The sequence below is a fragment of the Paeniglutamicibacter quisquiliarum genome (genome assembly GCF_019084045.1).
GTDB lineage: Bacteria > Actinomycetota > Actinomycetes > Actinomycetales > Micrococcaceae > Paeniglutamicibacter > Paeniglutamicibacter quisquiliarum.
Map to the genome: position 1 here is coordinate 1 of NZ_JAHRED010000006.1, position 56,659 is coordinate 56,659.

The window sequence follows — 56,659 nt, forward strand, 5'->3', positions numbered from 1 at the left end:
CAAAGTCGGGGGACCGGCAGACGTGTCGTCGATCGGTTCGACATAGAGCTCCGCGGGCTCGAGCCGGGGCGCCAAAGTCGTTGCCGGGCGAAATTAAAATTCTCCTTCGAAGGCACCCGCCCGTCGCGCCATCTTGCCGCGGTGCCCGAAATGGCATGAAGACGATTCCTTGCCCAAATCCAATTTCGGCTGCTAGGCTCGGCACTTGTCGACCATCGATGGTGGTCGGCACACCAACGATCCCGCCCGCGGGAACCGCTCCGGAACGAAGGGAAGAGGACCATGCCGAATCTGAAAATGATTAAGCCCAGTGTTCTTTCCCTGCGCGTTTTTGCTGGCCAGCAAAAGCAAGAAGAAGTCCGTCGGTTGCCCCGTTTGTAGATCCCTGCACGCCAGCAGGACACAAAACCCCGCAACCGCACCGGTTCGGGGTTTCTTTTTTGGATCCGATCGTTTCCCCGAATCTTTCGACCCGCCCTGAGTCTTCAGGCCGGAACAAGCCAAGCAGAAAGAGAATTCGTGGAGACCATCAACAGCCGGCTCAAGAACTGGGCGTCCATCTTGGACGAGAAGACCCGTGAGCAGGCAATCACCGCCTCGAAGATGCCCTTCGTCTTCCCTCACCTCGCCCTGATGCCGGATGCGCACCTCGGTAAGGGGGCCACCGTCGGCTCGGTGATCCCCACCCTCGGGGCCATCATTCCGGCCGCCGTTGGCGTGGATATCGGGTGCGGCATGATCGCTGTGAAAACACAGTACGGCGCGCACCAGCTCCCCACGGACCGCAAGCCGCTGCGCGAGGACATCGAACGCGCGATTCCCCTCTCCGCCGGCAGGTACAACCGAAAGGTCGTGGCCACGGCCGCACCCAGGATCGCCGAGTTGAAGGCGCTTGCGGCTGAGGCCGGGTTCGATCCGGGGAGCTATGCGGGGAACTGGGAACTTCAGCTGGGAACCCTCGGTTCCGGTAACCACTTCATCGAGGTCTCCCTGGACGAGGATGAGAACGTCTGGCTGTTCCTGCATTCCGGTTCCCGGGGGATCGGCAACAAGATCGCTTCCAAGCACATCAAGGTGGCCCAGCAGGTGGCCAAGAGGTACTGGATCAATCTTCCGGACCCGGACCTTGCCTACCTGGTGGAGGGAACCGACGAGTTTGCTGCGTACATCCGGGAATTGCGGTGGGCCCAGCATTTTGCGCTGCTCAACCGCGAGGAAATGATGGACCGTGTCATCCGCCAGTTCGGCGAATGGGTCGGCGGAGAGGTGCGGGAACTTGAACGGATCAACTGCCACCACAACTTCACGGAAAAGGAGACCCACTTCGGCAAATCGGTGTGGCTCTCCCGGAAGGGCGCCATCCGTGCCCGTGAAGGCGACCATGGACTGATTCCGGGATCGATGGGCACCGCCTCATACGTGGTCGTGGGGAAGGGCAACCCCGTTGCCCTGGACTCCTCTCCGCACGGCGCCGGTCGCGAGTATTCGCGCTCGGCGGCACGCAAGGCCTTCACCCTCGAGCAGTTGCGCGAAGCTATGGCGGGGATCGAGTACCGCGACACGGATGCCTTCCTAGACGAGATCCCCGGCGCCTACAAGCCCATTGACCAGGTCATGGAAGATGCGGCCGAGCTGGTGCGGGTGCGGCACAAGCTGCGCCAGATCATCAACGTCAAGGGCGATTAAAAAATGGTTGGGTGGGCCACGGAGTCCGTGGCCCACCCAACCATGGGGCATTGCCGGTGGGCTTTTTACCTACGGCGTATGCCGCGGTGTGTCTTCCGTGGGGTTGCCACCTTCGTCACGGGGCTTGTCGCCGGGTTTGCCTTCTTCGCGCAATTTGCGCTCCAGGGCCTCCAACTCGGCTTCCTTGCGGCGCAATTCATCCTCACGCGCCTTGTTGCGACGCTGCCGCTCCAGCTTGCGAAGGAACTCCGGATCGTCGTCCGGGGCACCCGTGGCGCCCTGTCGCGACTCTGTCGCTCGCGCATCGGAAGTATTCTTGGGCCGACCCAGCCAGAACCACAGCCCGGCCCCGATCAGCGGAAGCAAGACGATCGCGGCCACCCAGCCGGCCTTGGGCAGCGAACGGACCTCGTGCGGAGGCGTACGCACGCATTCGATCAAGGCATAGATGGTTACCGCCAGTGCAACCAATGCCAAAAAAATAAAGTTCCTGACCATAGAGACAGTCTAGTGAATTTATCTGAGTTCTGGCTGCGTCTAGACTGTATGGGTGCAGTTCTTCAAGTACACCGTGATTCGGCTGGCCCTGTTCTTCGTAGTATTCCTTCCACTCGTAGTTCTCCTGCGCTGGCCCATTTTCACTGCGGGCCTGGTCGCATTGTTGATCGCCTTTGCGCTGAGCTACCTTTTCCTGAACAAATTGCGCCTGGCGGCCAACACCGACGTGCAAAAAATGTTCAACTCCAAGGGGCCCAAGAAGTCCAAGCAAGACTTGGACGATGAGGCTGCGGAAGACCGTTTCCTGGACGGCGAGAAGTAACTTTTCGCATCAGCGCGACCGGGGGCCGTGCGTTACACGCGGCCGCGTCCAACGCAAGGCCCCGTGGCATTATCGCCTGTCTTGCGCCGTCCCGGCCCCTAGCCGGAAGCCGCTTCGAGCTGCGCCGCCAGCAGCTCCCGGGCGTGGGCCAGATGGCCATCCAACACGTTGGCCGCCCCCTCGGGATCGCCTGCCGCGATCCTTTCCAGGATGGCGGCATGCTCGGCGGCGATCTGGGCGGTGTCGAGTAGCTCCAGTGACTGTACGCGGGTCATGCAGAGCCTGACCTCGCCCAATAATGACCGGTACATCGCGCTGGTCCGCTTGTTTTGCATGGCGTCGACCAAAGCGGTGTGAAACATCATGTCTGGTTCGATGATGTCCGTGGCCGGCCGCGACGTGCGGGCGGTGATCTCGGCATTCGCGCTGACAGCCGCCGGCGGGACGGTGGTGTTCCTGGCCAGGCGTCGCACCACCTCGGATTCCAGGTACGCCCGGGCGAAATAGATGTCCCTGACCGAATCGGCGCCCAATGTCTTGACGCGCGCAGTTTTGTGGGCGCCGCGCTCCAGGAGTGATTCCGATACCAGCCGCTCGATGGCGGCCTTGGCGGTTGGCCTGGCGACGTCATAGTTCGCGGCCACCTCCGCTTCGGTCAGGGCAGCGCCCTGTGTGAGCTCGCCCTGGTAGATCCGCCGACGCAGGTCCGCGACGATTGCGTCAATGATGGACAGGGCGGTGACGCGTTGACTCATGCGGGCGGATCCTTTGACTTGCGGGCAACCGGGACATTAATCCTGACAGATATTCTCGAACACGGCTTGAATGACAAGTGTACTTGTTAGACAATATTCGAGTTGGTACGTTTCGGGTCCCAGGGGCTTGGCACATTTGCCGGCGTATTCTTATCCGATGGAACGGAAGAGCCATACCTTGATTTCAACGCTGCGCAGTGCACTAAGCCATGACAACCAGCTCACCGAACGCGCCATCGACCTGCACGCCTATGCCAACGACGCCTCCCACTTCCTGCTGACGCCGCGGGCCGTGGCGATCCCGAACAATGCCGCCGAGGTCGGCGCCCTGCTCAGGGCCAGTGCCGAACTCAACCTTCCGCTGACGTTCCGTTCGGGCGGGACCTCGCTCTCGGGACAGGGGGTCACCGACTCGCTGCTGGTCGACGTGCGCAAGAACTTCAAGGACATCGAGGTCCTGGACAACGGCGAACGGGTGCGCGTCCAGCCCGGGGTCACGGTGCGGGCGCTGAATGCGCGGCTGGCGCTTTACGGGCGCAAGTTCGGGCCGGATCCGGCCTCCGAGGCTGCCTGCACCGTTGGCGGCGTGGTGGCCAACAATTCCTCGGGAATGCACTGCGGAACCGTCGACAACGTCTACCGGACCCTCGAGTCCCTCGTCATCGTGCTGACCAGCGGAACCGTGGTGGACACCGGCGAGGCCGACGCCAACGAGAAACTGCGGTCGCTGGAACCGGATCTTTTCGAAGGCCTCGAACGCCTGGCCAAGCGGGTGCGCACCAACGCCGAGTCGGTGGCAACCATCAAGCACCAATTCTCCATGAAGAACACCATGGGCTACGGACTGAACTCGTTCCTCGACCACCAGGATCCCGCCCAGGTGCTGGCACACCTCATCGTCGGTTCCGAGGGAACACTTGGTTTCGTCGCGGAGGCGACGTTCCGGACGCTGCCGGTGCACAAGCACGTCACCACGTCGCTGATGGTCTTCGACGACCTGTTCTCGGCCAACGAGTCCCTCGAGGCACTGGTCGAATCCGGCGCCGCGACCGTGGAACTCATGGATTCGCTTTCGCTGAGGGTCGGGCAGAGCCTGCCAGGAACGCCGCAAATTGTCAGTGACCTCACGGTGCAATCGCATGCCGCGCTTTTGGTCGAATACACGGCAACAAGCGCCGAAGAGTTGGCCGATCGCCAGGCGCGGGGAATGTCGCTGGCCAACTCTCTCAAGCTCAGTGCTCCGGCGCAATTCAGCCCGGACGCCAAGATCCGCGCCCAATTGTGGAAACTGCGCAAGGGACTCTATGCCTCCGTGGCAGGCGCCCGAACGCAGGGGACGACGGCCCTGCTCGAAGACGTGGTCGTTCCGGTTCCCGCCCTGGCCAGGACCTGCGCCGAGCTTTCGGTGCTCTTCGACCGGTACGGCTACGAAAACTCCGTCATCTTCGGCCACGCCAAGGACGGCAACGTCCACTTCATGCTCACCGACGGATTCCACACCACGGACCAGATCCGGCGCTATTCGGCATTCACCGAGGACATGGTCGACCTGGTGCTCGGGGAGGGCGGATCGCTCAAGGCCGAACACGGCACCGGCAGGGTCATGGCTCCCTACGTGCGCCGCCAATACGGCGACGAGCTCTACTGCGTCATGCGCGAGCTCAAGACGCTGCTGGATCCCGCCGGGCTGCTGAACCCCGGGGTCATCCTGGACGAGGACCCGCAGGCCCACCTGCGCCACATCAAGGTCACCCCGGCCGTGGACCCGGAAGTCGACCGCTGCGTGGCCTGCGGCTACTGCGAGCCGGTGTGTCCCTCGCGGAACCTGACACTGACCCCGCGCCAACGCATCGTCACGCTGCGCGCCATCGAGACCGCACGGCTGGCAGGCGACACCAAGCTGGTCGCCGAACTGGAGCAGGACTACTCCTACGAGTCTCTCGACACCTGCGCGGTGGACGGCATGTGCCAAACCGCCTGCCCGGTGGACATCAACACCGGCACCCTGGTGAAAAAGTTGCGCGCCAAGAACGCCAACAAGGTCGAAGGGGCCGTCTGGGGCGCCGCGGCGCAGCACTGGTCGGCGGTGACACAGGGGGCAGGCAAGCTGCTGGGCGTCGCGGACAAGGTGCCGCTGCCGCTGGTGCTCGGCGCCAACAAGGTCGGCCGCACGGTGCTGGGGGAAGACACGCTGCCGCTGTATTCAGCCGAGCTTCCCGCCGGAGGCACCAAGCGCGCACGCCCGGCACCGGCCGGCGACCCGGTGGCGGTCTACTTCCCCGCCTGCGTGAACACCATGTTCGGGCCCGCGGACCCGTCGCAGGCCGGGATCCAGGAAAGCTTCGGCGCCCTGGCCCAACGGGTCGGTGTTGAACTGCTGGTCCCCGAGGGCATCGACTCGCTGTGCTGCGGCACCCCGTGGTCCTCCAAGGGGATGGAAACGGGACATGCGTCCATTCGGGAGCGCACCGTCGTGGCCCTGCGCGCCGCCAGCCGCAACGGCGAGCTTCCGATCCTCTGCGATGCCTCCTCGTGCACCGAGGGCCTGCGCCACAGCATCGAAGCCGAAGAGATCCCGGCGGGCGGCAAGCCGCTGCGGATCATCGACGTGGTGGACTACACCGCCGAACACATCCTGCCGCTGCTGCCCGAGGGGCGGAAGGTGGCCTCCCTGGCGTTGCACCCGACATGCTCCTCCACGCGCATGGGGCTGAACCCGGCGCTGCACACCGTCGCCGAGGCCGTGGCCGAGACGGTGCAGATCCCGGAGAACTGGGGGTGCTGCGCGTTCGCCGGGGACCGCGGGATGCTGCACCCCGAGCTCACCGCCTCGGCCACCGAGGTGCAGGCCGCCGAGGTCCGTGCCTTCGGCGCGACCGCGCATGCCTCGTGCAACCGGACCTGCGAGCTGGGCATGACCCGGGCGACGGAACAGCCCTACGAACACGTGCTGGAATTGCTGGAGCGCGCCACCCGGCCCTAGCGCGGGGCGATGCCCGCAGACATGTTGCAGGCATCGCCCCGCCGTGGCCGTGGCGGATGTGGCGGGCACGGACCTGGCTGGTCCACCGGAACGACGTCACGGCTACGATGAAATAATGCCCGGCACCACCGCAGCCCGGCCCCCTGGTTGCGGTTCCTCCGCCGAACCAGCTCCCGAGAGGCGATTTTCCGATGGACGTCAAGCACCAACCCAAGGGCTCCAAACGGGCCCGCTCTTCCCTTGACTGGTATGCCGTCGGGAAGGGCTGGATTGTCACGGTTGGACTTTGGCTTGGCCTGGCCCTGGCGCTGGCCGTGCACTGGGATGCGAGGTCGGACGAGCATTACAGCGGGCAGCTGGACCATGTCGATTTCTGGCCGTTGTTTGCCGTGGCGAGCCTGGCCGTGGCGCTGTTGGCCGGGCTCCCGCTGGCACTGCTGCTGGACCGGCTGCTGCGCAGGGTGCAGGTTCCCTGGCTGCATGTGGCGGCGTTCTTCGTCTTCTTCACCTTGCTGCCGGCGGGCCTGTTGATCCGGTACGCCGAGATCGTGGAACCACACCCGCTCGCCTTCTGGGCAGTGCTGGGTGCCTGCGCGGCCATCGGCAGGGCCGCGGCCTTCCTGAGGGGCCGTGCCTTCCGCAGGCCGACCACCTGGGCCTGACGGCAGGCATTCACACGCTCCGGCCGGCGGTATGCAACAGGCCCTGCCGCATTCGCGGCAGGGCCTGTTGCCGGGACGGGGAGGGGAGCCGGCCGGCTCCCCAGGGGATCAGGCCAGAGCCTTCTCCATCACGATGGCGACGGTGAACAGCGCAGCGTAGGCCAGGTTGATGATGCCGGTCTGCTTGAGCACCGGGATCAGGGCCCCCGGTTCGTGGTTGCGCAACACGGTCCAGCAAGGCGCCAGGCCCAGCGGCACGGTGAGCAGGATCAGCCACATCCAGGGGTGCGTCGACACCATGACCAGCGGCAACAGGATGGCAAGGGCGAGCATCATCACGTAGCTGATGCGTGCGGCGGGATCGCCCAGCCGCACGGCGAGCGTCATCTTGCCGACGTCCCTGTCGGTGGGGATGTCGCGGATGTTGTTGGCCATCAGCAGTGCGGTGGCGATGAGCCCGGTCCCCACTGCCCCGAGGTATGCCGGAAGCGTGAGCTGGTGCGCCTGGGTGTAGGTGGTTCCCAGGGTGGCCACGAGGCCGAAGAAGATGAACACGAAGACCTCGCCCAGCCCCCGGTAGCCGTAGGGGTTCTTGCCGCCGGTGTAGCCCCATGCCGCAGCGATTGCCGCGACGCCGACCAGCAGCAGCGGCCAGGAGGCGGTGTACACGACCAGGAACGCTCCGGCGATGCCCGCGAGGCCGAAGCAGGCGAAGGCGGCGTTGCGGACCGCATGCGGCTTGGCCAGTCCCGATCCGGTCAGCCGCAGCGGGCCCACCCGGACGTCGTCGGTGCCGCGGATCCCGTCGGAATAGTCGTTCGAGTAGTTCACCCCGATCTGGAGCAACAGCCCCACCACCAGGGCCAGCAGGGCCTCGAGCCAGGCGAGCTTTCCCGTGACGTCCACGGCGGCCGCCGTGCCGATAATCACCGGGGCAATCACAATGGGCAGGGTCCGCAAGCGTGCGCCCGCAACCCATTGGGCAATCGTAGCCACCATCAATCCTCTCGCTGCTTCCAAAAACCTGCAGTCCCCATTCTCTCCCGCCCGTTGACAGGGGAGAAATTCCGCCGGCGGAGGCGGGAGCCGCTAGAGCGAGACAACCAGCAGGGTTGCGGCGAAAACGATGCCGGAGGCGATCAGCACGATCGTGGTGTAACCGAGGATGTCGCGCATCTTCAATCCCGCGATGGCCAGCAGCGGCAGGGCCCAGAACGGCTGGATCATGTTGGTCCACTGGTCGCCGTAGGCAACCGCCATGATCGGGATGGCCGGATCCACGCCCAGCTCCGCGGCGGCCGTGAGCATGATCGGCGCCTGTACGGCGAACTGCCCGCCGCCGGAGGGGACGAAGAAGTTCACCAGCCCGGCCGAGAGGAACGCCAGCACCCCGAAGGTCTGCGGCGTGGAAATCGACACGAAGACGTCCGAGAGCACCTGGATCAGCCCGGTGCCGGTCATGATGCCCAGGATCCCGGCGTAGAGCGGGAACTGCAGCAGGATCTCGCCGACGTTCGACGCCGCGTGCTTGGTCAGCGCCATCAGCTCGAAGGGACTGCGCACCAGCAGCAGGATCAGGGCCAGGAAGGACCAGTTGACGATGTCCAGGGTCAGGGTGCCGCCGGTGGAGAAGTGGATGGCCAGGTAGGCCAGCAGCATTGCGCCCAGCAGCAGCGTGGGCAGCCGGCTGGCGTCCAGGCGGTCCGCCGGCGTGCTGACCTCGTCGTCCACGGCTACCAGGCCCTCGCGGGCGTCGGTGGCCAGTTCCACGATCTTGTCGTTTCCGCGCGGGGCCACCAGGTACAGGGAGAAGGCAACCAGGACGATGGTGGCCACGGTGGCGATCATGTTCCACGAGGAGAACGTCGTCTCCGAGGTCGACAGCGGGCCGCCGAGCTGCTTGGCTATGAACGAGTCAGGGGTGGCGGCGGTCAGCGGCCCGGAGCCGGAGTAGCCCATGTGCCAGACGACGAACCCGGCGAATCCGGCGGCCACGAGCATCGGGAAGTGGAAGCGGATGCCGCGTTCGCGTCCCTGGGCGGCGACCTCCCGCGCCAGCAGCCCGCCCACCACGAGCCCCAGCCCCCAGGTGACCAGGGATGCCACGGCCGCCACGAGGAACACGAACAGGTAGCCCTGGAGCGCGGTCTTGGGGATGCGGCCCAGGAAGCGCAGGAGCCTGCGCACGGGCCGGGTGTTGGCCAGGATGAACCCGAGCATCAGCACCAGCGCCATTTGGGTGATGAAGGCCAGCAGCCCGGAGAGCCCGTCTCCCCAGCTTTGCACGATGAGCAGCGGGCTGGACCCGGTGACCAGCAGCGCGAGGACGGCGACGATGAAGGTCAGGGCAATCGCGAAGACCAGGGCCGAGGGGATGAATCGTTCGACAAGGTTGTTGACGGGCCGCATGGCCCGGGAGATTGCTGTTCCACCTTGCGGTGCGGCGGTTTTGCTCATGAACTGACACCTCTTCGTGTGAATCCGGCGGGGTCAGCCAGAAAATGGACGCTGACCAGTGATGTTTCCCACGTTACGACAGAAGAACTGGTTTCCCCGGCCGCATGCCGGCCGGGCGGTGAGCGTGTCGCCGGCTCCCGGGCGGGGCCGCGGGCCGGTCAGTCCGAGGGCGCGGCCAGCCGCGAGGCGAGCTGCATCCGGTCGACCTTGCCGTTGGGCAGCAGCGGCAACGCCGGCAGGTTGAGCACCCGCCGGGGCACCGCAACCGCACCGAGCGACCGGCGCACCGCGTCGGCCAGGGCCTCCGGGGAGCAGTTGCCCACATAGGCGGCACCGATCTGCTGGCCCCACTGTGCATCGGGCACCGGGACCACTGTCACCGCCTCGACCCCGGGAACCGCTTCGAGGACGTGCTGGACCTCGGCGGCGGAGACCTTCACCCCGCCGGTGATGATCACGTCGTCCGCGCGTCCTGTCACCGAGAGCACGCCGTCGTTGAAGCTGCCCAGGTCGTCGGTCGCATACCAGCGCACGCCGGAGTCGTCGACGCTGAAGTGCCTGGAGGTCAGTTCGGGGTTCCCGAGGTAGCCCGAGGCGATGGTGGTCCCACCCAGCCAGATCCTGCCCCCCACGGTCTTCACCCGGACCCCGGGCAGGGCGCGGGCGTTGTAGACGCAGCCGCCGGCCGTCTCGCTGGAGCCGTAGGTGAGGTGGAGCTTGAGCGAATGCCTGGCCGCCTCCTCCAGCACTGCCCGCGGGGCGCGTGCCCCGCCAAGCAGGATCGCGTCGAAGCGCTTGAGCGTCGCCAGGGTTTGCCCCGTCGGCTCGGTGAGCAGGCGCTGCAGCTGCGTGGGAACCAGGGAGACGAGCCGCCGCGAATCGGTCAGGGCGGAGGCTGCCTCGTTGAACCCGGCCGCGTCGAAGCCGGTGTCCAGGTCCATGGCCCAGGGCCGGGTCCCCGCGTACAGGCTGCGCGTGAGCACCGCCAGCCCCGCCACATAGTGCAGGGGCAGGGCCAGCAGCCATTGGCCCTCGAACCCCAGGTACTCGGCCGTGGCCATGGACGAGGTGGCCAGGGCCTCGACCGACAGCGCGGTGCGCTTCGGGGTGCCGGTGGAGCCCGAGGTGCGCACCACCGCGGCGATGTCCCGGAGCCCGTCAAGCTCCGCGACGGGCACCGGGTTCACGAGATAGCCGTTGTTGGTGGCACCGGGCAGGATTTCCACCGCCGGTCCGTCCCCGTTGAGCGAGGCGGACAGGGCGGCGAGCGCGGAATCGGGGTTCATGGGCGGCTGGATTCCTTGGGCCTAGAAGTAGTAGGGGTGCGGCGACCAGTCGGGGTCGCGCTTCTCCAGGAAGGCGTCGCGGCCCTCGACGGCCTCGTCGGTCATGTAGGCCATGCGGGTGGCCTCGCCGGCGAAGACCTGCTGGCCGGCCAGCCCGTCGTCTGCCAGGTTGAAGGCGAACTTGAGCATGCGGATGGCCTGCGGGGATTGCCTGGCGATGTCGGCGGCGTACTCCAGGGCGACCTCCTCGAGGCGGGCGTGGTCCACCGCCTCGTTGACCGCTCCCATGGCCACCATGTCCTCGGCCGAGTATTCGCGGGCGAGGAAGAAGATCGCCCGTGCGGTCTTCTGGCCGACCTGGCGGGCCAGCAGCGCCGAGCCGTAGCCGGCGTCGAAGGAGCCGACGGTCGCGTCGGTCTGCTTGAACCTGCCGTGCTGGCGGGAGGCGATGGTCAGGTCCGAGACCACGTGCAGCGAGTGCCCGCCGCCGGCGGCCCAGCCGTTGACCACGGCGATGACTACCTTGGGCATGGTGCGCATCAGGCGCTGGACCTCGAGGATGTGCAGGCGACCGGCGCGGGCCGGGTCGATCGAGTCGGCGGTCTGGCCCTCGGCGTAGCGGTAGCCGTCGCGGCCGCGGATGCGCTGGTCCCCGCCGGAGCAGAAGGAATGCCCGCCGTCCTTGGGCGAGGGGCCGTTGCCGGTGAGCAGGACGGTTGCCACATCCGAGCTCATGCGCGCGTGGTCCATCACGCGGTAGAGCTCGTCCACGGTTCCGGGGCGGAACGCGTTGCGGACCTCGGGGCGGTTGAAGGCGATGCGCACGGTGGGCAGGTCGCGAACGACGGCGCCGGCGGAATCGCGTTCGACCTGGCGGTGGTAGGTCATGTCCTCGAGGTCGAATCCCTCGACGACGCGCCACTGCACGGGGTCGAAGATGTCGGAAACCTTGGCTGGCAACTGGGGTGCGGAATCAACGGTGCTCACATCCTGAATGCTATCTGCTCGGGAGCCATGGGGGCGAAAGCGGTGCGTGCCCGGCTCCCGCATCCCCGGGGCCGGGCGCGGGCGCGCAAACTGTTCAACAATTAATGGTGGCGTTTTGGGCCCGCGTGTGGGTTGCATCAAACTGCCTCCTCACTAGTGCACCTGTGTCCTTGTCGGTGCCGTGCGGCACCGCCGCGGGGTGCGCCCGGGCCCCTCTGCCGACTTCATGTTGGGTGGCAAAGTGCGGTAAGTTTGCGGCTTGCCACCCCCGCCCAATGTTTGGATCGGGCGCCCCCAACGGGCCTAGACGGGTGCCTCCCCGTGCTACCGATGCGGGTTGATCGAGTCACCAAAGGAGCCACGCGTTGGAACCACACAACGTCCGAGACCACCAGCATCATGTCGCCACCGGGGAACCGGAACTGACCTCCGAGGGGTACCATAAGACCCTCACCCGCAGGCACGTCCAGATGATCGCGATGGGCGGCGCGATCGGCGTGGGCCTGTTCATGGGGGCCGGCGGCCGCCTGGCCTCGACCGGCCCGGCGCTGATCCTGTCCTACGCCATGGCCGGGTTGATCGCGTACTTCCTGATGCGCGCACTGGGCGAACTGATCATGTACCGCCAGTCCTCGGGTTCCTTCGTTTCCTACGCCGGTGAGCTCTTCGGCGCCAAGGGGGCCTTCCTCTCGGGCTGGATGTACGTGCTGAACTGGGCCATGACCGGCATCGCCGAGCTCATCGCCATCGGCCTGTACTTCACCTATTTCTTCCCGGGCGTCCCGGTGGAGGCCGCCGCGCTGTGCGCGCTGGGCCTGCTGGTGGCCGTGAACCTCTTTAGCGCCAAGGCGTTTGCCGAGTTCGAGTTCTGGGCGTCCTTCCTGAAGGTCGCCGCGATCGTGCTCTTCCTGTGCATCGGCACCTACCTGGTGGTGACCAACGCCCAGGTCGGCGAGGGCCACGCCTCGGTGTCCAACCTGTTCGCCGGCGACGGCGGAATGTTCCCGCGCGGCTTCATGATCACCATCCTCGTGCTCAACGCAGTCATCTTCGCCTACAACGCCATCGAGCTGGTCGGCATCACCGCCGGCGAAATGGAGGACCCTGCCAGGGAGGTCCCGGCGGCAATCCGCGCCGTCGTGGTGCGCATCGTGGTCTTCTACGTCGGCTCGGTGACGCTGCTGGCGATGATCGTTCCGTGGAACCAGTACAAGGCGGGGGAAAGCCCGTTCGTCACGGTCTTCGACCAGCTGGGCTGGGGCTGGATCGGCGGCGTGATGAACTTCGTGGTCATCACCGCCGCACTGAGCTCCTGCAACTCGGGCCTGTACTCCATCGGCCGCATCTTCCGCGCCATGGCCAACAACGGCCACGCCCCGGCGTGGCTGACCAGGATGAACAAGCGCCACGTCCCCTACGCCGGCATCCTGGCCATCGGCGGGGTCTACCTCGTGGGCATCGTCCTGAACGTCTGGCTCGGCGGGACCTACGCCTTCGACCTTGCGCTGAACACCGCCTCGATCGGCGTCCTGTTCACCTGGGCCTCGATCTTCGCCTGCCAGTTGATGTTGCGCAAAAAGCGCGGCGAGGTCTCCTCCCTGCCGATGCCGGGTTCCCCGTACACCAGCTGGGCCGGCCTGATTGCCCTGGCGATCATCACCGTGCTCATCGGCTTTGACACGCTCACCGGCCCCGACGGCGAGGTCTTCCACCTGGGCCTGTACACCATCGCCTGCATCCCGCTGATCGCCGTCGGCCTCTGGATCGGCTGGCAGAAGGCCAAGCACAACACCGCCAAGAGCGAGCTCTACTCGTAGGGCTTCGTCCGCGCCGGGCAGCGAAAACGGCAAAAACGGTGGGTGGGTGGTTCCCAAGGAAGTCTTGGGAACCACCCACCCACCGTTTTTTCCAGCGCGTTGCCCCGGGGGGAAGCGGCCGGTCCAACCTAGGAACGGGGAGCGAGGGCCTCTTCGTCCGTGTCGGCGAGGATGCCGGTCTGGTGGGCGTCCGGAAGCTCGGTTCCGCGCAGCGAGGCACCGGCGGTCTCGGGCAGGTACCGCGTGGCCACCAGGCCGATGGCACAGGCCGCCATCATGTAGACGGCCGGGAACAGCAGGAAGTCGGTCTCGTTGATGACCGCCTCGTTGACCATGGCCGCGGTGCCGCCGAAGATCGCGGTTGCCACGTTGTAGGTCACGGCGAAGCCGGCAAACCTGACATGGGACGGGAACATGGCGGGGAAGGTGGCCGTGATGGTGGCCAACTGCGGGATGTAGAGCAGGCCCAGGATCGCAAAGCCGAGGATCGCGAGCGGAAAACTCCTGCCCATCAGCCAGAACAGCGGCAGGGCCAGCACAAACAGGCCGATCAGCGACGCGAACCACAGGGGTTTTCGACCCACCTTGTCCGACAGCGAGCCGGCAAAGGGGATGACGGCCATCATCGCGACCTCGCCGACCAGGATCACCATCAGTGACGCCTTCGGGTCAAGGCCCAGCTGGCCCTCGAGATAGGTCGGCATGTAGCTCAGCAGCGTGTAGTTCACGACGTTCAGGGCGATGACCAGGCCGCTCATGATGAGCATCGGGCGCCAGTAGCCGCGGATAAGCGTGCGCAGCGAGCTTGATTCCTCGACCTCGCCGCGCTCTTCGAGTTCCTGGAAGACAGGGGTGTCTTCCAGCTTGTTTCGCAGGTAGAGGCCAATCAGGCCCATGGGCAGGGCCATCATGAACGGCACGCGCCAGCCCCAGTCCATCATTGCCTCGTCGCTCAGCGCGACCTGGAAGCCCAGCATCACGGCCGTGCCCAAGGCGAAGCCGCCGAGGGTCCCGAACTCCAGGAACGACCCGAAGAAGCCGCGCTTCTTGTCGGGGGAGTACTCGGCCATGAATGTTGCGGCGCCGCCGTATTCCCCGCCGGTGGAGAAGCCCTGGACCATGCGCAGGAGCACCAGCAGAATCGGTGCCAGGATGCCGACCTGTTCGAAGGTCGGCAGGATGCCGATGAAGAAGGTTGCCAGGGACATCATCAGGATGGTGAGGGCCAGGATGTGCTTGCGGCCCAGCTTGTCGCCCAGCGGTCCCCAAACCAGGCCGCCGAGCGGCCTGACCAGGAACGAGAGTGCGAAGGTCCCCAGCGCCATGAGGGTTCCGCCCTCGGTGGGGAAAAAGTGGAACGTAATGTAGGTGACCGCCACGGCATAGACGCCGTAATCAAACCATTCGGTGAGGTTTCCCATGGCCGAGGCGGCAGTTGCCTTGCGGATTTCGCTGCGGCCGGCGGTGGTGGAGAGGTCCGGGCCGATGTCTTCGCCGAAATCCACCGGGTTGGTGGTCTGGGCTGCCACCGGTGTGGTCTTATTCAGTTGGTTGGGTTGGCTGTTTTCCGGCTGCATTACTGCTCCGTTTGCTATTCAGCTTTCCGTCGACCGGATGCCCGCCCAAGTCCATGTTGAAGGCCCGGACGGTGACGGTCCACGATCCAGGCAGGGCCCGGAGTCGGTCAAGTGGAAGACGATACGGCAGTGATTTGGCAGGGTCAACCCGAAAAGTTTGTTTCCCGGGAGGTTGACCCCGCTTGTGGCATGATGGGATTGTATTAGTGAACGAATGGTCGGTAATTCTTCCGTCTCCGTCAGGAGCCGGGTGCCGGGGCCAAACCACGGAGCATTGCAGGGTCCCTTCCGCCGGTTTTCCGGCGGGGATGGGCCGGGCGTGTGCCAAATGACAAAGGAGTTGTGATGACCGAGGCTTACTTGGTGGGCGGAGCCCGCACCCCGGTGGGACGATACGGCGGATCGCTGAGCAGCGTGCGTCCCGACGACCTGGCCGCACTGGCCATCCGGGCGGCAGTCGAACGTGCGGGCGTCGACCCGTCGGCCGTGGACGAGGTCATCTTCGGCAACGCCAACGGCGCAGGCGAGGAAAACCGCAACGTTGCCCGCATGGCCTGGCTGCTGGCCGGCTTCGAGGACTCCGTCCCGGGCATCACCGTCAACCGCCTCTGTGCCTCCGGGATGAGCGCCATCACCATGGCCAGCCACATGATCAAGGCCGGTGCCGCGGACATCGTGGTTGCCGGCGGCGTCGAGTCCATGTCGCGCGCCCCGTGGGTCATGGAAAAGCCGGACAAGGCCTTCGCCAAGCCGGGTGCCAGCTACGACACCTCCATTGGCTGGCGCTTCCCCAACCCCGAGTTCCTCTCCGGAGAGCTCTCCCGCGACGGCAAGGCCACCTTCTCCATGCCGGAAACCGCCGAAGAAGTCGCCCGGGTCTACAACACCTCCCGCGAGGACTGCGACGCCTTTGCCGTGCAGTCGCACGAACGCGCGATCGCCGCGATCGAGGCGGGGCACTTCACGGACGAAATCGTCCCGGTGGTCGTGAAGACCCGCAAGGGCGAGACGGTCGTGGACACCGATGAGGGCCCGCGCCCCGGCACCACCATGGAAGTCCTCTCGAAGCTGCGCCCGGTCGTGAAGGGCGGCACCGTGGTCACCGCCGGCAACGCCTCCACGCTCAACGACGGTGCCTCGGCCATCATCGTGGCCTCCGAGGCGGCCATCAAGAAGTACGGGCTTGTTGCCCGCGCCCGCATCATCGACGGTGCCTCCGCCGGGCTGGCCCCGGAAATCATGGGCATGGGCCCGGTCCCCTCCAGCCGCAAGGTCCTGGAACGATCCGGCTACACGGTCGATGACCTGGCCGCCGTGGAACTCAACGAGGCGTTCGCCTCGCAGTCCCTGGCGTCCATGCGCGAGCTCGGGCTGGACCCGGAGATCGTGAACCGGGACGGCGGAGCCATTGCGCTGGGCCACCCGCTGGGCTCCTCCGGCTCGCGCATCGTGATCACCCTGCTCGGCCGCCTGGAACGCGAAGCCAAGGACGGCGGGTCCAAGCTCGGCCTGGCCACCATGTGCGTCGGCGTCGGCCAGGGCGCGGCCCTGCTCATCGAGGGGGTCTAGGGCATGGGGACCGGCGTGCAGCAGGCCGACTTCCAGACCCTGTTGGTCACCGAGGGCGAGGACAGGCTCAACGTACAACTGAACCGCCCGGCGGTCCGCAATGCGATCGACCAGCTAATGGTCGATGAGCTGCACACCGTCTGCTCCTACCTCGAGGCCAGCCCCAAGATCCTGATCCTCTCCGGGATCCCGGCCGACCCGGAGACCGGAACCAAGGGCATCTTCGCCTCGGGCGCCGACATCGCCCAGTTGCGCGAGCGCCGCCGCGACGACGCCTTGGCCGGCATCAATTCGGGCATCTTCGACAGGCTTGCGAAGCTGCCCATGCCGGTGATCGCCGCCCTTGACGGGTTTGCGCTGGGCGGCGGGGCCGAGCTGGCATATGCCGCCGACTTCCGCATCGGCACACCCGAGCTGCGCATGGGCAACCCCGAAACCGGGCTGGGCATCATGGCGGCCGCCGGTGCCACCTGGCGGCTGAAGGAACTCGTGGGCGAACCTGTCGCCAAGGAGATCCTGCTGGCCGGGAAGGTGCTCAAGGGCGAGGAGGCCCTGCGCGTCGGACTCGTCACCGAACTCGTCGACGGGACCAAGCTGCTTGCCGCCGCCTCCGCCCTGGCCGACCGCATCGGTGCCCAGGACGCGTTGGCCGTGCGCATCACCAAGAGCGTTTTCCACGCCCCGCGCGAGGCCCACCCGGTCATTGACACGCTCGCCCAGGGAATGCTCTTTGAATCCCAGGCAAAATTTGATCGCATGCAGGCCTTCCTGGACAGAAAGAAAAGCAAATGAGTGAAATCGAGACGGCACTTCCCGCAAGGGTCGGCGTGCTGGGCGGCGGGCGCATGGGGGCAGGCATTGCCCACGCCTTCCTGATGAACGGCTCCCACGTCGTCGTCGTGGAACGCGACCAGGACAGTGCGCGCGCGGCGCTTGAACGCGTCACCGACTCCGTGGCCAAGTCGATTGCCCGCGGCCAGGTGGCCGAATCGCACGACCAGATCGTCGCGCGGCTGGCCGTTTCGACGGACTACGCCGCTTTCACCGACCGCGAGCTGGTCGTCGAGGCGGTTCCCGAGATCTGGGAGCTGAAGGTTTCCTCGCTGCAAAAGGTGGAGGAAAACCTGGGCGAAACCGCGATCCTCGCCTCGAACACCTCCTCGCTGTCGATGAGTGGCCTGGCCGCGGAACTGCGACGCCCGGCGAACTTCCTGGGCCTGCACTTCTTCAACCCGGTGCCCGCCTCGACCCTGATCGAGGTGGTCATCGCCAAGCAGAGCGCCGCGGAGGTCATCGACAAGGCCCGCGGCTGGGTCAAGGCCCTGGGCAAGACCGCCGTGGTCGTCAACGACGCCCCGGGGTTCGCCAGCTCGCGCCTGGGAGTCGCCATTGCCCTGGAGGCCATGCGCATGGTGGAGGAGGGCGTGGCCACGGCCGAGGACATCGACAACGCCATGGTGCTGGGCTACAAGCACCCGACCGGACCCCTGAAGACGACCGACATCGTCGGCCTGGACGTGCGGCTGGGCATTGCCGAGTACCTGCACGAGACCCTGGGGGACCGCTTTGCCCCGCCGCAGATCCTGCGGGACCTGGTGGAGCAGGGGCACCTGGGTCGCAAGACCGGTCGCGGTTTCTACGACTGGTCCGATTCCAGGTAGTCCCGACCGCCAAGCCGGTGTGCGCCGTGGGCCATGGGTCCTGGGCGCGCGCCGGCTTGCGTGTCTCCACGCGGCAGGGAGAAATGGGCAGCCGCGGAGATCTTCGGTAGGTTGGAAGCCGAGCCGTCCGGGCACACCGGGCGCCACGGTGGGAAGGGAAAACAACCATGTATGTCGTCACGAACCGCATCGATGTTCCGGAAGAACGTGCAGCAGCATTCGAGGAACGCTTCATCGGCAACATGCGCTCCAACCTCCCCAACGTCCAGGGCCTGTCCCGCGCCACCCTTGATCGCCCCGTGGACCCGGCGGCGCAGTACAAGGTGACCATGGAATTCGACTCCGAGTCGGACTTCGAGGCCTGGCGGGATTCCGAGGCGTTCCGCGCCTCGCATGCCCGGCCCGCGGCAGCGGCCCCCGGCACCGCCGGCCCGGCATCGGATGCCGGGACTGCCGGGGCGCCGAAGCCCGGTGCCCCGCGTCCGGCCACGGGACCGGAACACCACATCCGCATCGAAACCTACGAGGGTTACAGGGCCTGAGGGGAAACAACGCGATGGGGGAGTCCGTGGAGCAGCCGCAGTGGGAGGGCGCCGTCAACGCCAGGATCGTGCTGGGAAGCATCTACCGCATGGGCCGGCGCGAGTGGCTGACCGGTGCCGGATGGCAGCAGGCCCACGCCGACGGCGTGCGCACCGTCATTGACCTGCGGAACCCCGACGAGGTGCGGCGGCGCCCCACCGACCCCCAGGTCGACGAGGCCGCCACGGCGGGAATAACAATTGTCAACGCGCCCACCGAGGAACCGGGCCACCCCGAGTTCGCGCAGCTCGCCGTGCCCTACATGAACCATCCGCGGATGTACCCGCGGAACATCGAGTTCTTTCCCGGCCGCATCGCGGAGGTGTTCCACCAGATCGCCGCGGCCCGCGGAAAGGTCGTGCTGCATTGCTCGGCCGGGCGCGACCGCACCGGGTTGATCGTGTCGATGCTGCTGAAATTGGTCGACCGGCAGGACCTGCTCGAGGCCCAGTACGAGGCCTCCCTCCGGGGCATCAACGATTGGCACAGGGTCAGCCCCGTCAAGCACCCGCACGAGTCCTACCTCGAGGAACCGGACCTCATCGGCCCGCTGAACGAGCGGTTGGAGGCGCTGGGACGGTTCGTCGATTCACTCGGCGTCGAAGCCTTCCTGCTGGAGCACGGACTCAGCCCGGCCGAATTGGATCAGATCAGGAAGAAGATGGCCTGAGCCCCGAGGTCTTCGGGGCCCGGCAGCACCTTAGGCTGGAGCCATGACAAAGATTGAACCCCTGACGTTGCGCGGGCGCCTGGTGACCCTCGAACCCCTGCGGCACGGACACCACGACGAACTCGTTGACGCGGTCAACGACGGCGATGTCTTCAACCTTTGGTACACGGTGGTGCCGGCACCGGATGAGATGCGCGCCGAAATCGATCGCCGCCTCGAATTGCAGGAGCAGGGGTCGATGCTGCCATTTGTCACCCGGCGCAATGCGGATTCCGCGGTGCTGGGCATGACGACCTACATGGACATCGACCCGGGGCTGCCCCGCGTCGAGATCGGCTCGACCTGGAACCGGGCCTCGGTGCGCGGGACCGGCACCAACGTCGACTCAAAGCTCCTGCTGCTCACCCACGCCTTCGAGGTGCTCGGCTGCCCGGCGGTGGAGTTCCGCACGCACTGGATGAACATGCCCTCCCGCTCCGCCATCGAACGCCTGGGCGCCAAGCTCGACGGGGTGCTGCGCTCCCACCGGCGCATGGCCGACGGGTCGTTGCGCGACACCTGCGTGTACTCGATTATCGCCTCCGAATGGCCCCAGGTGCGGTCCGGGCTGGAGCACCGGCTGGCCGGGCACCTGCAGCGAGGCCGCTAGCCCGGGGCCTCCGGGCGGGGCTCAGGTCCCGTCGACGGGCACGAACGCCATGTAGGCGAGATCCGCCTCGGTGTCGCCGCGGAAGGTGACCTCCAGAAACGCCGCTTCCCTGGGCGTTGCCACGCTGCCGGAGATGCCCACGGGGCCACCGGGGCCACACTGCGTTCCGCCGTCCCCGGCCAGCTCTGCGCTGTCACCATCGAGCAGCCTGAACGCATAGGCCACGGGCGTGGAACACGACAGCTCGATGTGGAAGCCGCGTCCCGGGCCGTCACCGGGCAACGCAAAGCGCGTGGAGGTGGAAAAATGTTCCGCCAGCTGCACGCGCTCGCTGCCCGGTTCGGCGTCCACGACCGGGTGCATGCCCCGGCGGACCTGGTGGGCGGCCATGGCCGGAGGCAGGCCTGAAATGCGCTTCGCCAACCCCTCCGACTCGTACGGCTGGAACATGAGGACCGAAGCCGTCGGCGGCACCTCGTGGTGGGTGGGCACCGGGGAGGGCGCCGGGGGACCCCCTGCCGCTCCCTCCCCGTCAAGCGGCACGCAGGCGGCCAGCAGCAGCACGAGCGCCGTGGCGCCGGGAAATGCCTTCGGGATGCGCATCATGAACCGACCCTATCGGCAACGGGCACGCCACGGGAGGTTGCGCGTGCGGGCACGTGCCCCGTGGTGTGCGCCACCGACCCGGTGAACGCACCGCAGGGCCGCCGCCGGATGGCGGGGGCCCTGCGGTGCAGCCAGCTAGCCGCGCCCGGCCAGCGGATTGGCCAGGGTGCCGGCGTAGATCAGCCCGCCGGACTGGTCGGCGAGGTCAAGCATCTGCGCGTTGTTGCGCAGCTGCAGCCGGTTCAGGCAGGAGAGCTCGAAGTCGGCGGCGAACAAGTCCAGCGCGTCGAACGCCTCGGCCGTTTCCGGGTGCCGGGTCCGGTAGGCGAGCAGCCGCTCGGCGGCGGTTGCCCAGAAATCCTCCTCGCCGCAGATTCCCTCGCGGGCCAGGGCGGGGGCCAGGAAGCGCAGGAAGCAGTCCACGATGTCGGTGAAGACCACCAGCCGGCGCTCCGCCTCCGGGACCGCCGCGCGGATCCGCTCAACCTCGGCCGGCAGCGGCTGCCGGTCCCCGAGCACCGCGATCTCCTCGGCCAGGTCCTTGTGCAGCACCTTCACCGGGACCGATCCCTCGAGCACCAGGATGACGTTCTCCCCGTGCGGCATGAACGCCAGGTCGTAGCGGCACAGGCAGTGCACCAGCGGCACCAGGTAGGCGTCGAAGTAGCGGGCGAGCCAGTCGGTGGCCGCGAGGCCGGAGCGCCGGATGTGCGCGGCGGCCAGCGAGGCGCCCGCCGCGTCGACGTGCAGCAGCGAGGCCATGGTGGCCAGCTGCTGCCCGTCCTCCAGCAGGCCGGCCGGGGATTCGCGCCAGAGCGCGGCCAGCATCTTGCGCTGCGGGGCGCCGTGGCCGGCGGCCTCGAAGAGCGGGGAGGAGTAGCCGACCGCGGCGATCTCGCGCAGCAGGCCCACGTTGCCGCGCGAGAGCTCCGCGTCGTTGTCGAAGACCGCGGTGAGCCACGCGTTGATGGCCGGGGTGCCCTCCATGTAGGCGGCCGAGAGCCCGCGCATGAAGCCCATGTTCAGCACCGACAGGGCCGTCTTCACGTAGTGGCGCGTCGGCGCGCTGCGGTTGAAGAAGGTGCGGATCGACTGCTGCGGCTGGTAGAGGTCCTCCCCGGCGCCCAGGTGCACCAGGTGGCCGCTGGCGACATCGGGTGCGAAGCTGAGGGCCAGCTTGTGCTCCCACTGCCAGGGGTGGATGGGCAGCAGCACGAAGTCGGCCGGATCCAGGCCGCTGCCGGCGCAGGCATCGGCGATCCGCGCCCGGAAGAGCGCCAGCTGGCGCTCGCCGAGTTCGGCGAGCAGCAGCGATTCGGCGTCCAGTCCCGGCAGCGAGCTGTAGCGGGCGCGGGAGGCGTGCGCGGCCAGCCACTCGAGGGCAAGCGCGGCGCCGGTTTCCGGCGCGTAGGACAGGTAGTCGTTGGCGCCCAGGCCGAGGCGCCCGTTGTTCGCCACGAAGCAGGGGTGGCCCTCGGTCATCGCGGCCTCGGTGCGCTGGAAGTCGGCGACGGCGTCCCCGGTGCCGGCGGCCAGCTCGGCGGCGCCGGCGGTGGAGTGCAGCTGCTTGTAGCAGTGCCCGGCCAGGGTGCTGCCGATCTCCTCGAGGTACACCGGCAGCTGGGCCGCGGAAAGCCCCAGGGTGTCGCGGAAGGCCAGCACGAAGCCGGCGGCATCCGGTGCCGCCGGCACCCCGTCGGCCAGGACCTCCAGCGAGTCGGGGTCGACGGACCAGTGTTCCAGGGCGTGCACGTCGGCGCGGAAGCGGTATTCAAGGGTGCCGGTGCCCAGGGTCCAGGAGCCGGGAACGGCGCCGGGCGCCGGGGCGAGCAGCCGCTCGTGGGTGAACTCGGCGATCGCCTTGGCCAGCACGTGCCGGTTCGCCGTTTCCCAGCGTCCCGGGGACAGGTGCGCGGCGGCGGAGGAGGGTCGGCCGGTGGCCCGCGCGAAGTCGTCCCGGGTACACAGCGAGAGCAGCGCGGTCTTGGCCGGGGTGTCGGGGCCGGCCGGCAGCTCGATGCGCCCGGCCGGGCGGAAGCCGAGCCGGGAATTCAGCGAGTGGATGGCGGTGTTCGCGGCGTCGGGCTCGACCACCACGCGCAGCACCGCGGGATCCGCGAAGAGGTGGGCGAGCGCGGCCTCCATGGCCGCGGCGCTGAAGCCCGGCAGGGCCCTGCCGTCACCGGGGCCCGCGAGCAGCAGGTGCATGCCCGCGTCCCCGTGCCGGTGGGCGTAGCGCCCGGCCAGCACCGAGTGCTCCGGCGCATAGTGCTCGAGCAGGAACACCGCTTCGGGCGCGGCGTCCCCGCGCAATGCCGGCAGCAGGCCCAGCAACACGTGGTGGTGGGCCGCGGCGTCGAGCTGCTCGTAGGCGGCCCGGACCTCCGCGACGCTGGTGCCGTTCATGCCCCAGAAGCGGGCCCGTTCGGTGTTTACCCAGCCGTGCAGCAGCCCGGCGTCGGTCCCCGGGTCGAAGCGGCGGAAGGTGAAGTCGGTGGCCGCGGGCGCGGTGCGGCGGGCGGGGGGAATGACGATTGAGGGCGTGGAAATCATGCGTGGGCTCCTTCGAGCGTGGGGGAGGGCAGCGTCGGGGATGCGGGTGCGGGGCTGCCGAAGGACTGGAAGCCGATGCGCTTCTCCACCGCGTAGTGCTCGTACCCCGCGATCCGGTTGATGATCACCGAGTTGCGGTAGGCTCCCATGCCCAGGTCGGGGGCGGTGAAGCCGTGGGTGTGCAGCTCGGCGTTCTGCACCAGCACGTCGCCGTCGTTGCTGACCGCGTAGTTTCTGTCCACGTCCAGCCGGCCGTCGGCCAACCGGTTGATGCGCGTTCCGAGGCCCGCCAGGAACGCGGGCTCGCGGTAGGCGTAGCCGGTGGCCAGCACCAGGGTATCGGCCACGGTGGAGAATTCCCCGCCGTCGTCCTGGTTGCGCAGCCGCAGCTCCAGGGCACCGTCACGGTGTTCGATGCCCTGCAGGGCGGTGGCCGCGCGCAGCGTGACCGGGGCGTGCCCGGAGACCTGGCGGCGGTAGAGCAGCTCGTGGATCTCGTCGATCAAGTCGGCGTTGATGCCCTTGTACAGGCCCTTCTGGCTGGCCGAGAGCGCGTCGCGGGTGCCCTGGCCCAGGGAATGGAAGTGGTCGATGTACTCCGGGGAGGTCATCTCCAGGGTCAGCTTGGTGTATTCGAGCGGGAAGAAGCGCGGGGAGCGCGTGACCCATTCGAGGTGCGTCTCCGGGCCCAGGGTCCCGAGCAGGTCGGCGAAGACCTCCGCGGCACTCTGTCCGCTGCCCACCACCGCGATGCGGGAGCCCGCGGCGATGGCGGCGCGGGCGGGGCGGTAGCCGCTGGTGTGCACGGCCTGGCCGGTTCCCAGCACGCATTCGGGAACGGAGGCGGGCACGTACGGGCTGGTTCCGGTGCCCAGCACCAGGCGCCGGGTGCGCACGGTGGAGACCCCGTCGTCGTGGTGCACATCGAGCTCGTACACCCCGTCGGCGAAGCGGGCGGCGGCGACGTGGGCGCCGAAACGCACCGAGGGCAGCCGCGCGGCCGCCCAGCGCAGGTAGTTGTTGTATTCCTCGCGCAGCGGGTAGAAGTTCTCGCGGATGTAAAACGGGTACAGGCGCCCGGTGTCCTTGAGGTGGTTCAGGAAGGAGAGCGGGTGGGCGGGGTCGGCCATGGTGACCAGGTCGGCCATGAACGGGACCTGCAGGTGCGTGCCCTCGAGCATCATGCCCGGGTGCCAGGCGAATTCCGCGGCACGCTCGAGCACCAGCACGTCGAGTCCCGGCACGGCGTCGGCCAGGGCCGCGAAGCCGAGGTTGAAGGGCCCGGCGCCGATGGCGATCGCGTCGTGGACGCGGGCGGTGTCAAATGCGGTGCTCATGCCTGCACCCCCGCCAGTGCGCGCTCGCCGGCGATGCGGCGGCCATGTCCCACGACGGCCGCCAGGATGGCGGCGACGTCCTCGATGGAGGTCTGCGGGTTCAGCAGCGTGAGCTTGAGGTGGCGCACCCCGGCAATGGTGGTGGCGGCGACCATGGCCTCGCCGGAGTCGTAGAGCGCGCTGCGGATCTCGTTGGCCAGCGGCGCGTGCCCCGCCTCGACGGGGACCGGTGGGACGTAGCGGAAGACGACGGTGCTCAGCTGGACCTCGGCGGCCAGCTCGAGTTCGGGGTGCTCGTCGACCAGCCGCCCGGCCGCGGCGGCCAGGTCCATGACGCTGTCGAACATCGATCCCAGCGCCTCTGCGCCCATCGAGCGCAGGGTCACCCAGAGCTTGAGCGCGTCAAAGCGGCGGGTGGTGGCCAGCGACTTGTCGACCTGGTTGGGGGTGCGCCCGGCCTCGGCGGCGGGGTTGAGGTATTCGGCGTGGTGCGAAACCAGTCCGAGGGCGGTGCGGTCGCGGACCACGATCGCGCTGGAACCGATGGGCTGGAAGAAGGACTTGTGGAAGTCCACGGTCACCGAGTTTGCGGCCTCGATGCCGGCCAGCAGCCCGCGGTGGCGCGGGGAGCCAAGCAGCCCGCAGCCATAGGCGGCGTCGACGTGGAACCATGCCCCGTGCGCCGCGGCCAATTCCCCAATGGCCGGCAGCGGGTCGATGGAGCCGAAGTCGGTGGTACCGGCGGTGGCGACGATCGCCATGGCGCGCAGCCCTGCCGCCCGGTCCTTTTCCAGTGCGCGCCGCAGGGCAGCCGCATCCATCCGGTGGAGCGCGTCGCACTCGATGGCGACCACCGCCTCGGCGCCCAGCCCCAGCAGGGACGCGGAGGTGGAGATGCTGAAATGGCTGTCGGCCGAGGCATAGATGCGCAGCCCGGCGAGGCGTTCGGGCAGGCTCCCCGGCTTGCCCGCGACGGCGGTGTTGCGGGCCAGCAGCATGGCCTGCAGGTTCGAGGCGGTGCCGCCGCTGGTGAAGACGCCGTCGGCGTCCGGGCCGAGGCCGGCCAGGTCGGCGGCCCAGTCGATCAGGCGCTGCTCGATGAGCGTGGCGCCCGCGCTCTGGTCCCAGGTGTCCATCGAGGTGTTCACGGTGGTGACCAGGGCCTCGGCCGCGATGGCGGGAAGCGCCACGGGGCAATTCAGGTGCGCGGCGTAGCGCGGATGGTGGAAGTAGACGGCGTCCCGCAGATAGAGCTCCGTTGCCTCTTCGAGGGCGGCTTCGGTGGTGCCCAGCGGAGTCCGAAGGTCCACGGCGTCGAGCCTGGCGCGCAGTGCGTCGGGGCCGGGGCCGGTGGTGGGACCGGCGGCGGCGGCGATGGACCGGGCCGCGAGCCTGGCGGCGGCGCCAAATTCCTCGGCCATGCGATCGGCGGTGTCGCTGCCGAGGAGTTGGTCGGCGGCGACCGGAAGGAATCGCGTGGGGGTGGACAGGGTCTGCGCCAGGGGACGTTGGGGCGTCATGGGGCTCCTTTAAGATCGGGGAATGCCGCGAGATGGTAGGCAAAGGTTATGCTTACCTAACTCGCACCGAGATATTAAAGACATAGCTGAGGGCGCTAATACAACTTAAGTTCAATACACAACCAATAAAGACCAGGTCGGACGGGCAAAAGTGCCCGCCCGGCACTTTCGTACCCGCTGCAAGGCTCCAGGGCCCGATTCGGTCGCGTCACACTTCGCAAAATTTCCGCCCCGCGCCACGCGGGTCGGGGCGTCCGGGCTCCGCGGGGCGGGCAGGCCGCGTAGGACCGGGAAGGGCTCAGCCTTCGGTAGCCTGTCCCGGTTCCATGGCCGCAACCACCGTGACGCTCAGCTCCAGTTCCGCCGGCCGGTCGATGGTGACTTCAATGACGCGGATCGGTCGGTGTTCCGCGGCGCCGAACCCATAGCCGTTGGGGCCATCGGGGGAGCACTCCGAGGACAGGCCGCTCCCAAGGCTGCGCCCCTCGTCGTCGAGCGCCTCAACGCTTGCCCTGGTATTTTTCGAGCAGGTGATCTCCACAATGATCATGTTGCCCGGTTGTTCCCCGGATAATTCAAAGCGCGTGCTCCGCGAGAACCGTTCGGCAAGCAGCACCCGCTCGCTTCCCGGAACCGCATAGTCGACAGGATGTCGTCCCTGCTGGACCTGATAGGCGACGGAGAGCTTGTCCAGGGCGGCGATTCGTTGTTCCAGCCCGTCGTCGGGGCTGCTCTGCAACGGCAAGTCCGCCGTCTGCGACGGGGTCGAACCGGCGGGCGTGAGCGAGGCTTCCCCCGTTGTGGGGGGCTTCGGGGGATCACTCGTTTCAGTTCCCAGGGGCACGCATGCGCTCAGCAGCAGTCCCAGTCCCGCAAGACCGGCGATCATCCTTGGAATTCGGCTCATGACCTGAGCCTAGGCAATAAAACCGTGCATCGGGGAGCATGGCGGATAACGATCCGGACAGCCCCCGGCGCGGATGGTCCCGCGTACGCCCACCGAGAATCCCCTTGCACCGGGGGCGGGCAGGCCCTTGACTCGGGTCATGAGCAAAATCCTGCTGCTTGGCGGCACCGGCTGGTTGGGCAAAACCCTCAGCCGTCTCGCCCTGGAAGGCAACCACCGGCTGACGGCCTTGGCGCGGGGGACAGAAGCGTTTGCACCGGGGGCCACGGCGGTCGTTGCGGACCGCGCTGCACCGGACGCCTACGCGAAGGTGGAAAAGGACGACTGGGACCTGGTCATCGAGCTGACATCAACACCGGAATTTGCCCGCGAGGCACTGGGCAGGCTCGGCGGAACTGCCCGGAACTGGGTGTTTGTTTCCTCCTGTTCGGCATACGCCGACCAATCCGAGCCGGGTGCCGACGAGACGGCAAGGGTCCTGAATCCGCTGGCTGTCGATGACCGGCACGCCGAACCGGACTACGGAAGGGCCAAGTCCACCTGCGAAGAGCTGAGCCGGCGGGTCCGCGACGGCCGGGTGCTGGTGGTCCGCCCTGGATTGATCGGCGGCCCCGGGGATCCCAGCGGGCGCAGCAGCTACTGGCCGTTGCGTTTTGCCGAGTCCCGGGACCCCGTCCTGGTTCCCGCCGACCCGGACAGCCGGCAATCGGTGCAGATCCTCGACGTGCGCGACCTCGCGGCATTCATCCTCGATGCCGGCCTGGCGGGGCTCCACGGATTCGCCAACGCCGTGGGTGCGCAACACACGCTGGGCCAGGCCCTGGGAATGGCCCGGGACGCCGCTGCTGCCGTGGCGCCGACGGAAGCTCCGGCTCCCGCCCACACGCTCGCGGAATACGACCTGGCCCGGATGGAAGGGGACCGGGTGAACCCCTGGGCAGGTCCCAGGTCGCTGCCCTTGGTGCTGCCCGCGGACCCGGAATTTGCCGGATTCGCGCGCCGCTCCGATGCCCGCGCGCTGTCCATGGGCCTGCGCCGCAGGAGCCTGCGCGAGACCTTTGAGGACATCGTGCGCGCCGGGGACGGGACCGGGACGGCTTCGCTGCGGTCTGGGCTGGCAGCGGAGGAGGAAACCGCGCTGCTCCTTCGGTAGCCGCGGGATCCGTCGACCGCCCCGCCGGGGATGCCCCCGGAGGAGCGCTGCCGGCGTCCCGGGTCCTGCCACCCGCGACGCGTCCGGTGATATGCCCCGTCTCCCCGCGCTGACCCCGGACGAAACTGCCGGTAAGCGGCGGGACATTTGACAGCCGGCGTCTCCCGGCCGCAGGATTGAAATGTCCCATTGCCGACGTCAGGATCGCGACGTGTTGCCAGTTCTCGCCTTCGCCTAATCGCGCCAAGGACATTTCCATGACCCCTCCCTACGTGGAGCGATCGAGGTCGTGGTGAAGTTTTGGCGCATCCTCCGTCGAAACGAGAACGACCATGCAGCACCCCAATCCCATCATCATTGACCGTCTCGGCTTTTCCTGGCCCGATGGCGGAACCGTATTTGACGACGTCTCGACCACTTTTCCCCATGGCAGCACCGGCCTCATGGGTCCCAACGGTTCGGGAAAGTCCACGCTCTTGCGGCTAGTCGCCGGGGAACTCAGGCCCACCCGGGGCACGATCCACACCCAGGCACCGCCGGCCTACCTGGCACAGGACATCGTCCTCGACAGCCATCGAAGCGTGGCGAGCCTGATGGGCATCACGGAAAAGCTGGCGGCGCTGCACCGGATCCTGGACAACACGAGCGAGGATCTGGCCCGGGACATGGAATCGGTCGGCGACGACTGGGATCTTGAGGAGCGGTCGGCGGCGCTGCTGGACGGATACCTCAATACGGAAGTCACCGCCTCATTCCTGCAACGAACCGTGGGCACCCTGTCGGGCGGCGAGACCATGGCCGTGGCCCTGGCCGGCATGGAAGTCCGCGGCGGCGGGATCACCCTGCTCGACGAGCCGACCAACAACCTGGACCGCGACGCCCGGCACCGCCTCTACGACATGGTGGAGCGATTTTCCGGCACCATGCTGGTCTCCACGCACGACAAGACGCTGCTGGGGCTGGTCGATTCCCTGGCCGAGCTGCGCCCGGTGAACGTGCGGGCGCTGCGCGCCGAGAAAATGGAGGTGGTGCGATTCGGCGACTGGGGTTCACGGGAGGAAGTCCTGGGTCACGAACGGGACAGCGCGGCACGCAGGCTCAGCGATGCCCGCCGCAGGCTGGCGGTCGAGAAACGGCAGGTCCGCGAGGCCGAAACCAAGATCGCCAGGCGGTCCAGGCAGGGGCAAAAGGCCGCGGAATCCATGCCGAAGATCCTGGCCAACGCGCTGCGCAACAAGGCCGAGGTCTCCGCGGCAAAGAACCGCGGCATCATGAGGTCCCACGAGGCAGACGCCCGCACGGAGCTGGCGGAGGCCCGCAACGGGTTGCCCGTGGACCTGAGGATCGGGATCGAGTTGCCGCGGACCCGGGTTCCCGCGGGCCGCAGCGTGGTTGAATTGCCGGTCGCCGAGATCGGCCGCGGCATCGTGCTCGAAGCGGGGGAACCCGTGGAGGGGGATTCGGTGCTGGGCATCAAGGGGCCGGAGCGTGTCGCCCTCCTTGGGGGGAACGGGGCGGGGAAGACAACCTTGCTCCGCGAGCTGGAGACGCGTTCGAGGGTTCCGGTCGGGTTCCTGCGCCAGCGCCTGTCTGCCGGGGGCGGGGAGGACTGGGCAGGGCTCGATGACGGGATGAGCATGTTGGAAAACCTCCGGCTCGCGGCGCCCGGGGCGGAACCGGGGCTCCTGCGGGAGCAGCTGGCCGCCTTCCATTTCCGGGGAGCCCGGGTCGACGAGCCGGTGTCCCGGCTTTCGGGCGGGGAGAGGTTTCGGGTTGCCTTGGCGATGATCCTGCTGGCCGACCCCGCCCCGCAATTGCTTCTGCTTGACGAGCCCACCAACAACCTGGACATGGCCACCGTCGAGCAGCTGCTGTCTGCCCTGGAATCATTCGGAGGCGCCATGGTGGTGGCCAGCCACGACGAGGAATTCCTCGCCGTGCTGGCCACGGACCGCGAGTGGGAAATGCGGCGCCGGTCTATGTCGCCGGACGCATGACGTTCTTGCGGCCCGCCACATGTTCCGGGGCGTGGGCGACCGCGCGGGCGCCGATCTCGGCCAGCGCGATGATGGCAAAGGCGTTTGCCCCGTGGAGCAGACCGACCCAGGCGGCATCGAAGGCCACGAACGCCAGGGTGATTTGGACCGCGACGGCAAGAAGGAGCCACAGTGCCCATTTCAGTCCAGCGTGCGCGAGCAACGCGATGACCAGTAGCACCAGTACGAGAACCGGGGCCGCGTACATGCCGATCATGCCGTGCATGAGCGCGGCCACCGGCGGTTCGTCCGGGACGGTTCCGGACTGCAGGGATGGGATTAGCCCGAACATCGCCCAGGCGATCAAGGCCGCCTGGACCACGACTGCGGCGGCAATGATGTGAGCAACAACCTTGTATGCGGTACGCAAGGTGAATGTCCTTTCTGGAAATTGCTCAAGTTAACTCATGAAGAAGGCCAACACTGGCCACGTGGCCGCATCGTCGACGTAGGGGTGCGAGGTTGATGGTTTCGTATGGGCGGCCCAAGCGGTTTGGTGGGCCAACCATAGCCCCGTGGCCCAGCCGAGACCAGCACAGCGGATGTACCAATTAATCGCCTGGGAACCGCCCCGGTGAATGGAGCTCGGTCCCGGCGCCTACCAGGCCTCGGCAATGAGTTCGGCCAGGAGTTCGTCGGCGTCAACGTCCAGGCCGCGCGACTGGAACCAGGCGCACATGTTTTGGCAGTCCCGCTGAAGAAAGCCGACACCGCGTTCGTTCTCGGTCATGTCGACAAATTGCGGCAGGTCGATGACCACCAGCCTCTCGCCGGCAGCAAGTACGTTATAGGGCGAGAGGTCCCCGTGGGCATATCCCAGTCGGGCGAAGACCTTCATGGCCTCCACGATTTGTTGCCAGTAGTGGCCCAGCCGTTCGGCGTCCGGGCGCACATGCTGCAGCCGCGGTGCCGCAGCACCCGGGGCCTCCGGGTCTTCGATGAACTCCATGAGAATCTCAGTGCCCAGGATCTGTACCGGATAGGGGACCGGCGCTCCCGCCTCAAAGCACAGGCGCATGTGTTGCCACTCGGCATTGGCCCACCGCGAGGCCTCGACGAGCCGCCCATAGGCGCTGCCGTTTTTCAGCGCGCGGGCGTCGCGTGAACGTTTGACGCTGCGGCCTTGTGTGTAGGTCGAAGACCTGTTGAAGGTGCGTTGCTCCGGGGACCTGTAGCGCTTGGCGGCCAGCAGGGCATGTTGCTCGGACGTGGCCCGCTCGATCAGAAAGACATCGGCTTCCTTGCCGGTCTTGAGCACGCCGAGCTCGGTGTCGATGGCACCTGCATCCTCGATAACGAACTCGGGGTATGGAAGCGGTCCGCGCATGAGCTTCTCGGTGGCCAGCCAGGTTGACCAACGTTGGGAGTCGCCGAGTTGGTCGTCAAGATAGTTCCAGTCATCCGCGCGATCGGTCTGCCTGGCCTTGGTGCCCGTGGAGCGCCGTTCAAAGGTGTCTGGAAAGTTGTTTTCTACGTGTTTCTGCATTGCTGGAGTAACTCCTGTGGGAAGGAAAGAATGGATCCGGGGTCACGACTGGGACACTCATTGTTTTCCTCCTTCGGTGGTTACTGGTGCTGCTGACTCAAGGACACCACAACTCATTGATGTATGTCAATCACTTGGCTCCGGCTGCTGGTTCCTTGGCCCGTAACCGTTGCCAGATGCGGCGAAAAACCTCATGCTGCCGCCCGTGTCGGGTGGATGGCGCCCCCGATCATGAACCCCGTCGGGCAAAGCCAGGGAAGCGCCGACGTGGCCAACTCTTGCCATGTTGCTGCTCGCATTACCGGGCGCGCTTTTGGTGGCGCCATGCGCGGGACACCGGGGGAGTGGCGATGTCCGATGGGCGCGATGGGTGGACATCGCCCACGCGGCGACAGGCCGGCGGATCTGCGATCCGCCGGCCTGTCGGGGTCGCTGTGGGACCCGCCCGGGAATAAGCCTGCCGGTGCGGGAATTCTGGCCGCGGATCCCCGCAAGCGCGGACGTGGAAGTGCCTGCGGCCAGGTGATTTCCGGGGCTGCAGCCCTACTGCTTGATGTCGACGATCAGGTTGGTGATCCGCAGGGTGCAGAGGCGCTCGCCGGCTTCGTTCTCGATGACGACCTGATGGCTGGCCACGCGGCGGCCCAGGCTGATCGGCGTCGCGGTGATGGTGATCAGCCCGTTGCGGGCACCTTTGTGGTGGGTCGCCGAGACATCCACTCCGACCGCCGACTTGCCCATGGTCGAGGCATGCTTCACCGCGGCCCAGGAGCCAACGGCCTCTCCCACGGCCAGCGACGCGCCGCCGTGCAGCAGCCCGAACGACTGGCGGTTACCCTCCACCGGCATGGTGGCCACGACCTTCTCGACCGATTCCTCGAGGATCTTGATGCCCATCTTGATGTCCAGTTCGCCCAGGGCAATCTGCCAGACGCCGTCAATCGAGGTTTCCGGGGTGGGCGCGGTGGGGCGCTCTGCGCTCATGCTGTCTATCTCCTGTTTTCCGGGCACCCATGGCGCCCGAGACTCGTGGTGTTCTTCCCCATACTGTACTGTGGTTGCTAATACTGACCGATCGTTCAGGAAGGACTTCGTCGATGACGACAACTCCCATGGCTCCACTCGTTCCCAGCTTCGTCCAAAACACCTGGTGGACCCCGTCCGATGCGGTGGGCGGCACCCCGGTGCTGGACGCCAACACCGGGGCGCCCCTGGCAACGGTAAACAGCGACGGCATGGATCTTGCCACGGTTGTTGAGTACGGGCGCACTGTCGGGCAGGCCGAACTTGGCAAGCTCACCCTCCACGAACGCGCCCTGAAGCTCAAGGAACTGGCCCAGTACCTCAACGACCGGCGAGAAGTCCTCTACGAGATCTCCTACCAAACCGGTGCCACCAAGTTCGACTCGATGGTCGACATCGACGGCGGCATCGGCGTGCTCTTCACCTTCTCTTCGAAGGGCCGGCGCGAGCTGCCGAACTCCAATGTCATCCCCGATGGCCCCATGGAAGTGCTGTCGCGCGACGGCTCGTTCGCCGGCGAACACATCTACACCCGCATCCCCGGGGTTGCCGCACAGATCAACGCCTTCAACTTCCCGGTCTGGGGCATGCTCGAGAAGTTCGCCCCCGCATTCATCGCCGGGGTTCCGACCATTGCCAAGCCCGCCACGCCCACCGGCTACGTCGCCGAGGCCATGGTGCGCCTGATGGTAGATTCCGGCATCCTGCCCGAGGGCTCGATCCAGCTGATCTCCGGCTCGGCACGCACCCTGTTGGACGTGCTTGACTACCGCGACATGCTCTCCTTCACGGGCTCGGCCTCCACCGCCTCGGCGCTGAAGTCCCACCGGAACGTCATTGACGGGGGAGTGCGCTTCACTGCCGAGACCGACTCGCTCAATGCGGCCATCCTGGGACCCGACGCGGTTCCCGGAACGCCGGAATTCGACGCCTTCGTCAAGGCCGTCACCACGGAGATGACCTCTAAGGCCGGACAGAAGTGCACGGCGATCCGCCGTAACATCGTCCCCGCGGCGCTAGTTGACGAGGTGGTCAAGGCCGTGGGGACGCGCCTTGACGAGCGCGTGGTCATCGGCGACCCGCGCGCCGAGGGAGTCACCATGGGTGCCCTCGCCTCCCTGGAACAGTTGCGCGACGTGCGCGCGGCCGTCGAGGACATGATTGCCGCCGGCGGCGAGATTGCCTACGGAACCCTGGATGCGCCGGTCGTCCGCACCACCACGGGCGAGGAAAAGACCGTCGATGCAGGCGCTTTCATGTCCCCGTTGCTGCTCACGTGGGACGACGTGGAAAACGAGGCCGTTCACAGCCGCGAGGCCTTTGGCCCGGTGTCATCGGTGATCGGATATTCCGACCTTGACGACGCCATCCGCCTTGCGGCCATGGGTTCGGGTTCCCTGGTGGCCACCGTGTGCACCAACGACCCCGACACCGCGCGCGTCCTGACCACCGGCATCGCCTCGCACCACGGCCGGGTCCACATGCTCAACCGCGAAACCGCGCGCAGCTCCACGGGCCACGGCTCGCCGGTGCCGCACCTGGTCCACGGCGGCCCGGGCCGCGCCGGAGGCGGCGAGGAACTCGGCGGCATTCGCTCGGTCAAGCACCACATGCAGCGCACCGCCATCCAGGGCTCGCCAAACATGCTCACCGCCGTCACCGGCATCTGGCACACCGGTGCCGACCGCGTGGTCGCCGGGGCCGCAGAGTTCGGCGCCGTCGAAGGGGCCATCCACCCGTTCCGCAAGTCGCTGGCCGAGCTGCGGATCGGCGACGCCTTCGCCTCGCCGCTGCGCGTGGTGTCCCTGGAGGAAATCACCGCGTTCGCCAACGAAACCGGTGACACCTTCTATGCGCACACCGACCGCGCAGCGGCCGAGGCCAACCCGTTCTTCCCGGGCATCGTGGCCCACGGATACCTTTTGGTCTCCTGGGCGGCCGGACTCTTCGTCCAGCCCGCCCCCGGCCCGGTCCTGGCCAACTACGGCCTGGAGAACCTGCGCTTCATCACCCCGGTGCCGGACGGGGATTCGATCCGGGTCACGCTGACCGCCAAGAAGATCACCCCCCGCGTCACGGACGAGTACGGAGAGGTCGCGTGGGACGCCGTCATCAACAACCAGGACGGCGAGATCGTGGCCACCTATGACGTGTTGACCCTGGTGGAGAAGGAAAACACCACCTACGCCAACTGGGCCTAGTTCCCGATCCGCATGATGCTGCGGCAATGACCGATGGCCGACCGCTGGACTCCTGATTAGGGGGTTGCGCGGTTGGCCGTCGGCGTCTGCGGAGCCGGTATCGGGACGCGCCCGTGGCGGTGGGCCGTGGCCCGCGGGGCACCGAGTGTGAGAAGGTAGCGGGCAAAGGGAAGCGGGGCGGCATCATCCGCCGGCACGGCCCGCGGCGCGTAGGAGGAACGAGGGTTCAATGAATTCACCGGTGCTTCAGGATGCCGACGCATGGACCGAGCGGGAACAACTGGACTTCTTCGAATCGGAGGAGTTCGCCGGAATCCTCGCGGAAGTCGTGCGACCGATGGGACTTGAGCATGCGCAGGTTTACTTGGCGGACCTGCACCACCGGCCGGGGGCCGGGGTATCCGGTGTCTTTGCGGCAAGCAACGGGACAGCAACGCTTTACCTGGGTGCCACAGCTGAAAAGCTGGAGAAGTTCCCCGAAGGGGCCGTCCGCCTCGACAACGGGCGCGGCGCCGTCGTCGTATGGCTGCATCCGGCAGACCCGCTGCTGCCCGGGTTGCGGTTGGCGACAACCCCGGGGCTCGTGGAGGAAAAATGGGGCGACGGACGCGTTCTGGAGGAACTGCGCACCCTGGCCTACCGCCCGCTGCGCCGCGCCGTCTTGCTTGCCCGCTTCGTGGACGGCGACCAGCTATTCCTCAAGGTGCTGCGGAAGGACTCGCAACTCCTCCACGACAAGCACCTGGCCCTGTTGCAGGCAGGTATCCCCGCACCAGCGCCGGTCGGACCGCCGATAGACGGCGTCCTGGCCTTTCGCCGGGCCGAGGGCGTGCCGTTGGCCGAGGACCTGATGCATGCCAAGGACCTGCCGTTGGACCCGCAGCGCATCTTCGGGCTTCTCGACTCGTTGCCGCAAACCCTTATGGACGTCCCGGCGCGACCTGCCTGGTCCGACCGCTTGGGCTGGTACGGTCACGCGGCCCAAACGGCAATGCCGGAACAAGCCGAAAATATCGGGGTCTTGATCCAGCGCCTGGCCCGCATTTTGGAAACCTCCCGGCGTGGTGAACTGGTTCCCAGCCACGGGGACTTCTACGAGGCAAACATCTTCGTCACCGACGGGACCATCACCGGGTTACTGGACATAGATTCGGCCGGCCCCGGGTATCTGGTTGACGACCTTGCCTGTTTTCTTGGACATCTGGCCGTCCTCCCGGGTCTTGACCCGCGGTATGAACGGGTTGTCGGTTATCTTGAACGTTATGCCAAGGCCTTCGAATCTGAACTGGGTCAACGAGGGGTTTCAGGCGACGGTCTGTATGCCCGGGCAGCGTGCGTGGTCCTGTCGCTGGTGGCCGGCGCGCGGGACGAATCCAATCCCAATTGGCGTGTCGTGGCACTGGACCGCTTGCGGCGTGTTGAGCAATTTCTCGACCTGGCTGGGTAGCGAAAGGCCGGGACGTTTGGTTTGCTGCCGCCCTGAAAGTCTTTATTTATGGGCTGTGACGTGGCATTATTGCCCGAATCGGGAGGCCAAGATGAGAACATTCTCATTCGTTTCTCCTCCACGTCTCACATTCAGGAGTCAGGCTGGAAGAAGATCACCAGCAGGACAATGGACGAAAGGTTCGAAAGCATGAAGAAGTCACGCACATTTTGGTCAATCACCGGGGCACTTGGAGTAGTCGCCATCGGAGCGGGCGTTGCGGTCGCGCAGCCGATTGTCCCCGTCAATGAGTCGGTGGTTGTGGAGGAACGGGCAGCACTCCAAAGTTCCACCTCCGTGGAGCAGGTGGCCGCCGATGCTGAAGCCTCAGCACAGACTGCTGCATCGGCGAAGTCGGCAGCGTCTCCGGTGTCGGCCCAGACTCCTGTGTCGCCGGTGTCGGCCCAGACTGCTGTGTCGCCGGTGTCGGCCCAGACTGCTGTGTCGCCGGTGTCGGCCCAGACTGCTGTGTCGCCGGTGTCGGCCCAGACTGCTGTGTCGCCGGTGTCGGCCCAGACTGCTGTGTCGCCAGTGTCGGCCCAAACTCCTGTGTCAGCCCCGTCCCCGGTCACAGCTCAATCTCCAGTTTCGCCCGCCTCCGCGCAGTCACCGGTGTCCGCGCAGTCGCCGGTATCGCCTGTTTCCGCACAGTCCCCGGTATCGCCGGAGTCTCCAAAGTCAGCTCCATCGGCGGCCAGCGCAGCCTAGCGCTCCCGAGTGACTCCCGGCGGCTGGTGCCCGTTCAGAAACAGGCACCAGCCGCCGGGGTGTTCCCGGACCTCTACCCTCAACTGCCACTCCGTCCCGAACCCGGTCATGTGGACCACTAACGTGGAATAACCGTGGCATGCTATTCCTGTGAAAGCAGAAGACGTCAACAACCGATCGTTGGACCTGGAAGCCGCGGCCCGGATGTGGGCCGAGTATTCGACTGCCTACCCGGACGCGGTGAACCTCTGCCCTGAATACTCGGTCGAGCGCTTCGGGGATTCCGCGGTGCTGGCCGATGCACTGTTACACGAAGTGATCCACGGCCACAAACGAGCCACCTCGACGCTGGCTCGGGAATTCATGGATGACGGCATGGCACTTCCGCGCGTGGGTTCGCATTGGATAGCCTGCGACGGGGACGGAAACCCGAAGGTCGTCCTGAAGAGCGTGGAGCTTCGGTTGGGGACCTTTGCCAGTGCCGACGCGGACTTCGCCCGAGACGAGGGGGAGGGCGACAGGTCACTGGAAAGCTGGAGAACCGAACACCGCAAATACTGGCTGCGTGGCGAAGCCGCACGCGGCCGGACCTGGAGCGAAGACTGCGCGATCGTCTTCGAACGTTTCTTGCTCGTGTGGCCGCCGGAGCATGCCGGCAAAACGCCCGGATCCCAAGACGCGGCTTATCCCGTTTAGTCGAGAATCGAGCGGGCGGTCGTCCGATTCGGAGAAGACCCAACCCGCAGCATCGCATCCGGAAAACCCCACTCCACCGGCACCGGCGAAAAGGTCATCCATGCGGGGAGGCGGGCGTTGCCTCGAACAGAGTGCACCCTCGAAGCACGCGAAACACCGAGTAATTAAGGGGTGGGTTCACGTGTTGCCGTTCCGCTTTTCGCAGTCGTATGCTTCGAGCATCCGAGGCGTAGCGTGTCCATCCGTGATTTCCGAAATAGTTTCCGGATGAAGCTTGTTCTTGCTGGGAGTATGAGCCGTCAACTGCGTGCCGGATACGGTTTCCTACTCGTAGATTCAGAGGGATCTCATGAAAAGAATGTTCGCCATTCCCAGCGCAATTCTCGTCGCAGCCGCGACGCTGTGGGTCGCACCGGCAACCGCGGCACCTCCGCCCGGCACCCAGCTTTCAGGCGCCATTTTCACCACGGACGCCAGCGGTGTTCCCGTCAACCTGAACATCTACGACGCCAAGGAAGATGTCTACCTTAACGGCGGCCCCGGCATCAACGCCCCCGACGACGCGGCCGGCCTGCCGGCAGGCACCTACTCATTCCAAGTCACCGACCCCTCGGGAAAGGTCTTGCTCTCATCCGACGCGGTCGCGTGTCGTCAGTTCACTGTGAACGACAGCGGCGTCATTCAGGACACCTCGCCCTCGGGTGCCTGTGCCCATGCCACGGGGCTCGATGGTGAAGACGGCGGGGCAACCGTCCAATTGTTCCCCTATGCGGACACGCCCAACAACGGCGGGGTCTACAAGGTCTGGGTGACCCCGACTGAAAAGCTGGACTGCAACGGAAACGGCAACAAGAACTGCTTCGTTCCCCGGTACAGCAAGACCGACAATTTCAAGGTCCGCAGCGACATGATCGTCGAAATCGACGTGCGCTTCTGGAAGAACGGTGTGGCCATGGACGGCTACGCTGCCACCTGGGTGGACACCAACGGCGCCCACAACATCAAGTACTCCGAATGGAACCCGGCCGTACTTGCCTTCCACGAGGCCCACTTCGAAGCAACCGAGGAAGGCACACATTCCATCCATGTGGCCAGCCAGCCCGGCTGCAGCATCACGGCGGTCGCGGCGCCTGACGGAAGCGCCGCGAGGGTCAGGGGCGGAACCGCAATGGTCCCGGTCACCGTCGCGGACCACACCGAAGGCGACCACACCTACTGGGTGGACGTTGCCTGCAAGTAAGAAAGGATGCCTGCCCGGTGCCCCGAGTCATGCACCGGGCCGCTTCGGCCGCCCGCAAGGAGCGGCAAAGTTGCGGACCACGGTCGTTGACCGTGGTCCGCAATTTTGGGGAACCGATGGCCCGTCAGCTGTACATGCCTGTTGCTCATCCCCTGCTCAGGAAGGATCCTCGAAGCGGTACCCCATGCCGCGCACCGTGGTGAACCATTCCGCGCCCAGCTTGTTGCGCAGGTACCGCACATACACGTCAACGACGTTGGAACCCGGGTCGAAGTCGTAGCCCCAGACCCGGGAGAGCAGCTGCTCGCGGCTGAGCACTTGCCCGGGGTTTCGCATAAAGGCCTCCGCCAACCCGAATTCCCTGGCCGAGAGGTCGATTTCGCGACCATGGAGCCGCGTGCGCCGGCTACCGGAATCCAGTTCCAGCGGTCCCACCCGAATCACCTGGTCCTCGGGCGCCGCGGCCTGTGGACGCAGGCGCAGGCGCACCCTGGCAAGCAGTTCCTCGAAGCGGAAGGGCTTGGCCATGTAGTCGTCCGCGCCACCCTCGAGCCCCGCCACGGTGTCGTCGATGCTGGACCGTGCCGTGAGGATGATGACGGGGGTGTCGACGTTGGTGGAGCGGATGCGGCCCAGGACCGAGAAGCCGTCCTCGTCGGGAAGTCCCAGGTCCAGAATGATCAACTCGAAGTCGCCGGTCTGGGCCAGATAGCCGCCTTCCTTGCCGGTGTCGGCCACCGTGGGCGCGAAGCCGGCGGCCTTGAGCCCCTTGGCGACAAAGGAGCTGATGCGGTCCTCGTCCTCAATGATCAGTATTCGGCTCATCTTCTTCTCTCTCGGGGGCAATGGGGATCTCTATGACGAAGGTTGAGCCGATGCCCACATCGGAGCTGACCCCGACGCTTCCGCGATGTGCCTCGGCGATGGCCGAGACAATGTTCAGTCCCAGTCCGGACCCCTCGGTGCGTTTGGAATTGTTGCCGCGACCGAAGCGCTCGAATATCCGGTCCTGGTCGGCGACGGCGATGCCGACGCCCTCATCGCGTACCCAGAGACGCAGCACCGGGGCGTTGCTGGCGTCGGTTGCGATATTGGTTCCCATGGTAATCGTGGACCCGTCGGCGGAGAACTTGACGGCATTGGAGCACAACTGCAGCATCGCCTGGGTGATGCGTTGCGGATCGAGATTGGCAGTTGCCTCCACGCGATGGCCGATCCGCCAGTTGCGGTCGCCGAGCGGACGCGCCTTGTCCAGCAGGTCATCGAGCAGGGTGCCGATGTTTGTGTTCACGGGTTGGACGAAGTCGACCCCGTTGGAGTTGGCGAGGGTGACCAGGTCGTTGATGAGGAAAGACATCCGGTCCAGTTCCGCCAGGGCGATGTCCCTTGACTGGTTGACGTCCTCGGGGTCCAGGGGATTCATGAGTTCCAGGTGCCCCTGCACGATGGTCACCGGTGTCCTGAGCTCGTGGCCCACGTCGTCAAGGAGCTGGCGCTGGGAGACCATGGCGTTCTCCACTCGGTCGAGCATGGCGTTGACGGTGATCGTCAGCTCGGCCAGGTCGTCGCGTCCGACCACCTCGATGCGCTTGGACAAGTCCGATTCGGAGATCTTCCGGGCGGTGTCGCGCAGCAGGGCCACGGGACGCAGGAACCTGCCCACCAGCAGCCAGCCGGCCGCTCCGGCCACCAGCAGGACGACGACCCCGACCAGGACATACATCAGGAAGCCGCGGTTCAGGGCCTGCCTTTCGGCGGTGTAATCGTAGGCGAGGAACAAGTGGGCCGGAGGTTGCGGCTGGGCCAGGGTCAGGGGAATGCTCACCACGCGGTAGGTTGCTTGGGCCGTGGGCACCGTTTGGAGCATGACCCGCTCGTCCGGTGCCTCATTCACCGCCCAGGCGATGAACCCCGGGTCGTTTTCCGGACGCATTTGCACGATCTCGGGAGCGGTCCACCGGACGCTGTCGTTGACCATGCTCAGCATGCCTTCGTGTCGTGCCGGCAGGGTCTGCTGCATGGCCGCGTAGAGCAGGACCTCGGCGGTGAGCGGCTCGGCGGTGGTCGCCGATTCGGAGCTGCGTGCGGCCAGCACCTGGAATTCCTGGACACTGCGCTTGAGCGAGTCGTCGATGCGGGCATCCATGGTCCGCACCTGCAGGAGATAGACCACGGTGCCGGTGACGGCGAAGGCCAAGGTGATTAGCCCCAGCATTCCGGCCAGGACCCGGGTGCGGACGGAGAAGCCGCGACGGGCGTACTTGGTGCCCTCGGGTGCGTTTGCCAGTTGCTGGGCGAGCTCGGGAATCCTAATCATCGTCGTCATCCGCACCGTCGTCGTCAAAATCGTCGTCATCGTCATCGTCGTCGGCGTCCGATGGCGGCAGCGGCTTGACCGGTGCTGACTTGCTGGGCAACACTGTCGGCTTCGGTGACGGCTTTGAGGAGGGCTTGACTGACGGCTTGACGGTTGGCTTGGCCGGTGGGCGCGACGATTCCGCGGAGGGGCTTGGGGTTGGCTTGGGCGAAGTGCTTGGTGCCACGGTGGAGGGAGACGGGCTTGCCGGTGCGGTGCCCTGCTCGACGTCGATCGCCGGTCCCAGGTTCACCGAAGGGGGAGCCGACAACCCCAGGGCCACCACATAGGTCCCCAACCCCAGGGTCAAGAACACCGCCAGCCAGGCCACGATCTTGCCAGTTTTTCCCAATCCCATGACCACAAGTATGGCCGATGATGATGAGACCCAAATGAGAGGCGGATCAAGGGTGGGTCGCACACGGCAGGTATTCCCGGTGCTTGGCAAGGGGACGGCCGGTTTCCGGCGGGGTCCTCCGGCATCCGTGGATTCTTGCAGTTGGCCCTCTTGTTGACAGGAGCAATGCGGAGGTCGACCCTGATGAGTGGGGGGACGGCAAGTTATTGAGGAGCATTGGGTATCCGGGTTGGCCAACATGCAGCGCTAGGGGATGGCAGCGCAATGAGCACTTCTGTCGGAAGCGAAAGAATTCGGAGAGGTTGGCTGGATGTGGTCCAGGCGGGGCCCGCTTTGGTCCAGGGGCACCGCCTCGTCAAGACCATTCCGAGGCTGCAGGAGGCCACAGGTCCCAAGAAGGGTTTGGCCGACGCGTGTGGCACCGGCGGGACCCCTTGTCGGCTGCTGGTCATTGGGGAATCGACTGTTGCCGGAACGGGCGCTCCGACCCACGCACTTGCACTGACCGGCCAGCTGGCGGAGGGACTCTCGGTCCGGCGTCACCGGCCAGTGGCGTGGGAAGCCCAGGGTGCCAACGGCGCGACCTTGGAGCGCATCGGCAGCGAGGTGCTTGTCCGGGTCCAGCATCCGGACCCGGACATCGTTGTCTTGGTGGCCGGCGCCAATGACGCCATGGCCGGTCGGACGCCCGCGCATTGGGGCGGGGACCTGCGCAGGATCCTGGCGGCGTTCCTGGATCCGGGCAGGCCCAGGGAAATTGTTGTTGCCGGGGTGCCGCCCTTCAGATTCTTCCCTGCCCTGCCGGTGCCGTTGAACGAGTTCCTGGAACGCCGGGCCAGCCGCCTGGACGCGGTGTCGGCGCGGGTGTGCACGGAACTGGGTCTTGCCTTCGTGTCCTTCGCCGACGATCCGCCGCTGGGCGACGCCTTCTTCGCTGCCGACCGTTTCCATCCGTCGGTGGAGGGCTATGGGCACTGGGCGGCTTTCCTGCTGGATGCGCTGAAAGACCCCCGCCCGGATCCCGCCTAGCCCTGGTGGCCCGGCACAAAACAGCGGAGACCCGCGTCCTGCCCCGAGGGACGGAAACGAGCTTCCGCTGTTCGCTGTCTGGAAGCGGCCTAGTAGGCCTTGACGCGCTGTTCCACGATCAGGTGGATGAGGGCGAACTTGCCCTCATCGTCAATCGCCGTCAGCGCAGCCTCAAGGGCGGCCGGGATCTCGCTGTCGTTTTCCACGCGGACTCCGAATCCGCCGAAGGCCTGGGCCATCAACGCGAAATCGGGGTTCTTGAGCTGGGTGCCGGAAATGCGTTCCGGGTAGTGGCGTTCCTGGTGCGTGCGGATGGTTCCGTATTCCTGGTTGTCCATCACGATGACCAGCGGGGTGGCGCCGTACTGGGCGGCGGTCGCCAGCTCCTGGCCGTTCATCAGGAACTCGCCGTCGCCGGCAATGGTGACGACGCGACGTCCCGGGAAGTTCAGCGACGCTGCAACGGCCGAGGGCACCGAGTAGCCCATGGAACCGTTGCGGGCCGAAATCATCGACGCGTATTCCTCGGTGGGGAAGTAGCGGTGTGCCCAGTTGGTGTGTTCGCCGGCGCCCAGGGTGATCATGGCGTCGTGCGGCAGGCCCGCCACCAGGTTGGCCATCATGGTGTCCATGCGGGCAGGGCCCTCGGCGGGGGTCGCTGCGGGTAGGGCAGCAAACTTTTCCTGCTCGCCACGCATGCGCTCGGTGAAGGACTTCCACTCGGGCTTGCCGGCGAAGTCCATCATGACCAGGTCCCGGACAAAGACGTCGGGCTTGGCAACGATTTGGTGGGATACGGGGCCCGAGCGGCCGCGCAGGGACGGGTCGATGGTGACCAGGAAGTTTTTCTTGGTCCAGTCCTGGCGCACCAGGAACCCGTCGGTGATCACGTCGCCAGGAACGGTGCCAACGAAGATCAGCAGGTCGGTTTCCTCGAGCAGGTCGTAGGTGGGCTTCGGCCGCCCGTATCCGATGGGTCCGACGTAGGAGGGGGAGCTGAAGGGGATGTTGCCCTCGCAACGCCATTCGACGGCGGCCGGCAGGTGGTGCTCCTCGAGCCAGGTGGTCAGCGCGGTGGCGCCTTCCTGGGTCCAGTCATTTCCACCGAGCACGAACAGCGGCTTGGAGGATTCCTCGAGTGCTGCCTTGAGTTCCTTCCAGTCGGTCACGGTCATGCCGCCGGTGGCCACGGGGATGACCGGGTGCAGGGTGGGCTCGACCATTTCGCGGATGATGTCCTCGGGGAGCCCGACCACCACGGGGCCGGGACGCCCGCTCATGGCGGCGAACATGGCCTCGGCGACAATCTCCGAGGCGCGTTCGGCGTGGTCCAGGACCATGACGCGCTTGGCGCCGGTGTCGAACCAGCCCTTGATGTCGAATTCCTGGAAGGCCTCGCGGTCGCGGTGCGCGAAGGGAATCAGGCCGACGAAGAGCACCATCGGGGTGGAGTCCTGCCAGGCGGTGTGCAGCCCCACGTGCGCATTGGCCGCACCCGGGCCGCGGGTCACCATGGCGATGCCCGGACGCTGGTGCATCTTGCCGTCGGCCTCGGCCATGTAGGCGGCGCCACCCTCGTGGCGGCAGACAACGGTCTCAATCGGGGAATGGTGCAGGCCGTCCAAGACATCGAGGTAGCTTTCCCCGGGAATCACATAGGTGCGCTCCACGCCGTGGGCCACCAGGGTGTCGACAATGATGTGCCCTGCCGACTTTTTCTTCGTGGCCTGGGCATCGGGGATTGCTTCTAGGGTTTGGGTGCTCATGGCAATTGCTCCTTGTGGTCTCCGCGGTGGACGGGACTGGTTTTGCGCGGCGCGGCACTACACTGTGCATCGCCGGGTCGAACTAAATCTGAAGTTCCAGCAAATGTACATGATGTCGGCCACGTGCCAGCAGTATGCATCGAAACGCTTCTGTCATATTGGGTCGTTGATCACAATGTCTTGTTTTTCTCCCGAAAACCGGCAGTGGGTATCGGCGCCACGCGTTGGGGGTGGCGATGCCGGGCGGGCAGGGGTGTGGCAGCCGCGGGCCTAGGGTGGGACCATGACTCCCGGCAAAAATTCCGCTTCCGGGCCATATCTTCGGCCCTGGACCGATTCAGCGGCAGACATCGAATCGATCCTGGCAGCCTTTGCGGCCGACGACATGGCAGGCCAGTCCGGTGAACCGGTGAATTCCGAGGCGGCGGCACGTCGCTGGGTGGCACCGTGGATCGATCCGGACAACAACTCCGCGGTGGCCTTCGCCATCGCGAAGGACGGCACGGCGGTCGGGCACGTGATGGCCGGGGCCATCGACCGGCGCCACGACACGGCGTGGATCTCCTACTGGGTTGCACCCGAAGCCCGTGGGTCGGGGCTGGCCTCGCGGGCCACGGCGTCGCTGGCCGAACACTGTTTTGGCACGCTGGCGCTCTTCCGCCTGGAGCTTGCCTACCGGGTGGACAACCCCGGCTCCGCGGGCGTGGCCAGGAACGCGGGGTTCCGCATCGAGGGCCTGGAGCGGGCCAAGCTGCGCTACCTGGACGAGCGCGGGATGCCGGTGAGATTCGACGTCCAGACGTGCGCCAGGCTGCGCGGCGACGGGCCTGCGTCGGTCATGTCGTTGGAGATCCGCTCTTAGGGGAGCGCGGCGTAGCCGGCCATGACGCGGGAACGGCAATGGCCCGGAACCTAGGTTCCGGGCCATTGCCAAATCATGTGGTGCTCTCGCGCGCCTATGCCGTGTACGGGCTCGGCGGATACTTGGCGTTCTTCGTCTCGCCTTCGGTGACGGCCCGCTCGGTGGGCACGTTCCGCCAAGCGAACCAGCCGTAGATGCCGGCCAGTGCCTGGAAGACCGTGACGCCCAGCAGCGCCAGGGCGGGGTTCGTGCCGAAGAGCACCGCGACATAGGCAATGGCCGCGGCGGTGCTGGCCAGCCAGGCCCAGCGGTACCCGCACGCGATGCCGATCAGGGAAACGATCAGCGCCGCCTCGGCCGCAAAGGAAATCCACAATGCCGCGGTGCCATCGGTGAAGATGAACCCGGAGGTCAGCATGCGCCCCATGCGCAGGGCGGTGAAGACAACCACCAGCAACGCCCCGATGAGCAGGGGCTTGGCGCCGAAGCCGCGCTGGATGACCTTGCGGCCGAAGCGCCCGGAGTTGTCAAAGCGGGAGAAGCGCCACAGGCCAAAGGCGGCTGCCAGCATGGCCGGCACTGCGTACAGGAGCATGGATGCCTCGAACTGCAGCGCGATGACCAGCGGCCCGGCAAAGACGGCCAGGATCTGCGCCCACCAGCCCAGGTCGTTGCGCCGGGCCAGCACCACCATGGCAATGCAGCTGAGCAGTGCCGAGACGGCAAAGAGTGCCACCTGGGTTCCGGAATCGGTCCCGGGTGCCTGCGAGAAGAGATTGTAGAAAAGTTCGTCCACGAAGAATACTGCCTATTCACAAAGAAAATGGTGGGGGGCGGTGCGTTGCCTCAACTACCGATCGTAGCGCGACTTGCCGCGCCCAACCCTATTTCCCGTTGTGGTGTAACCCATCAAACATCATGGTGATGGCATGCTCCTCGACCTGCTCGGCGGTGACGTTGCCGTCTTCCCTGAACCACTCGACCAGCGAGTTGATGGTGCCGAAAAGCAGGCGTGTGGTGGTGCGGGGATCGATGTCGCTGCGCAGCGAGCCTTCGTGCTGGGCCTCGACCACGAGGTCCGAGACGCGGCGGTCCACCGCGCGGCGGCGTTCGAGGGCGTCGCGCTCGATCTCGGTGTTCCCGCGCAGCCGCAGCAGCAGGGTCACGTATTGCTGGCGCTTGACCAGCACCCGGATGGTGGAGCGGAGGAAGAACTTCAGGCGCTCCTCGGCGGTTCCGGTGACGGCGCGTTCATCCTCGGCGATGGCCTCAAGCGGGACCAGCGCCTCGTCGAGGGCCAGGCGCAGCAGGTCGCCCTTGGAGGGCACATGGTGGTAAATGGCGGACTTGCTGATGCCCAGGTTTTCCGCGAGCTTGCCCATCGACGTCGCGTCGTAGCCGTGCTTGTTGAAGACTTCCACCGCGATGGACAGGACCGAGTCCTGGTCGTATCCGGGGCGTCCGCGCTTGGTGGGTGAGGAGTTGGCAATGCTGGCAGTCATGATTCCTCATTCTCTCACGAACGGTCGGTCCGGAAATTGGCGGGGAATTGGTGCGCCGCGGCTGGGGAGGCGGTCGGGCCCCTGCGGCCGCGGCGCACCGGGGCCTACTTGTTGCGCAGGTCGTAGATGCGGCGCAGCTTGCCCGAGGACCGGGCCAGGGTGCCGGGGTCAACGACGTCGATGGCGCAGGAAGATCCCACGTGGATCTTGATCTGCTTGGCGAGTTCCTTGCCCGCCGCCTCGGCGCGGTCCGAGGTGCAGTCCTCGCGGCGCTCGATCTTCACCGCGAGCTGGTCCATGCGCCCGGGACGGGTGATCTCCAGCTGAAAGTGCGGGGAAAGGCCGTCGATGCGCAGGGCAATCTCCTCGATCTGGGACGGGAAAAGGTTCACCCCGCGCAGGATGATCATGTCGTCGCTGCGCCCGGTGATGCGGCCCATCCGGCGGTGGCCCGGACGTGCGGTTCCCGGCAGCAGCCGGGTGAGGTCGTGGGTGCGGTAGCGGATGATCGGCAGCGCCTGCTTGGTCAGCGAGGTGAACACCAGCTCGCCGTGCTCCCCGTCGCCCAGGACCTTGGTGGGGTCGAAGGCGTCGATGATCTCCGGGCGGAAGTGGTCCTCCCAGATGTGGCTGCCGTCCTTGGTCTGGTTGGACTCGCCGGCGACGCCCGGGCCCATGACTTCGGACAAGCCGTAGATGTCGCACGCGTCGATGTCGAACATGACCTCGAGCTCGTGGCGCATCTCCTCGGTCCAGGGCTCGGCGCCGAGCACCGCGACCTTCAGTGAGGTCTTGCGCGGATCAAGGCCCGCCCGCTGCATGGCGTCGCCGATGGTCAGCAGGTAGGTCGGGGTGCAGAGGATCGCGTCCGGCTCGAAGTCCTGGATCAGCGTGATCTGCTTCTCCGTCTGTCCGCCGGACATCGGGATCACGGTGGTGCCGAGGCGCTCGGCGGCGGCGTGGGCGCCCAGGCCGCCGGTGAACAGGCCGTAGCCGTAGGCGTTGTGGACCTTCCAGCCGGGCTTCACGCCCGAGAGGCGCAGGCAGCGCGCGCCCATCTTGGCCCAGTCGTCCAGGTCCTGCTGCGTGTAGCCGACCACGGTGGCCCGGCCGGTGGTGCCGGAGGAGGCATGGATGCGGGCAACCTCGTGCTGCGGGACGGCGAACATGCCGAACGGGTAGGTCTTGCGCAGGTCCTCCTTTTCGGTGAAGGGGAACTTGGCCAGGTCCGCCAGCTCCTTCATGTCGCTGGGGTGCACGCCCGCCGCATCGTACTTTTCCTTGTACAGCGGAACCCGGTCGTAGGCGTAGGCGAGCGTGTCCTGCAGACGCGTGAGCTGGATCGATTCGATCTGGTCGCGGCTCATGGTTTCTTCGGGATCCAACGGGTTGGGCAGTTCGATCCGGGTGGAGGTCTGGGTCATGATGTGGCCTTACGTGCGATGTTTTGGGGAGATGGGGGAAAGGTGGCGTCAGGGACGCTTGGGGATGGTGCGCGAGCGGCCGCGGAATTCGGCAAGCACCTCGTCCTCGGCGCCCGGGACGCTCTGCAGGACCTGGATGTCGTAGATCCCGCTGCGCCCGGTTTGCTGGCGGCGGTTGGCCACCGCCGTGAGGGTCCGGCCGGGGATGCCGGGCTTGAGGAAGTTGATGTCGACGCCGGAGGCCACAGTGATGGTGTCCGCGGACCCGGTGTGCGGGTTGCACGACATGGCGAACGCGGTGTCGGCAAGGGCGAAAATCATCCCGCCGTGGGCGATGCCGAATCCGTTGAGCATTTCCTGGCGCAGCTCCATGGAGATGGTTGCGTGACCGTCTGCCACCTTCAGCACCTCAATGCCCAACCATTTGGCCGCGTAATCGTTCCTCAGGATGGGATGCATCAGGGGTGCATCGACGCCAGTGTCGCTCATGGGGGAGACCTCTCAGTTATTTACCGAACGATCATTAGGTAATCCTGAAATGTGAGATAAGTCAAGACGGGTGACTCCGAATCCCGAGTTTCCGGGGGACATTTCGACGCCATGTTTTCGTCCCGGCGCATGCATGTGTCCAACGCCCCCGGGGTTGCGGCAGCGACACGGCGGGACGAAAGTCCCTACTCGCCATCGGAATCCGGGGCCAGACTGGGGTATGAAATGAATCCGGCCCGAAAGCATAGGGAGATGAGCGTTGATGCGCAGGTGGAAGCGCTGGGAAGACTGGGCCGTGGTCGCCGTTGGCCTGGTCATGGCATTGACACCCCTGTGGTCCGAAAGCATCGGCAATTCCGTGCCGCTGTTGATCACCACCGGGGCACTGCTGTTTGCCGTCGGGATGATCAACCTGGGAGGGCCGAACCTCTACGGGATCGAGGTGGGACAGCTCCTGGCCGCGATGGTGGCCATCATCCTGCCCGGGCTGGGATCCTTTGCCGGGGCGAACGTGCCGGCACTGACCGCCTGGATTGGCGGGGGAGTCGCCGTGGTGGCAACGCTGCTGGCGATGAAGCCGAGCATCGACACCTCGCACAAGCTGCAGCACCAGGACGGGTAGGAACGCGCGGGTGGTCGCCCCGCACGCAAATGCGTCCCCGGGCCACGCGCCGGGGGCGCATTTCCACGTCCGTGACCTGGGTGGGGCGGCTGAGGCCTGCATAGGGAAGGCGACGAGGCGACCTGCCGCCTAGGCGCCTGGCAGGTCCTGGTAGATCCTGGCGTAGAGGGCGAGGATGAAAGGTTCCTTGGCCCGGTTGTAGTCCATCACCAGCCCCGCTCCGCCGCCGCGATCATTGGTTGCCGCCGCCTGCTCGCTCTTGATGCGCGCGTAGGCGACCCGATCGGCCTCGTGGGTTCGCAGCCAGTCGCGGAACGCAGCCATCCGGGCGGTCTCCGGGCAGCCCGGGGCTAGGACATGGACATTTGCGGCCGGGAGGCCCGAACCGGGGCCCGCGACCAGAAGCCTGTGGCGATACCAGCCAGGCTCGCGCAGGCGGAAAATGAAGCCCGCCGCCTCAAGCATCGGCACATAGCGCCCCTCCCGGTCCGGGTCCTCGACGGTCAGCACCACGTCGATGACTGGTTTGGCGGGCAGCCCCGGCACCGAGGTGGAACCCAGGTGCTCGATCGCCAGCGCACGGTGTCCCAGGGCGTGCCGGACCGCCGCAGCGAGCTCCTCGAAGTCCTGCGGCCACGTCGGCGACGGCGGGACAACCAGCACCGGCGCCGGGGCGGGACTCCCGTGGATCCACTCAACGCCACCGTCGGCAGGTTCCGGGTCCCGTACCAGGGGCACGTGGGGCAGGACGCAAAGGTGGCGGCGGCGACCGGGCCACCGGAGATCGGGCGGGGAGTCGCTGCAGCGAAAGCCGGCGGCCCGGTAGAAGCCGACGGCGTCGGTGTCGGTGCGGGCCACGACCATCGCGGCGGAAGCGTCCCTGACCAGGTGCACCAGCGCGGTGGCCACGCCCGAGCGCCGCAGCCCGGGGTCGACGGCAAGGTATTCGATTTCCACCGCGTGGCGATCCAGGCGCCGGTACACGGCCAGTGCCGCGGGGGTGCCGTGTCCGTCGACGGCAACCAACAACTCCAGGTCGGCGATTCCCCGGACCAAGTCATCGAGTGCCGGGCCGGTGGCCTCGCTGGCAAGGGTAAGCAGCGCCCGGAACCGCGGGTCGTCCCCGAGGTCCCGGACCGCTGCCGACCGGATTATCGGGGTGCTCATGCCCCCGCGGGGTTCAGGCCCAGGGTGTCAAGGGCGAAGGCGTAGTCCCAGGCGCGGGTCTTCCAGCCCTCGTAGCGCCCCGAGGCCCCGCCGTGCCCGCCGTCCATCTCGATCTTCATCACGATGGGCGCGGTGCCGGTGGTTTCCTCGCGCAGTTTTGCCACCCACTTGGCGGGTTCGACGTAGAGCACGCGGGTGTCGTTCAGCGAGGTGACCGCGGCGATCCTCGGGTAGGGCAGGGCGGAGACGTTTTCGTACGGGGAGTAGGACTTCATGTAGTCGTAGACCTCCTTCTCCTCGATCGGGTTGCCCCATTCCTCCCATTCCAGGGCCGAGAGCGGCAGCTCCGGGTCAAGGATGGAGGTCAGCGCGTCCACGAACGGGACCTGGGCGACGATGCCGGCGTAGAGCTGCGGGGCCAGGTTCGCCACCGCACCCATGAGCAGGCCGCCGGCCGATCCGCCCATCGCGACGATGCGCTTGGGATCTGCCCAGCCGGTGTCCAGCAGATGTTTGGTGGCATCCACGAAGTCGGTGAAGGTGTTCTTCTTGGCCAGCTTCTTGCCGTCCAGGTACCACTGGCGGCCCAGCTCGCCGCCGCCGCGCACGTGGGCGATGACGAAGACGACGCCGCGGTCCAGCAGCGAGAGCCGGGGGATGCCGAAGCCCGGGTCCATCGACATCTCGTAGCTGCCGTAGCCGTAGACCAGTACCGGGTTGGGAGAATCGTTGGTGATTTCCGCCCGGCGCAGGATGGTCAGCGGGATCCGCGTGCCGTCCGCCGCGGTGGCCCATTCGCGGGTGGCGCGGTAGTTGGCCGGGTCGTAGTTATTGACCTGGGTTTGCTTGCGCAGGGACAGGGTGCCGTCGGCCAGGGTGTAGTCGTAGACGCGTGCCGGGGTGAAGTCCGATGTGTAGGACAGCCGGATCATCGGCGCCTCCAGCTCGGCATTGGCCAGCGAGCAGGTGTAGAGCTCCTCGTCGAAGGCGGGCTCCACCGCCTCCCGTTGTCCGGGCGTGCCGAGTCCGGCCAGCGGCAGGAGCTGGACGCGTTCGGTGGTGTCCTTGCGCACCGAAACGACCAGGTGGGTGGCGGTGGCGGCGGTGCCTTCGACCTTGACGGTGTCGCGGTGCTCGAGCACCGTTTCCCAGCGCTGCTGACCGTAGGGCAGGGCCAGCTGGTCGGCGCGCAGCAGGGAGACCATGTTGTTCAGCGCGTCGCGGTCGTGGGTGATGACGTAGGCGCGCTCGCCGTCGACAACGACGGGGTCGGCCGAGTGCAGGATGCGGTGCTCCCGGGAGATGAGCATGACCGGGACGGCCCGTTCATCGAGCAAGTCAAGGGTGAGGGTCTCGGAGTATTCGGAGTTGCCGATGGAGACCAACAGCTCGGTGCGGTCCGCGGAGAGGTCGAAGCCCAGCCACATGCCCGGGTCGTCTTCCTGGAACACCACGGCATCCTCGGCGGGATCGGTGCCCAGTGTGTGTGCCTTGATCTGGTGCGGACGCCAGGAATCGTCGACCACGGTGTAGAAGATCCGTCGCCCGTCGGGGGAGAATGCCAGCCCGTAGAACACGTTTTCGATGGTGTCGGGCAGCAGTTCGCCGGTGTCCAGGTTCTTGACGCGCAGGGTGAAGCGCTCGTCCCCGGCGTTGTCCTGCGCATAGGCCAGCAGGGTGCCGTCTTCGCTCACGGCCATGCCGCCCAGGGAGAAGAAGGGCTTGCCCTCGGCCTCCTGGTTGCCGTCCAGCAGGACCTGCTCGCCCTCGATGGCCGCGCCCGCCTCGATGGCCGGCGGGGTCCAGTCCGCGGCGAGGTCCCCGGTGTCGGTGGCGGCCACGCGGCAGTGGATGGCGTACTGGGAGCCTTCGGCCGTGCGGGTGAAGTACCACCAGCCGCGCTTGCGGGCGGGGACCGAGAGGTCGGTTTCCACGGTGCGTGCCTTGATCTCGTTGAAGATCTCCTCGCGCAGGGCCTGCTGGCTGGAGGTCAGGGCCTCGGCGTAGGCGTTCTCGGCCTCGAGGTGGGCGCGGACCTCCGGGCTGTCCTTGTCCCGCAACCACTCGTAGTCGTCGGTGAAGGCGTCCCCGTGGTGGGTGCGAATGGTGGGGACCTTGGCGGTCCGCGGTGCGGCGGGTGCATGCTCGGCGTGGCTCATGGTTCCATTCAATCCGACAAGCCGCCGAATGGGTCCATGGCTTCGCCCAACGCGGACAAAACCGTCCCCGGGGCGGCACGCAAGGCAGCGGTCCCGGGGCCTTTCGGCTCCGGGACCGCTGCGGCGGTGCGGAAGGCTGCGGATCAGCGCCGCGGCGTCAGCGTCCGGGTGTACTGCACGGCCCCGTTGGCATTGATCAGCTTCACCGTGAAGGCCGAACCGTCGCCGGGAATCTCCACGTGGCCGAAGTACTGGTGCTCGCCCGAGCGCGGTGAGGCCATGGTCGGGCCGGCCTGCTGGAAATCGACCCGTGGGCCGAAGGTTCCGTCCAGGGCGTTGGGGCCGAAGGAGCCGGCGTTGATGGGCCCGGCCACGAATTCCCAGAACTCGTTGAAGTCCGAGAACGCCGCGCGCTCGGGGGAGTAGTGGTGGGCCGCGCAATAGTGCACGTCCCCGGTCAGGAACACCACGTTCTTGATGTCGTGCTGCTTGATCGCCGACAGCAGGCGGGCCAGTTCCAGCTCGCGGCCCAGCGGGGCGCCGTGCTCCGCGTTGGAGATCGACTCCTGTCCCTTCCCGTCGGGGACGATGAGCCCCAGCGGCAGGTCGTTGCCGATGACCTTCCACGTCGCGTCAGAGTCGCGCAGTGAGGAGATGAGCCAGGCCAGCTGTTCCTCGCCCAGCAGGGCGGTTTCCTGCGTCTCCAGGCCCGCGGTGTTCTCGCCCTTGTGGGAGCGCATGTCCAGGGCGAACACGTCCAGGTGCGGGCCGCGGCGGACCTGGCGGTAGATGCGGGAAGGCTCGAACCCTGTGCCCGGGCGCAGGGCGCGGGCGTCGGCGATGGGCATGTATTCCTGCCAGGCCTGGCGGCCGCGGGCCGCCAGGGTGTTGACGTCGCGCACGGTGTAGCGCGGATCGTCGATGGTCTCGCCCGGGTACCAGTTGTTCACCGTCTCGTGGTCGTCCCATTGGGCTATCACCGGGACCTGGGCGTACATGGCCCGCAGGTTGGCGTCCATCATGTTGTAGCGGTGGCGGCCGCGGTACTCGTTGAGGGTCTCGGCGACCTTGGACACCTCCTCGGTGATGACGTTGCGCCAGATGTTCCCGTCCGGCTCGGTCATTTCGGCGGACATCGGCCCGTCGGCGTAGATGGTGTCGCCGGAGTGCAGGAAGAAGTCGGGCTTGGTCGCTGCCATGGCTGCATAGCCGCGCATCCCGCCGATCTCCTCGTTGATCCCATAGCCCTGGCCGGCGGTGTCGGCCGTCCAGACGAAGCTCTGCGCAGCGGTTTCGTGGTTCCGGCCCCTGCCGGGGGCGGGAGCCGTGCTGAAGGAACCGCTGCCGCTCTCGCCGCGCCGGCCGGATTCGTCCTCGAAGTAGAGCTCCATCTCGAAGCGCGTGCCGGAGGGCAGCCCGCGCGCATTGATCTTGGCCGTGAAGTCGGTGCCGGCGTGCGCCCGGGGACCGGTGAACTTGACCGTTCGGGCGAAGCGTCCCTTCAACGGGTTGCCCTGCTCGTCGGCGGCGCGCAGCACAGCATGCAGGCGTCCCGGCCCGGAGGCGCGGGACCACAGGACCGCGGAGTTCGTCGAGACGTCTCCGGTGGAGATGCCCGAGGGCAGGGTCAGGCGGCGGTTCGCCAGCGGCACGCCGGATGGACGCGGAACGGCCAGGGCGGCAGGGGCGGCGAAGGAGGTGGCGGCGAGGGCGGAGAGCGCGGCGGCGCCCTTCAGCAGCGAGCGGCGATCGGGGAGCGGGGAGGTATCCATGGCCCCAGCCAACCGCACCCCGGAAACGGGAACCTTGCGCCGCGGTTAACTGCGGCCCAACCATTGGCCGCAGCAACAGGCTGCCGCGGCCTGCGGGCCCAATGCGCCGTCCACCTGGCACGTGGTGGCAGGATGGCACCATGAGCACTGCGCACGGGATCCAGGGGCGGCCATCGACCAAGACCATCTGGGAGTCGGTGCTGGCCTACGCGCCGGGCTTCCTCGAGTTCGACCGCGTGATGGCCCGGCAACCCGGGTACCAGGCGGCCGTGTCGGTGGACGGGGAGGTGCTGGGCGCCTTCTGCGGCGGCCACGCGCACCTCTCGCCGCCCGAGCCCATGACCGACTCGCACCTTTTCAGGGTCGCCTCCCACTCCAAGACCTTCACCGCCACCGCCGTGATGCTCCTGCGCCGGGAGGGGAAGCTTTCGCTGGAAGACCCGCTGGGAACCTGGCTCACCGCGCTGGCAGGCAGCGACGTGGGCGAGGTGACCGTGGCGGAGTTGCTCTCCCACTCCTCGGGCATCATCCGCGACGGGGAAAATGCCGACTTCTGGACCCTGGGCCGCCGGTTCCCCGACGAATCCGAGGTCCTGGAGATCGCCGGCCGGGGGAAGGTGCTGGAACGCAACGAGCACTTCAAGTACAGCAACATCGGCTACGGGCTCCTGGGCCTTGTCATCGAGGCGGTGACCGGGGAAAGCTACGCCGACTTCGTGCGGGCCCGCATCCTGGGGCCGCTGGGACTCGGGAACACCGGCCCGGACCTCGACGCCCGTGCACCGGAACTCGCCGCCGGGTACGGTCCGCTGGCGCTCGCCGGGGGCAGCCATGCGCTGGAGGACCGCATCGAAATCGAACACGTGCCCACCGGTTCCCTGGCGGCGGCAACGGGTTTCTATTCCACGGCCGTCGACATGGCCGCCTACTTCGCCTCCCTCCTGCCCGGGGCACCGACCAGCGTGCTGGACGACGATTCCAAGCGCCGCATGCAGCGCAAGGTCGAGGACTCCGGGACGCCGGGGCGCGGCTACGGCCTGGGGCTCATCGTGCAGGAGGTCGCCGGCAGGTTTACCCTTGGCCACAGCGGCGGCTACCCGGGACACATCACCCGAACCTGGGCGGTGCCCGAAACCGGGGTGGTGCTCAGCATGCTCACCAACGCCGTCGACGGCCCGGCAACCGCCTGGGGCGAGGCGCTCTTTGCCCTCGCGGCGCTCGCCGAGGCACCGGTGCCCGATTCCTGGGCGTCGGTGGAACCCGCGGCGCTTCGGCGCTTCACCGGCCGGTTCGCCTCGCTGTGGGAGGTGGTGGACATTGCGGAACTTGGCGGCAAGCTCTATTGGCTCACCCCCGGGCAGGCACCGAAGCCGGGGACCGCCAGGCCGCTGGAATACGTGGACGGGACCACGCTGGGCTCCGCGGACCCCAACGGTTTTGCCGGGTACGGCGAGAAGCTTCGCTTCGACCTCGACGCACACGGTGCCGCTTCCGTGCGCGGACCGGGCGGCATCCTCTTCACGCGGTTGGCGGACGTCCGGATTCCGCGCGTTCTGCAGGCACCGGTATGATGTGTGGTTTTGTGCACGCTCGCGATGGAAACCGATTCGCGGGCTGCCCGGCCACAGCGGTTCACCGCCGCGTGGGTGGTATCGCCGGAGGTCACGAGCACCTAGGCTATGACCCGTGTTAGCGCCCTCACAACCCGATGGCGGAGACAACGAATACAAGGAGAGTGAACGAATCTTGAAGACGTCCAGTAAGACTCGAGGTCCACGGACCTGGCTCAGGGCGGTGATTGCCGGGCTCGTGGGCATGTTCTTGCTGCTCGGCGGTTCCGCGGCCGCCCTGGCAGCGCCCGCCGACTCGGGAGTCGAAGGCAAGACCTTCGTCATCGGCACCGACACCACCTTCGCGCCCTTCGAGTTCCGCCAAAACGGCGAGCTGACCGGCATCGACATGGACCTGATCCGTGCGATTGCCGAGGAACAGGGTTTCGCGGTCGAGATCCGTTCCCTCGGCTTCAATGCGGCCTTGCAG

Annotated in this window: 49 protein-coding genes (1 of these 49 cut by a window edge); 22 read left to right on the plus strand and 27 right to left on the minus strand. The window is 66.8% G+C overall.

Translation table 11 applies throughout. From position 1 onward, the window contains the following. Positions 1 to 519 precede the first annotated feature (519 nt). The gene (locus KRR55_RS11690) at positions 520 to 1,686 is read left to right on the plus strand and encodes an RtcB family protein (protein ID WP_217389278.1); all 1,167 of its coding nucleotides are present in this window, start codon (positions 520 to 522) and stop codon (positions 1,684 to 1,686) included. Between the two features lie 69 nt (positions 1,687 to 1,755). On the opposite strand, the gene KRR55_RS11695 is transcribed toward KRR55_RS11690, so the two are convergent. Continuing rightward, positions 1,756 to 2,184 carry a PLDc N-terminal domain-containing protein gene (locus KRR55_RS11695; RefSeq protein WP_217389279.1) on the minus strand — a complete coding sequence of 143 codons (429 nt, stop codon included), beginning with the start codon at positions 2,182 to 2,184 and terminating at the stop codon, positions 1,756 to 1,758. A 52-nt stretch (positions 2,185 to 2,236) separates the two neighbouring features. Here KRR55_RS11695 and KRR55_RS11700 point away from each other — a divergent pair, with 52 nt between their 5' ends. Beyond that, positions 2,237 to 2,506, plus strand: coding sequence for a DUF4229 domain-containing protein (locus KRR55_RS11700; protein WP_217389280.1), 270 nt, complete (start codon positions 2,237 to 2,239; stop codon positions 2,504 to 2,506). Positions 2,507 to 2,604: 98 nt separating this feature from the next. Here the strand turns inward: KRR55_RS11700 and KRR55_RS11705 are convergent, their stop codons facing one another. Continuing rightward, positions 2,605 to 3,261, minus strand: coding sequence for a GntR family transcriptional regulator (locus KRR55_RS11705; protein WP_217389281.1), 657 nt, complete (start codon positions 3,259 to 3,261; stop codon positions 2,605 to 2,607). A 157-nt stretch (positions 3,262 to 3,418) separates the two neighbouring features. Here KRR55_RS11705 and KRR55_RS11710 point away from each other — a divergent pair, with 157 nt between their 5' ends. Next, the gene (locus KRR55_RS11710) at positions 3,419 to 6,244 is read left to right on the plus strand and encodes an FAD-binding and (Fe-S)-binding domain-containing protein (protein WP_217389282.1); all 2,826 of its coding nucleotides are present in this window, start codon (positions 3,419 to 3,421) and stop codon (positions 6,242 to 6,244) included. A gap of 191 nt (positions 6,245 to 6,435) precedes the next feature. Further along, positions 6,436 to 6,906 carry a hypothetical protein gene (locus KRR55_RS11715; protein WP_217389283.1) on the plus strand — a complete coding sequence of 157 codons (471 nt, stop codon included), beginning with the start codon at positions 6,436 to 6,438 and terminating at the stop codon, positions 6,904 to 6,906. Positions 6,907 to 7,014: 108 nt separating this feature from the next. Here KRR55_RS11715 and KRR55_RS11720 read toward each other — a convergent pair whose 3' ends face one another. The 4 genes from KRR55_RS11720 to KRR55_RS11735 form a co-directional block, all read right to left on the minus strand. Then, positions 7,015 to 7,902 (minus strand): 1,4-dihydroxy-2-naphthoate polyprenyltransferase, encoded by an 888-nt coding sequence (locus tag KRR55_RS11720; RefSeq protein ID WP_217389284.1) that lies wholly within the window; start codon positions 7,900 to 7,902, stop codon positions 7,015 to 7,017. Positions 7,903 to 7,995: 93 nt separating this feature from the next. Further along, positions 7,996 to 9,363: a short-chain fatty acid transporter gene (locus KRR55_RS11725; RefSeq protein WP_217389285.1), complete on the minus strand. Its 1,368-nt coding sequence runs from the start codon at positions 9,361 to 9,363 to the stop codon at positions 7,996 to 7,998. A gap of 158 nt (positions 9,364 to 9,521) precedes the next feature. Next, a complete protein-coding gene (locus KRR55_RS11730) occupies positions 9,522 to 10,649 on the minus strand; it encodes an AMP-binding protein (RefSeq protein ID WP_217389286.1) in 1,128 nt (375 codons plus the stop codon). 21 nt (positions 10,650 to 10,670) lie between these two features. Then, positions 10,671 to 11,636 (minus strand): 1,4-dihydroxy-2-naphthoyl-CoA synthase, encoded by a 966-nt coding sequence (locus tag KRR55_RS11735; protein ID WP_217389287.1) that lies wholly within the window; start codon positions 11,634 to 11,636, stop codon positions 10,671 to 10,673. 365 nt (positions 11,637 to 12,001) lie between these two features. Here KRR55_RS11735 and KRR55_RS11740 point away from each other — a divergent pair, with 365 nt between their 5' ends. Next, on the plus strand, positions 12,002 to 13,453 hold the full coding sequence (locus KRR55_RS11740; RefSeq protein WP_254456142.1) for an amino acid permease: 1,452 nt from the start codon (positions 12,002 to 12,004) through the stop codon (positions 13,451 to 13,453). 128 nt (positions 13,454 to 13,581) lie between these two features. Here KRR55_RS11740 and KRR55_RS11745 read toward each other — a convergent pair whose 3' ends face one another. Next, complete coding sequence (locus tag KRR55_RS11745; protein ID WP_217389288.1) at positions 13,582 to 15,030, minus strand: MFS transporter; 1,449 nt, start codon at positions 15,028 to 15,030, stop codon at positions 13,582 to 13,584. Between the two features lie 345 nt (positions 15,031 to 15,375). On the opposite strand from KRR55_RS11745, the gene KRR55_RS11750 reads away from it, so the two are divergent. The 6 genes from KRR55_RS11750 (at position 15,376) to KRR55_RS11775 (ending at position 20,161) form a co-directional block, all read left to right on the plus strand. Further along, positions 15,376 to 16,599, plus strand: coding sequence for a thiolase family protein (locus tag KRR55_RS11750; protein WP_217389289.1), 1,224 nt, complete (start codon positions 15,376 to 15,378; stop codon positions 16,597 to 16,599). 3 nt (positions 16,600 to 16,602) lie between these two features. Continuing rightward, positions 16,603 to 17,391, plus strand: a complete 789-nt coding sequence (locus KRR55_RS11755; RefSeq protein WP_217389290.1) for an enoyl-CoA hydratase/isomerase family protein — start codon at positions 16,603 to 16,605, stop codon at positions 17,389 to 17,391. After that, on the plus strand, positions 17,388 to 18,260 hold the full coding sequence (locus tag KRR55_RS11760; RefSeq protein ID WP_217389291.1) for a 3-hydroxyacyl-CoA dehydrogenase family protein: 873 nt from the start codon (positions 17,388 to 17,390) through the stop codon (positions 18,258 to 18,260). Before KRR55_RS11755 ends, KRR55_RS11760 begins: the two co-directional genes overlap by 4 nt. A 167-nt stretch (positions 18,261 to 18,427) precedes the next feature. Continuing rightward, positions 18,428 to 18,802: an antibiotic biosynthesis monooxygenase family protein gene (locus KRR55_RS11765; RefSeq protein ID WP_217389292.1), complete on the plus strand. Its 375-nt coding sequence runs from the start codon at positions 18,428 to 18,430 to the stop codon at positions 18,800 to 18,802. 14 nt (positions 18,803 to 18,816) lie between these two features. Further along, positions 18,817 to 19,512, plus strand: coding sequence for a tyrosine-protein phosphatase (locus KRR55_RS11770; protein WP_217389293.1), 696 nt, complete (start codon positions 18,817 to 18,819; stop codon positions 19,510 to 19,512). 43 nt (positions 19,513 to 19,555) lie between these two features. Next, a complete protein-coding gene (locus KRR55_RS11775; protein WP_217389294.1) occupies positions 19,556 to 20,161 on the plus strand; it encodes a GNAT family N-acetyltransferase in 606 nt (201 codons plus the stop codon). A 21-nt stretch (positions 20,162 to 20,182) separates the two neighbouring features. Here KRR55_RS11775 and KRR55_RS11780 read toward each other — a convergent pair whose 3' ends face one another. The 5 genes from KRR55_RS11780 to KRR55_RS11800 form a co-directional block, all read right to left on the minus strand. Continuing rightward, entirely contained in the window at positions 20,183 to 20,767 is a 585-nt protein-coding gene (locus KRR55_RS11780) for a hypothetical protein (RefSeq protein WP_217389295.1), read from the minus strand. 135 nt (positions 20,768 to 20,902) lie between these two features. Continuing rightward, the gene (locus KRR55_RS11785; RefSeq protein ID WP_217389296.1) at positions 20,903 to 23,320 is read right to left on the minus strand and encodes a GNAT family N-acetyltransferase; all 2,418 of its coding nucleotides are present in this window, start codon (positions 23,318 to 23,320) and stop codon (positions 20,903 to 20,905) included. Further along, a complete protein-coding gene (locus tag KRR55_RS11790) occupies positions 23,317 to 24,657 on the minus strand; it encodes a lysine N(6)-hydroxylase/L-ornithine N(5)-oxygenase family protein (protein WP_217389297.1) in 1,341 nt (446 codons plus the stop codon). The genes KRR55_RS11785 and KRR55_RS11790 overlap by 4 nt, the downstream gene beginning before the upstream one ends. Further along, positions 24,654 to 26,177 (minus strand): pyridoxal phosphate-dependent decarboxylase family protein, encoded by a 1,524-nt coding sequence (locus KRR55_RS11795; RefSeq protein ID WP_217389298.1) that lies wholly within the window; start codon positions 26,175 to 26,177, stop codon positions 24,654 to 24,656. The genes KRR55_RS11790 and KRR55_RS11795 overlap by 4 nt, the downstream gene beginning before the upstream one ends. A 298-nt stretch (positions 26,178 to 26,475) precedes the next feature. Beyond that, positions 26,476 to 27,084 carry a hypothetical protein gene (locus KRR55_RS11800; RefSeq protein WP_217389299.1) on the minus strand — a complete coding sequence of 203 codons (609 nt, stop codon included), beginning with the start codon at positions 27,082 to 27,084 and terminating at the stop codon, positions 26,476 to 26,478. 139 nt (positions 27,085 to 27,223) lie between these two features. Between KRR55_RS11800 and KRR55_RS11805 the strand changes: the two genes are divergently transcribed. Next, positions 27,224 to 28,237, plus strand: coding sequence for an NAD-dependent epimerase/dehydratase family protein (locus KRR55_RS11805; RefSeq protein ID WP_217389300.1), 1,014 nt, complete (start codon positions 27,224 to 27,226; stop codon positions 28,235 to 28,237). Between the two features lie 332 nt (positions 28,238 to 28,569). Continuing rightward, positions 28,570 to 30,234, plus strand: coding sequence for an ATP-binding cassette domain-containing protein (locus tag KRR55_RS11810; protein WP_217389301.1), 1,665 nt, complete (start codon positions 28,570 to 28,572; stop codon positions 30,232 to 30,234). On the opposite strand, the gene KRR55_RS11815 is transcribed toward KRR55_RS11810, so the two are convergent. The 3 genes from KRR55_RS11815 to KRR55_RS11825 form a co-directional block, all read right to left on the minus strand. Further along, positions 30,215 to 30,643 carry a hypothetical protein gene (locus KRR55_RS11815; protein ID WP_217389302.1) on the minus strand — a complete coding sequence of 143 codons (429 nt, stop codon included), beginning with the start codon at positions 30,641 to 30,643 and terminating at the stop codon, positions 30,215 to 30,217. The genes KRR55_RS11810 and KRR55_RS11815 overlap by 20 nt on opposite strands. A gap of 228 nt (positions 30,644 to 30,871) precedes the next feature. Then, entirely contained in the window at positions 30,872 to 31,759 is an 888-nt protein-coding gene (locus tag KRR55_RS11820; RefSeq protein WP_217389303.1) for a serine protein kinase RIO, read from the minus strand. A 543-nt stretch (positions 31,760 to 32,302) separates the two neighbouring features. Then, on the minus strand, positions 32,303 to 32,743 hold the full coding sequence (locus KRR55_RS11825) for a PaaI family thioesterase (protein ID WP_217389304.1): 441 nt from the start codon (positions 32,741 to 32,743) through the stop codon (positions 32,303 to 32,305). A gap of 113 nt (positions 32,744 to 32,856) precedes the next feature. Between KRR55_RS11825 and paaZ the strand changes: the two genes are divergently transcribed. Beyond that, positions 32,857 to 34,983 carry a phenylacetic acid degradation bifunctional protein PaaZ gene (paaZ, locus tag KRR55_RS11830; RefSeq protein WP_217389305.1) on the plus strand — a complete coding sequence of 709 codons (2,127 nt, stop codon included), beginning with the start codon at positions 32,857 to 32,859 and terminating at the stop codon, positions 34,981 to 34,983. A 229-nt stretch (positions 34,984 to 35,212) separates the two neighbouring features. Continuing rightward, entirely contained in the window at positions 35,213 to 36,430 is a 1,218-nt protein-coding gene (locus tag KRR55_RS11835) for a phosphotransferase family protein (protein WP_217389306.1), read from the plus strand. Positions 36,431 to 36,561: 131 nt separating this feature from the next. Here the strand turns inward: KRR55_RS11835 and KRR55_RS11840 are convergent, their stop codons facing one another. Then, positions 36,562 to 37,041: a hypothetical protein gene (locus KRR55_RS11840; RefSeq protein ID WP_217389307.1), complete on the minus strand. Its 480-nt coding sequence runs from the start codon at positions 37,039 to 37,041 to the stop codon at positions 36,562 to 36,564. A gap of 340 nt (positions 37,042 to 37,381) precedes the next feature. Here KRR55_RS11840 and KRR55_RS11845 point away from each other — a divergent pair, with 340 nt between their 5' ends. Continuing rightward, the gene (locus KRR55_RS11845) at positions 37,382 to 37,873 is read left to right on the plus strand and encodes an ASCH domain-containing protein (protein ID WP_217389509.1); all 492 of its coding nucleotides are present in this window, start codon (positions 37,382 to 37,384) and stop codon (positions 37,871 to 37,873) included. 349 nt (positions 37,874 to 38,222) lie between these two features. Further along, positions 38,223 to 39,113, plus strand: a complete 891-nt coding sequence (locus KRR55_RS11850; protein ID WP_217389308.1) for a hypothetical protein — start codon at positions 38,223 to 38,225, stop codon at positions 39,111 to 39,113. 156 nt (positions 39,114 to 39,269) lie between these two features. Here the strand turns inward: KRR55_RS11850 and KRR55_RS11855 are convergent, their stop codons facing one another. Genes KRR55_RS11855 through KRR55_RS11865 form a run of 3 tightly spaced genes read right to left on the minus strand, consistent with a single transcriptional unit; the run spans position 39,270 to position 41,827 of the window. Further along, positions 39,270 to 39,938 carry a response regulator transcription factor gene (locus KRR55_RS11855; RefSeq protein ID WP_217389309.1) on the minus strand — a complete coding sequence of 223 codons (669 nt, stop codon included), beginning with the start codon at positions 39,936 to 39,938 and terminating at the stop codon, positions 39,270 to 39,272. Then, positions 39,916 to 41,430 carry a sensor histidine kinase gene (locus tag KRR55_RS11860; RefSeq protein ID WP_254456158.1) on the minus strand — a complete coding sequence of 505 codons (1,515 nt, stop codon included), beginning with the start codon at positions 41,428 to 41,430 and terminating at the stop codon, positions 39,916 to 39,918. The genes KRR55_RS11855 and KRR55_RS11860 overlap by 23 nt, the downstream gene beginning before the upstream one ends. Continuing rightward, entirely contained in the window at positions 41,423 to 41,827 is a 405-nt protein-coding gene (locus tag KRR55_RS11865) for a hypothetical protein (protein WP_217389310.1), read from the minus strand. Before KRR55_RS11865 ends, KRR55_RS11860 begins: the two co-directional genes overlap by 8 nt. A gap of 264 nt (positions 41,828 to 42,091) precedes the next feature. Here KRR55_RS11865 and KRR55_RS11870 point away from each other — a divergent pair, with 264 nt between their 5' ends. Then, entirely contained in the window at positions 42,092 to 42,856 is a 765-nt protein-coding gene (locus tag KRR55_RS11870) for an SGNH/GDSL hydrolase family protein (protein WP_217389311.1), read from the plus strand. An 89-nt stretch (positions 42,857 to 42,945) separates the two neighbouring features. On the opposite strand, the gene KRR55_RS11875 is transcribed toward KRR55_RS11870, so the two are convergent. Further along, positions 42,946 to 44,622 (minus strand): thiamine pyrophosphate-dependent enzyme, encoded by a 1,677-nt coding sequence (locus KRR55_RS11875; RefSeq protein WP_217389312.1) that lies wholly within the window; start codon positions 44,620 to 44,622, stop codon positions 42,946 to 42,948. Between the two features lie 283 nt (positions 44,623 to 44,905). Here KRR55_RS11875 and KRR55_RS11880 point away from each other — a divergent pair, with 283 nt between their 5' ends. After that, complete coding sequence (locus KRR55_RS11880) at positions 44,906 to 45,484, plus strand: GNAT family N-acetyltransferase (RefSeq protein ID WP_217389313.1); 579 nt, start codon at positions 44,906 to 44,908, stop codon at positions 45,482 to 45,484. Positions 45,485 to 45,578: 94 nt separating this feature from the next. On the opposite strand, the gene KRR55_RS11885 is transcribed toward KRR55_RS11880, so the two are convergent. The 4 genes from KRR55_RS11885 to paaI form a co-directional block, all read right to left on the minus strand. Beyond that, positions 45,579 to 46,280 carry a nicotinamide mononucleotide transporter gene (locus KRR55_RS11885; RefSeq protein ID WP_217389314.1) on the minus strand — a complete coding sequence of 234 codons (702 nt, stop codon included), beginning with the start codon at positions 46,278 to 46,280 and terminating at the stop codon, positions 45,579 to 45,581. An 88-nt stretch (positions 46,281 to 46,368) separates the two neighbouring features. Beyond that, on the minus strand, positions 46,369 to 46,986 hold the full coding sequence (locus KRR55_RS11890; RefSeq protein ID WP_217389315.1) for a TetR/AcrR family transcriptional regulator: 618 nt from the start codon (positions 46,984 to 46,986) through the stop codon (positions 46,369 to 46,371). A gap of 104 nt (positions 46,987 to 47,090) precedes the next feature. Beyond that, on the minus strand, positions 47,091 to 48,410 hold the full coding sequence (locus KRR55_RS11895) for an AMP-binding protein (protein ID WP_217389316.1): 1,320 nt from the start codon (positions 48,408 to 48,410) through the stop codon (positions 47,091 to 47,093). A gap of 48 nt (positions 48,411 to 48,458) precedes the next feature. Beyond that, positions 48,459 to 48,899, minus strand: a complete 441-nt coding sequence (gene paaI, locus KRR55_RS11900; protein ID WP_217389317.1) for a hydroxyphenylacetyl-CoA thioesterase PaaI — start codon at positions 48,897 to 48,899, stop codon at positions 48,459 to 48,461. Positions 48,900 to 49,161: 262 nt separating this feature from the next. Here paaI and KRR55_RS11905 point away from each other — a divergent pair, with 262 nt between their 5' ends. Further along, complete coding sequence (locus tag KRR55_RS11905) at positions 49,162 to 49,521, plus strand: hypothetical protein (protein WP_217389318.1); 360 nt, start codon at positions 49,162 to 49,164, stop codon at positions 49,519 to 49,521. 129 nt (positions 49,522 to 49,650) lie between these two features. On the opposite strand, the gene KRR55_RS11910 is transcribed toward KRR55_RS11905, so the two are convergent. From KRR55_RS11910 to KRR55_RS11920, 3 genes are all read right to left on the minus strand, one after another. After that, positions 49,651 to 50,688: a GNAT family N-acetyltransferase gene (locus KRR55_RS11910; RefSeq protein ID WP_217389319.1), complete on the minus strand. Its 1,038-nt coding sequence runs from the start codon at positions 50,686 to 50,688 to the stop codon at positions 49,651 to 49,653. Then, on the minus strand, positions 50,685 to 52,847 hold the full coding sequence (locus tag KRR55_RS11915) for a S9 family peptidase (RefSeq protein WP_217389320.1): 2,163 nt from the start codon (positions 52,845 to 52,847) through the stop codon (positions 50,685 to 50,687). Before KRR55_RS11915 ends, KRR55_RS11910 begins: the two co-directional genes overlap by 4 nt. A gap of 143 nt (positions 52,848 to 52,990) precedes the next feature. Further along, positions 52,991 to 54,619: an alkaline phosphatase D family protein gene (locus KRR55_RS11920; protein ID WP_217389321.1), complete on the minus strand. Its 1,629-nt coding sequence runs from the start codon at positions 54,617 to 54,619 to the stop codon at positions 52,991 to 52,993. Between the two features lie 140 nt (positions 54,620 to 54,759). On the opposite strand from KRR55_RS11920, the gene KRR55_RS11925 reads away from it, so the two are divergent. Further along, positions 54,760 to 56,190: a serine hydrolase domain-containing protein gene (locus KRR55_RS11925; protein ID WP_217389322.1), complete on the plus strand. Its 1,431-nt coding sequence runs from the start codon at positions 54,760 to 54,762 to the stop codon at positions 56,188 to 56,190. 244 nt (positions 56,191 to 56,434) lie between these two features. Continuing rightward, positions 56,435 to 56,659, plus strand: the start of a protein-coding gene (locus KRR55_RS11930; RefSeq protein ID WP_217389511.1) for an amino acid ABC transporter substrate-binding protein/permease. The gene runs 1,176 nt beyond the window's last position; the window shows 225 of its 1,401 coding nt (coding positions 1–225); it begins with the start codon at positions 56,435 to 56,437; its stop codon lies beyond the right edge, outside the window.

Excerpts from the sequence above, each read along its gene's own strand:
- KRR55_RS11905 (WP_217389318.1), top strand. The coding sequence starts at position 49,162 with ATGCGCAGGTGGAAGCGCTGGGAAGACTGGGCCGTGGTCGCCGTTGGC.
- KRR55_RS11795 (WP_217389298.1), bottom strand. The coding sequence starts at position 26,177 with ATGACGCCCCAACGTCCCCTGGCGCAGACCCTGTCCACCCCCACGCGA.
- KRR55_RS11920 (WP_217389321.1), bottom strand. The coding sequence starts at position 54,619 with ATGGATACCTCCCCGCTCCCCGATCGCCGCTCGCTGCTGAAGGGCGCC.
- KRR55_RS11825 (WP_217389304.1), bottom strand. The coding sequence starts at position 32,743 with ATGAGCGCAGAGCGCCCCACCGCGCCCACCCCGGAAACCTCGATTGAC.
- KRR55_RS11780 (WP_217389295.1), bottom strand. The coding sequence starts at position 20,767 with ATGATGCGCATCCCGAAGGCATTTCCCGGCGCCACGGCGCTCGTGCTG.
- KRR55_RS11910 (WP_217389319.1), bottom strand. The coding sequence starts at position 50,688 with ATGAGCACCCCGATAATCCGGTCGGCAGCGGTCCGGGACCTCGGGGAC.
- KRR55_RS11785 (WP_217389296.1), bottom strand. The coding sequence starts at position 23,320 with ATGATTTCCACGCCCTCAATCGTCATTCCCCCCGCCCGCCGCACCGCG.
- KRR55_RS11915 (WP_217389320.1), bottom strand. The coding sequence starts at position 52,847 with ATGAGCCACGCCGAGCATGCACCCGCCGCACCGCGGACCGCCAAGGTC.
- KRR55_RS11805 (WP_217389300.1), top strand. The coding sequence starts at position 27,224 with ATGAGCAAAATCCTGCTGCTTGGCGGCACCGGCTGGTTGGGCAAAACC.
- KRR55_RS11760 (WP_217389291.1), top strand. The coding sequence starts at position 17,388 with ATGAGTGAAATCGAGACGGCACTTCCCGCAAGGGTCGGCGTGCTGGGC.
- KRR55_RS11890 (WP_217389315.1), bottom strand. The coding sequence starts at position 46,986 with ATGACTGCCAGCATTGCCAACTCCTCACCCACCAAGCGCGGACGCCCC.
- KRR55_RS11880 (WP_217389313.1), top strand. The coding sequence starts at position 44,906 with ATGACTCCCGGCAAAAATTCCGCTTCCGGGCCATATCTTCGGCCCTGG.
- KRR55_RS11925 (WP_217389322.1), top strand. The coding sequence starts at position 54,760 with ATGAGCACTGCGCACGGGATCCAGGGGCGGCCATCGACCAAGACCATC.
- KRR55_RS11845 (WP_217389509.1), top strand. The coding sequence starts at position 37,382 with ATGTGGGCCGAGTATTCGACTGCCTACCCGGACGCGGTGAACCTCTGC.
- KRR55_RS11835 (WP_217389306.1), top strand. The coding sequence starts at position 35,213 with ATGAATTCACCGGTGCTTCAGGATGCCGACGCATGGACCGAGCGGGAA.
- KRR55_RS11860 (WP_254456158.1), bottom strand. The coding sequence starts at position 41,430 with ATGATTAGGATTCCCGAGCTCGCCCAGCAACTGGCAAACGCACCCGAG.
- KRR55_RS11895 (WP_217389316.1), bottom strand. The coding sequence starts at position 48,410 with ATGACCCAGACCTCCACCCGGATCGAACTGCCCAACCCGTTGGATCCC.
- KRR55_RS11765 (WP_217389292.1), top strand. The coding sequence starts at position 18,428 with ATGTATGTCGTCACGAACCGCATCGATGTTCCGGAAGAACGTGCAGCA.
- KRR55_RS11755 (WP_217389290.1), top strand. The coding sequence starts at position 16,603 with ATGGGGACCGGCGTGCAGCAGGCCGACTTCCAGACCCTGTTGGTCACC.
- KRR55_RS11770 (WP_217389293.1), top strand. The coding sequence starts at position 18,817 with ATGGGGGAGTCCGTGGAGCAGCCGCAGTGGGAGGGCGCCGTCAACGCC.
- KRR55_RS11800 (WP_217389299.1), bottom strand. The coding sequence starts at position 27,084 with ATGAGCCGAATTCCAAGGATGATCGCCGGTCTTGCGGGACTGGGACTG.
- KRR55_RS11820 (WP_217389303.1), bottom strand. The coding sequence starts at position 31,759 with ATGCAGAAACACGTAGAAAACAACTTTCCAGACACCTTTGAACGGCGC.
- paaI (WP_217389317.1), bottom strand. The coding sequence starts at position 48,899 with ATGAGCGACACTGGCGTCGATGCACCCCTGATGCATCCCATCCTGAGG.
- KRR55_RS11730 (WP_217389286.1), bottom strand. The coding sequence starts at position 10,649 with ATGAACCCCGATTCCGCGCTCGCCGCCCTGTCCGCCTCGCTCAACGGG.
- KRR55_RS11855 (WP_217389309.1), bottom strand. The coding sequence starts at position 39,938 with ATGAGCCGAATACTGATCATTGAGGACGAGGACCGCATCAGCTCCTTT.
- KRR55_RS11710 (WP_217389282.1), top strand. The coding sequence starts at position 3,419 with ATGGAACGGAAGAGCCATACCTTGATTTCAACGCTGCGCAGTGCACTA.
- KRR55_RS11750 (WP_217389289.1), top strand. The coding sequence starts at position 15,376 with ATGACCGAGGCTTACTTGGTGGGCGGAGCCCGCACCCCGGTGGGACGA.
- KRR55_RS11875 (WP_217389312.1), bottom strand. The coding sequence starts at position 44,622 with ATGAGCACCCAAACCCTAGAAGCAATCCCCGATGCCCAGGCCACGAAG.
- KRR55_RS11775 (WP_217389294.1), top strand. The coding sequence starts at position 19,556 with ATGACAAAGATTGAACCCCTGACGTTGCGCGGGCGCCTGGTGACCCTC.
- KRR55_RS11810 (WP_217389301.1), top strand. The coding sequence starts at position 28,570 with ATGCAGCACCCCAATCCCATCATCATTGACCGTCTCGGCTTTTCCTGG.
- paaZ (WP_217389305.1), top strand. The coding sequence starts at position 32,857 with ATGACGACAACTCCCATGGCTCCACTCGTTCCCAGCTTCGTCCAAAAC.
- KRR55_RS11705 (WP_217389281.1), bottom strand. The coding sequence starts at position 3,261 with ATGAGTCAACGCGTCACCGCCCTGTCCATCATTGACGCAATCGTCGCG.
- KRR55_RS11695 (WP_217389279.1), bottom strand. The coding sequence starts at position 2,184 with ATGGTCAGGAACTTTATTTTTTTGGCATTGGTTGCACTGGCGGTAACC.
- KRR55_RS11850 (WP_217389308.1), top strand. The coding sequence starts at position 38,223 with ATGAAAAGAATGTTCGCCATTCCCAGCGCAATTCTCGTCGCAGCCGCG.
- KRR55_RS11790 (WP_217389297.1), bottom strand. The coding sequence starts at position 24,657 with ATGAGCACCGCATTTGACACCGCCCGCGTCCACGACGCGATCGCCATC.
- KRR55_RS11865 (WP_217389310.1), bottom strand. The coding sequence starts at position 41,827 with ATGGGATTGGGAAAAACTGGCAAGATCGTGGCCTGGCTGGCGGTGTTC.
- KRR55_RS11715 (WP_217389283.1), top strand. The coding sequence starts at position 6,436 with ATGGACGTCAAGCACCAACCCAAGGGCTCCAAACGGGCCCGCTCTTCC.
- KRR55_RS11870 (WP_217389311.1), top strand. The coding sequence starts at position 42,092 with ATGAGCACTTCTGTCGGAAGCGAAAGAATTCGGAGAGGTTGGCTGGAT.
- KRR55_RS11745 (WP_217389288.1), bottom strand. The coding sequence starts at position 15,030 with ATGCAGCCGGAAAACAGCCAACCCAACCAACTGAATAAGACCACACCG.
- KRR55_RS11725 (WP_217389285.1), bottom strand. The coding sequence starts at position 9,363 with ATGAGCAAAACCGCCGCACCGCAAGGTGGAACAGCAATCTCCCGGGCC.